Raw genomic sequence first — 56,403 nt, forward strand, 5'->3', positions numbered from 1 at the left:
GTCCTCGACCGCCTGGCGGGCTGGGCGAACGGGGCGACGACCCTGCGCCGCATCCTCGTCGACAACCCGGCGCGGCTGTACGGCTTCACCTGATCGCGCCCCGCGCCAACGGAGACTCCCATGTTGCACTCGCCGCCGGACGCCGGCTCGACCCCGGCCAGGATGTATGCCCGGCCGCAGGACGCTGAGGCCTTCGCCACCCGTGTGGTCGCGGCCAACGGCCTGCCCGAGGCCGACGCGGCCATCGTCGCCCGCTGCCTGGTGCGGGCGGACCTGCGCGGGGTCGACACCCACGGGCTGCAATATCTCTCGCACTATCTCAAGCGGGTGCGCTCCGGCCTCATCAACCCGCGGCCCGCGCTCGCGCTCGAGAAGGCGACGCCGGTCGCTGCCGCGCTGGACGGGCAGAACGCCTTCGGCTTCGTCACCTCGACCTTCGCGATGGACGGCGCCATCGGCATGGCGCGCGAGTTCGGCGTGGGGCTGGTCGCGGTCCGCAACAGCACGCATTTCGGCATGGCCGCCAACTACGCGCTGCAGGCGGTGGAGGCCGGCTACATTGCGCTCGTCGCCACCAACGCCTCGCGCGCCATGCCGCCCTGGGGCGGGCGGGCGGCACTGTTCGGCACCAGCCCGTTCGCGGCAGGCGCGCCGGGCGGCAGCGAAATCCCCTATGTGCTCGACATGTCGCCGGCGGTCGCCGCGCGCGGCAAGATCCGCAAGGCCGCCCGCCACGGGCAGGAGATCCCGCTCGGCTACGCGCTCGACAAGGAGGGCCGGCCGACCACCGATCCCAACGCCGCGCTGGACGGCGGCGTGGTGCTGCCGATCGGCGGGCCGAAGGGTTCGGCGATCTCGATGCTGATGGACATTCTCGGCGGCGTGTTCTCGGGAGCCGCCTTCGCCGGCGCCGTCGCCAACCAGTTCGAGGATTTCGAGCGGCCGCAGAATGTCGGCCACTTCTTCCTCGCGATCCGGCCGGGGCTGTTCGTCACCGAGGAGGCGTTCCGCGCCCGCATGGACGAGTTGGTGCGTACCGTGCACGGGGCGCCGCTCGCGGAAGGGTTCGACGAGATCCTGATGCCGGGAGAGCTCGAGGGTCGGCTCGAAGCCGAGCGCCTGGCGCACGGCGTGCCCTACAGCTCAACCGATCTGGCGCGCATCCAGGCCGAGGCCGCCGCGGTCGGGCTCGCGCCGCTCGAGGTGCGCGAGACGCCGTTCGAGGAGTGAGCGTTCCGGCGCGGCGGCGCGCCTCTCAGATGACGCCGTCGCGCCGCAGGGCCTCGACCTCGTCCGGGTCGAGCCCGAAGCGGTCGACGAGGACGGCCTCGTTCTGCTCGCCGAGCCGGCTGCTGGGGACGAGCGGCATGGGCGGCACGTCCTCGAAGCGGATCGGGCTGTTCTGCACCACGATGCGCCCGAACTGGGGATGGTCGATCCATTGCAGGCTGCCGCGCGCGTGCATGTGCGGATCGTTCACCACCTCGTCGAGGCCGCGCACCGGCGCGTGCGGCACGCGGTTGGCGAGGAACAGCGCCGCCAGCTCGCCCTTGGTCCGCTCACGGGTCCAGTCGCCGACCAGCCGGTCGATCTCCTCCATATGGCCGACGCGCGACTTCAGGTCGGCGAAGCGCGGGTCGTCGCGCAGCCCCTCGCGATCCATCGCTTTCAAAAGCGCGTGGAAGTGCCTGTTGTTGTTGCAGATAATGGCGATGTATCCATCCTTGGCGGGATAGACGTTGTAGGGCGATTCGGCGAGGCCGCCATGGCGATTGCCGGTCCGCGCCGGCGCCTTGCCGCCATTGCCGTGATAGAGCGCCAGATTGGAGCTGAGCGAGGCGTAGACGGCCTCCTGCATCGACACCTCCACCAGGCGCCCTTTGCCGGTGCGCTCGCGCTCGTACAGCGCGGTGGCGATGCCGGCATAGAGGTGGATGCCGGCGAAGAAGTCGCACAGCGCCGGCCCGGACTTCACGGGCGGGCTGTCCGGGAAGCCGGTGATGCTCATGATCCCCGACATCGCCTGCACCGTGATGTCCATCGCCGGATAGTCGCGATACGGGCCGGACCGGCCATAGCCGGTGCTCGAAGCGTAGATTAGGCGGGGATTGACCGCCCGCAGCTCGGCCGGGCCGAGGCCGAGGCGCTCGGTGACGCCGGGCGCGAAGTTCTCCACCAGCACATCCGCGCCGCGCGCCATCCGCAACAGCAGCTCCCGCCCCCGGTCGGACTTCAGGTCGAGGCTGAGCGACTTCTTGTTGCCGTTGAGCATGGCGAAGGGCAGCGCGGCACCGCCGATGCCGGCGCGCACCCGCAAATGCTCGCCCGTGCCCGGCGGCTCGATCTTGATGACCTCAGCCCCCGCCATCGCCATCAGGAAGGTGGCGTAGGGGCCGGCATAGATGTGCGACAGGTCGAGCACCGTGACGCCGGCCAGCGGATAGGCCGGGGCGGCAGCCTGTGCCGAGGCCTCCGCGGGCGAGGACGCGTCCGCCATCAGAACGTCCCCAGCGCCGCGAAGCCGTGCACGTCGTCGAAATCGGCGATGATCTTCTTGCCGACAAGGTCCTTCAGCGTCTCCGTCGTGCCCCCGCCGAGCGTGCCGTAGCGCGCGCCCCGATAGAGGCGCGAGACCGGATATTCATCAGTGAAGCCGTAGCCGCCATGGATCTGGATCGCCTCGCTGGTGACCCGGTTCGACATCTCGTTGCAGTACATCTTGGCGAGCGCGGCCATGTAGGGATCGGGGAACGGGTCGGCCGAGGCGCAGGCCCGGTAGAGCATGCCGCGCCCGACCTCGATGTCCCGGTACATCTCCGCCAGCTTCCAGCGCATACCCTGGAAATCGCCGATGGGCTTGCCGAAGGCGCTGCGTGACCGGAGATACTTCACCGATTCCTCGAACGCGCCTTCGGCGAGGCCGAGCGAGATGCTGGGATTGAGGCAGCGCTGCGTATTGAAGGCCGAGAGCAGTTTGCGGAACCCGTCCTCGCGGATGACGACGTTCTCCAGTGGCAGCTCGCAATCGTTGAACTGCACCTCGGCGAGGTTCTCACCGCCCATGGTGTGGTAGCGCGCGGTCACCTCCAGCCCCGGCGTGCCGCGCTCGATCAGCACGCAGCCGATCCCCTCGCGCCCGTGCCGACCGTCTATGCGCGAGAACACGACGAAGGCCGCCGCCTCGTCGACGCGGCTGATGAGCGTCTTCACGCCGCGCAGCACCACGCGATCGCCGGAGATGGTGACGTTGGTCCGGTAGTTCGCGACGTCCGTGCCCGCATGTGGCTCGGTCATGCAGATGGCGAGGATCGCGTGGCCGCTGCACACGGCCGGCAGCAGGCGCTGCTTGAAGTGCTCGGGCGCGTAGGTGGCGATGATGCGGGTCTGGGTTCCCACCTCGCCCAGCACCGCCATCGCCGTCACGTAGCAGCCCTTGGCGATCTCCTCGAGCACCAGCGCGGTGTCGAGCACCGGCAGGCCCATGCCGCCATATTCCTCCGGCACCGCCATGCCGAGCACGCCGAGCTCGGCCAGCCTGTGGATGTTCTCCCAGGGAAAGGTGCCGTCCATGTAGCGCTGCGCGCGCGGCTTGAACTCGGCCTGTGTCACGTCGCGGATCGTCTGCACGATCGCCCGCTGCTCGTCGGTCAGATTGAAGTCCATCGTCGATTGTCCTCCCGCCCCTCCGGCCCGAAGGCGATGCCGGCCACGGCGATCCGTGGCCGGCATCGGGCACGGCTCGTCTCCCGTCGCGCGGCCGACGGATCAGAGCTCGCGCAGGGCGTTGAACTGGTCGACATAGCCGGAGCCGTCGATCCGCACGCCGATCACCGTCGTCCGGCCGGAGCGCAGCGCGGCGCCGATCGCGTCCTGCAGGCCGTTCTCGGTGTCGACCGTGGTGCCATCGGCCCCGAAGCCCTGCGCGATCTTCTCCCAGTCGCAGCCGCCGATGCCGACGCCGTGCCGGGGGATGCCCTTGATCTCCTGCTTGACGCGGATCAGGCCGATCTCCCGGTCGTCGAACACGATGACGATGATGGGCAGGTTCTCGCGCACCGAGGTCTGGAGGTCCGCCACCGCCATCAGGAAGCCGCCGTCGCCGGTGAACGCCACCACCGGCCGGTCGGGATAGGCGAGCCGGGCGCCGAGCGCGCCGGGCACGGCGTAACCCATCGAGCCGAGGCCGTTGGAGGTGAGGAATTCACGCGGGCCGTAGGACTGCCATTTCTGCACAACGAGGAGGCGGCTGGCGCCGGCGTCGCAGGTGGCGACGGTCTCGCGCGGCAGCACGGCGCGCGCCAGCTCCACCGTGCGCTGCGGCGACAGGCCGGTGCTCGGCGTGTTCAAAGCGTTGGCGACGTCGGTGCGGAAGATGGAGGCAGCCTTCTCGCCCCAGTTGCCGCCGCTCGACAGCGCCGCGACCTTGCCCAGCAGGGTCTTCAGATTGCCGAGCACCTCGATCTGCGCCGGCACCAGCGCGTCGAGCGAGGGCGTCGAAGACAGCGCCACGACGGGGATCGTGTAGGGCCACGCCTTGGGTTGCAGCTCGACCGCGTCGAGCCCGACGGCGATGATGAGGTCCGACTCCATGACCAGCTGGCGCTCGATCAGGCCGCCGATGATGCAGCCCGCGCGCAGCGGATGGTCCTCGGGTATCGCGCCCTTGCACTTGGAGGTGACGAGCACCGGCGCGCCCAGCGCCTCGGCGAGGCGCACCAGCTCAGCCGACGCCTTGTCCCAGAACACGCCGAGGCCGGCGAGCAGCACCGGCTTCCTTGCCGCGCCGATGCGGTCCATCAGCGGCTGGAGCGCCTTGGTGTCGGGCTCCGGGCTGAGCAGGTTGGGCGAGACCGGCGGCTCGGCGACCAGCTCGGTCGCGTCCTTCATGGTCTCGCTCTGCGGGATGTCGAACTGCACCGGCCCCGGCGCGGGCGCCGTCGCGGTCCGGATGGCCCGGCGCAACTGCTGGCGGATGGTGCGGGCGTCGACCGTGGTGCCCCATTTCACCAGCGGCGCGTACAGGGCGAGCTGGTCGATGCGCTGGCGCAGCCCCACCTCCTGCGCCGGCTGCGAATAGCGGTCGGTCAGCACGATCAGCGGCGCGCGGTCGAGCGCGGCATAGGCGACGCCGTTGACCATGTTGGCCGCGCCCGGCCCGCGGGTGGACAGGCACACGCCCGGCGAGCCGGTGATCTCGCCCCAGGTGGAGGCCAGCATGGCGCCGGCAGTCTCCTGCTTCATCAGGATGAAGCGCATGTCGCGCTGGCGCGCGGCCTCCATCAGCTCGACCGATTCGCCTCCGGGATGGCCGACGAGAAACGGCGTTCCTACCTCCTTAAAGGCATCGGCCATCACTTCCACCGTTGTCGCCATGCGTCAGTTCTCCCATTCGATGCCGCGCTTACGCGGCTGTTCTGATTGCGGACGTCCGGCCGGGCGAGGGCCGGTCACGCGGCGTTCGAGGTCATCCCACGTGCCAGTAGAGGCCCTTGGGCTCCATGTAGGTGCGCATCCCGGTCTGCCCCTTCTCGCGGCCGAGGCCGCTCTGCTTGAAGCCGCCGAAGGGGGTCGAGATGGAAGTTTCCTTGTAGGTGTTGATCCACACCGTGCCGGCGCGGATCGCCCGCGCGACCCGCCAGGCCTTGGCGAAGTCCCGGGTCCAGATGCCGGCGGCGAGGCCGAACTCGGTATCGTTGGCCTGCGCCACCAGATCCGCCTCGTCCCGGAACGGGAGGACGACCGCGACCGGGCCGAAGATTTCCTGCTGGGCGACGCGCGCCTCGTTGCCGAGGCCGGCGATCACCGTGGCCGGATAGTAGGCGCCGGCGCCGAGTGCGCCTTCGGTCGGGATCGCCCCGCCGGTCAGGACCTTGCCGCCCTCGGCGCGCGCAGCCTCGACGGCGCTGGCGACATGGTCGCGGTGCTGGAAGCTCACCATCGGCCCGAGGGTGGCGGCCGCATCCTCCGGCGGGCCCATGCTGTAGGCCTGCGTGCTGGCGCAGATGGCCTCGAGGAAGGCGTCGTGGATCGACGCCTCGACGAAGATGCGCGAGCCGGCGACGCAGGACTGCCCGCCGCCGGAGAAGATGCCGGAGGCGACGGTGGTGCGCGCCCGCTCGAGATCGGCATCGGCGAAGACGACGTGAGGCGACTTGCCGCCGAGTTCCAGCACCACCGGCCGCAGCCGCGTGCCGCAGGCCTTTGCGATCGCCCGGCCGGACGCGGTGCCGCCGGTGAAGCTCACCATGTCGATGTCCGGGTGGTCGACCAGCGCCCGGCCGACATCGGCGGCACCGGTCACGACGTTGACCACGCCGGCCGGCAGCCCGGCCTCGATCGCCAGCCGCGCATATTCGAGCGCGACGCGCGGCGTCACTTCGGAAGGCTTCAGCACCACGGTGTTGCCGGCGGCGAGGATGGGCGCGAGCTTCTGCGCCTCCAGCGTCAGCGGCGAGTTCCACGGCGTGATCGCCGCCACCACGCCGACCGGCTCGTAGACCGTCATGGTCACGCTCGGCCCGCGCTGGGTATTCATCTCGCTCTCGAAGGTCTCGCAGACGGCGCCGTAGTAGCGGAACGTCGCCGCCGCGCTCGCGGCCTGGCTGCGGCACTCGGCGAAGGTCTTGCCGTTGTCCTCCATCTGCACCCGGGCGAGTTCGTCGAGGCGCCCGCCCATCAGCTCGGCGATGCGGAAGAGGTAGGCCGCGCGCTCGTGGCACTTCAGCCCGCTCCAGGCCGGATCGGCAAGCGCCGCCCGGGCGGCGGCGACCGCGTCGTCGACATCCGCCGCGCCCGCGCCGCCGATGCGCGCGACCTCCCGGCCGGTGCTCGGATCGATGGAGGAGAAGGCCTCGCCCGCGCCGGTGCGCCAGCCATTGGCGATCATGAAGGGGTGGATGGTCATGCTTACCTCCTGCCGCGTGAGTTGATGGCGTCCCGCAGCGGGCTCAGGCGGCCGTCCGGGGCGGCAGGGGAACGAGGTCCTCTTCCGGCAGGTTCTGGCCGTGCAGGAACCGGCGGGCATTGCCGATCGCCCGGGCGAGGACCGGCGCGAAATTGTCGACCGTTCCGCCCGCGACGTGCGGCGTCACCACCGTCTGGTCCAGCGTGAGCAGCGGGTTGCCGACCGGCGGCTCGGCCTCGAAGGCGTCGAGCCCGGCGGCGTAGACCCGCCCCTCGACCAGCGCCGCGTGGAGCGCCTTCTCGTCGACCAGCCCGCCCCGCGCGCAATTGATGAAGATCGCACCCGGCTTCAGCTTCGCGATGCGCGCCGCGTCGAACAGCTTCGCCGTGTCCTTGGTCAGCGGCAGGTGCAGCGAGAGGATGTCCGCGCGGGCCGTGATCTCGTCCAGCGAGGCATAGGCGACGCCCAGCCCGCGCTCGACACCGGGGTCGGCGCGCAGCGGGTCGTAATAGAGCAGTTCGGCCCCGAAGCCGGAGAGCAGCCGGGCGACCGCCTTGCCGATGGCGCCGAAGCCGACGATGCCCACGGTCCTGCCGTGGATCTGCCGGCTGTTGCCGCGCGCCGCCTCCTTGTCCCAGCCGCCGGCGCGGGTCTGGCGGTCGAGATAGGGCAGGCGCCGGCAGGCGGCGAGCATGAGCAGCAGCGTGTGCTCGGCGACGGGGATCGAATTGCCCGCCTGCAGCCGCGCCACGGTGATGTCGTGCGCGGCGCAGAAGTCGAGATCGATACGGTCGACGCCGGCGCCGAGCTTCTGGATGAAGCGCAGCTTCGGCGCTTCGCGCAGCAGCGACGCCGGCATGGGCGCGGCCATGACGAAGGCGATGTCGGCCCTGCCGAGCGCCCTCGCCTTCTCTTCCGCGCTCTGATCGGCGGCAATACTCAGCGACCAGTCGTCAGGAATGCCGGAAGCAATCATCTCCAGGATCTTGGGATGGAAAGGATCAATGATCCCAACGACAAGATTTGCCATGAAACGCTGCGCCGTCACTTCGTTCGGTGGGCGCAAAGATGAGACTGAAGGTGATAACGGTCCAATCAGTATGTCGCAGGGGAACATCAACCACGCTTATGGGGAGGCGCCGCCAGGCGCCAGTTCCCGCCGCCGCCTCGCTGGCAGGCGGCGGTGTGAACGCACTCGATAAGGAGAATAAGGGTAGCGCCGCTCTAACCGCCGCTCGTCGGCGTCGCATCCGCGCGGGCCGTCATCGCCCGATAGACGGCGGAGGCCGGCTCGCGGCCGAGCCGGGCATGGACGAAGCGCACCGCTTCGATCAGCTTGGGAAGCGCGACGCCGGTGCGCACGCCCATGCCGTCCAACATATAGACCACGGCCTCGGTCGCGACATTGCCGCTGGCGCCGCGGGCATAGGGGCAGCCGCCGAGCCCGCCGGCAGAAGCATCGACCACCGACACGCCCTCCTGCAGCGCGCCGTAGATGTTCGCCAGCGCCTGGCCGTAGGTGTCGTGGAAATGGACCGCCAGCGCCCCGACAGGCAGCTCGCCGGCGACCTCGCGCACCAGTGTGCGTGCCTGCATCGGCGTGCCGACGCCGATCGTGTCGCCGAGCGAGACCTCGTAGCAGCCCTGCCTGTGCAGGCGGGCGGCCAGCCACACCACCGCGGCGGACGGCACGCGCCCTTCATAGGGGCAGCCGAGCACGCAGGAGATATAGCCGCGCACGGCGAGCCCCGCTTCGAGCGCCCGCTCGATCACCGGGGCGTAGCGCTCCAGCGAGTCGTCGACGGAGCAGTTGAGGTTGCGGAGCGAGAACGCTTCCGACGCCGCGACGAAGACCGCGACCTCGCGCGCGCCGGCGGCGATGGCCGCCTCCAGCCCGGTCAGGTTCGGCACCAGAACCGGCAGGCCCGCGCCGACCCCTGCGAGCCGGCGCAGCACCTCGTCGGTGCCCTGCATCTGCGGCACCCACCGGGGCGACACGAAGCTGCCGGCCTCGACGGTAGCGAGCCCGGCGTCGAGCAGCTTTTCGATGAAGGCAACCCGGTTCTCTATCGACAGATGCGCGGCCTCGTTCTGCAGCCCGTCGCGCGGGCCGACCTCGACGATGCGCACGCTGTCCGCCACGCTCAGCCCTCCCGGCGCCAGCTGGCCGGCCGCCGCTCGAAGAAGGCGGCCATACCCTCGGCGGCCTCCGGCCCCTCGCGGATGGTGGCGATCCATTCGGCCGTCAGGGCGAGAAGGGCCTCGTCACGCGGATGGTCCTTCACCGCCGCGACCAGCCGCTTCGCCTGCGCGCGGGCGCCGGGTGCCGCCGCGGTCAGAAGCGCGACGATCTCCTCGCCGCGCGATGCGAGCCTCTCGCCGGCGACGACCTCGTGGACGAGGCCGATGCGCTCCGCTTCGGCGGCGGGGAAGGTCTCGGCGGTCTGGAAAAGGCGGCGTGCCTGCCGGCTGCCGATCGCGTCGATGACATAGGGGCTTATGACCGCCGGTATCAGCCCCAGACGCGCCTCTGTGAGGCCGAAGCGCGCCTCCTCGGCGGCTATGGCGATGTCGCAGCAGGCCACCAGCCCGAAGCCGCCGCCATAGGCCGCGCCATGGACGAGAGCGAGGCTGGTCTTGCGCAGGCCGTCCAGCGTCGCCATCAGCCGGGCGAGCGCCTGCGCGTCGGCGATGTTACCCGCGCGGTCGCGCGTCGCCGCCTCCCGCATCCAGCCGAGATCGGCGCCGGCACAGAAACTTCGGCCCTCCCCGTCCAGAACAACGATGCTAACGGCGTCGTCGGCATCGAGCTCAGCGAGTACGCGCGTCAGGCGCTCGATCATCTCCGCGTCGAAGGCGTTGTGCCGTTCCGGCCGCGCCAGCGTGACCCGGGCGACACCCATGCTCGGGTGGGAGACGCGCACGCTCTCAGCCATGGCCGCGCCGACGCTCCGCTCCGACGGCGGGGATTGGCCCGACGACGGCCCCGGCCCCGCGCCCGCTCATTCCTCGAACGCCTCCTGCCGGCGGCTGCGGATGGCCGGGATCGCCACCATGATCAGCAATATGGCGGTGATCGCCAGCAGCACGGCGGAGATGGGCCGGGTTACGAAGACCGAGAAGTCGCCCTTGGAGAGAACCAGCGCGCGCCGGAAGTTCTCCTCGATCATCGGGCCGAGGACGAAGCCGAGCATGAGCGGCGCCGGCTCGCAGTGGAGCTTGTGCAGCACATAGCCGAACAGCCCGAAGCCGGCGGCGAGATAGATGTCGAAGATCGAGTTCTGCACCGAATAGACGCCGATACAGCAGAACAGGATGATTGCCGGGAACAGCACCCGGAACGGCACGCTGAGCAGCTTCACCCAGATGCCGACCAGCGGCAGGTTGAGGATGACCAGCATCAGGTTGCCGATCCACATCGACGCGATCAGCCCCCAGAACAGCGTCGGGTTGGTCGTCATCACCTGCGGGCCGGGCTGGATGTTGTGCACGATCATGGCACCAAGCATCAGCGCCATGGTCGCGCTGCCGGGAATGCCAAGCGTGAGCGTGGGAATGAAGGCGGTCTGCGCCGCCGCGTTGTTGGCCGCTTCCGGCCCGGCGACGCCCTGGATCGCGCCCTTGCCGAAGCGCTCGGGCGTGCGAGAAGTCTTCTTCTCCAGGCTGTAGGCGAAGAAGGAGGCGAGCGAGAGCCCCGCCCCGGGCAGGACGCCGACGAGCGAGCCGATGGCGCTGCCGCGAAGCACGGCGGGGGCCATGTCCTTGAAGTCCTGCCAGCTCGGCCAGAGCCGGGTGATCGGACTGCTGAGCGCGTCGCGTATCTCCTTGCGTTCCAGCGAGGTGATGACCTCGCCGAAGGCGAAGATGCCGACCGCGATGACGACGAAGTCGATGCCGTCCCAGAGCTGCGGCAGCCCGAAGGTGTAGCGCATCGCGCCGGAGGCTACGTCGGTGCCGACCAACCCCAGCAGCAGGCCGAGTACGATCATGCCGATCGACTTGATCAGCGGCCCCGATGCGAGCGAGACGGCGCCGACGAGGCCCATCGCCATCAGCGAGAAATACTCGGCCGGGCCGAAGCTGAAGGCGAGCTGCGTCAGCGGCGCGGCGAAGGCGGCGAGGATGAAGGTGCCGACGCAGCCGGCGAAGAACGAGCCGAGCGCGGCGGTGGCGAGCGCCACCCCCGCCCGCCCCTGCCGCGCCATCTGGTGGCCGTCGATCACCGTGACGACCGAGGAGGTTTCGCCCGGCAGGTTCACCAGAATGGCGGTGGTGGAGCCGCCATACGCCGCCCCGTAATAGATGCCGGCCAGCATGATCAGCGCCTCGAGCGGGTCGAGGCCGAAGGTGAAGGGCAGCAGCATCGAGATCGTCGCCAGCGGGCCGAGGCCCGGAAGCACGCCGATCAAAGTGCCGAGCACCGATCCCAGGAACGCATAGAACAGGTTGTTGAAGCTCAGAGCGGTCGAGAAGCCCAGAGCCAGATGGTCGAGCAGTTCCATGGCGGGTTCCTAGAAGGTCGCGAAGGGCGGCCAGATCGTGAACTGCAGATCCAGCAGCCACACGAACAGCGCCAGCGTGAGCGCGAGCAGCACGGCGGCCGTTGCCAGCGCCACGCGCCAGGAGAAGTCGGGCCCCGCGAAGCTCACCCCGATGACGAGGAACAGCACGGAGACGATCAGTCCGGCATGGGGAAGCAGGAAACCGAAGGCGACCACGCAGGCGAGCACGGTGAGGAGTCCGCGCATCGACCAGCGTTCCATCGGCTCGGCGGCGACGCGGGAGCGGACGGCGTTGAAGATGACGACCGCGCCGATGACCGTCAGGATCACCCCCAGCCAGAACGGGAAGTAGCCTGGGCCCATGCGCGCGGCCGTGCCCATGCGATAGCCCGAGGCCCCGATCGTGAACGCCAGTCCGAGCACGACGTAAAGCAGGCCCGCCCCGACATCCCTGTGGTTGACGGTCTTCATGCGATTGCTCATTCCCGTGGGATACCGAGGATCGGTCCGGCAGCGGCGCGCCGCGGCTCCGCTGCCGGCTAAGGACTACTCGATCTTGATGCCCGCCTTGTCGGCCACTTCCGGCCACTTCTTGAGCTGGGCGGAGATCAGGTCGGAGAACTCCTGGACCGACATCGGCGTGGGGCGGCCGGCGTCGCGGGCGAGGAACTCCTTGGTCGCCTCGGTCGACATCACCTTGTTGATGTCGGCGTTGAGCTTCTCCACCACGTCCATCGGCGTGCCGGCGGGCGCCATGATGCCCCACCACTGCTGCACGTCGACGCCGGGAATGCCGGCCTCGTCGGTGGTGGGAATGTCGGGAACCACCGTCGCGCGCTCCTTGCCCGTGACGACGAGGCCCCGAAGCTGGCCGCCCCGGATCAGCGGGAGAGCCTGCGTCATGCTGCTCATGAACATGTCGGAATGGCCGCCGATCACCGCGGTCATCGCCTCGGAGCCGCCCTTGTAGTGGACCGGCGTCAGGGTGATGCCGGCGCTCTGGGCGAACAGCTCGGCGCCGAACTGGTTGACGGTGCCGAGGCCGGAATCGGCGTAGTTGAGCTCCTGCTTCTTCGCCGTCGCCACCAGCTCCTGCACCGTCTTGGCCTCAAGCGCCTTGCCGACCACGAGAACGAGCGGCACCTGCCCGAGCATCGCGACCGGCTGGAAGTCCTTGCGCGGGTCGAAGGGCAGGTTCGGCTGTACGGCCGGGTTCATGGTGAAGGTGACGGAGGCGATCAGCAGCGTGTAGCCGTCCGGCGCCGCCTTCGACACATGCGCCGAGCCGATGGCCGCGCCGGCTCCCGGCATGTTGTTGACGACGACCGGCTGGCCCCAGATCTTGCTCAGCCCGTCGCCCAGATGGCGCGCGAGGATGTCGTTCGAACCGCCGGCCGCGAAGGGGACGATCAGCGTCACCGGCTTGTCTGGAAACTCTGCATGCGCTGCCGCCGAAAATAACAAGGCGGCCGCCGCCGCGATCGCGCTGCGCAGGTACCTCATGGGCTTTTCCTCCAGGCTTTATCTCTTTTGATTTTGCGGGTGCCGTCCCGTCGTTTTCGAACGCTTCTCCGTGGCAGGATGGGTCGAGGCTACCTCGCTGGACGGGCATCAAAGGCGATGCCCCCGATGCTGTCGAATAAAAAAAGGGCCGCCCGCCATAAACAGATCTTCTATATCTCGCCGTCGCGTATAACTTTTCGCAAATGGTCGACGAAGTCGTTGACGATGATCGAGCGCGGCGCGTCCTTGGGCTGGATGATCAACGTCTTGGCCTCGATCCGCGGGCGCAGCTTACGCACGACCACTCCCGGGATACCCATGGAATCGACAAGCTGGGGATCGACGATGGCGACCCCTGCCCCGAACCGCGCCAGCATGATGCCGGTCAGCGCGATGCTGACCTGGATGGCGATGACCGGGGCGATCCCGGCCTGGCTGAAGGCGCGGTCGACGAAGGGGCGGAACACGATCTGCGGCTGGTAGGTGATGATCGGATAGGGCTCGAGTTCGGCGACGTTGATCTCGTCGCGCTCGACCAGCGGGTGGTCGTTGGGCATGACGCAGGCGAGGCTCCAGCTCATCAGCTCCTGCGTGTCGACGGCGCTGCTGACGATCGGCTCATGGGCCAGCCCCATCTCGACCTCGCGGTTGATTACCCGGTCGAGCACCTGCGGCGAGGTGAGCGACTGCAGCGTGCAGCGCACATGCGGGCGCTCCACCAGGAACGAGGCCATCGCCTTGGCGAGATAGCCATTGGCGATCGGAAACGCCGCCGCCACCGACAGCGTGCCGAGCCGGCCGCCCACCAGGTCCTGCGCCAGGCGGCCCACCGCATGGACCCGGCCGAATATCGCGGCGACGTCGGGAAAGATGGCGTGAGCCTCCTCGGTCGGCTGCAGGCGCCCGCCGCACCGCAGGAACAGCTTCATGTTGAGCCGGCTTTCCGCATGCTTGAGCACAGCGCTGATGGCGGGCTGGGTCACGTTGAGCAGCCGCGCCGCCCCCGTGACGGAACCCGTTACCATTATGGCGTGAAAGACCTCCATATGACGAAGCGTCATCATGGCAGCATTTCCTCCTCGACTCCCCAGCGGGGATAATTTTGTTTTATGTCTTGAGGCTGAACCTAGCGCCGAAAGTGATGGCGGGTAAGAGCAGGCCCGCGCGTGGCATCGCGGGGGCTCTGCCGCTATGGTCGCCGCAGACCGGATCGCCCTCACCCCGGAATCGCCTCACCCTGGAGATGCCCGTGACCGATGCTGCCCCCCTCGTCCTCGACGGCGGCCTTTGGCGCTATGCGCTCGCCTTCTACGCCGCGCCGGGCGCCTCCGCCGCCTGCCTGCGGCTGCAGGACGAGGCCGGGGTCGACGTGGTCGAACTGATCTTCGCGCTCTATGCCAGCCGCGTGCTGGGCCTGCCGGTCGACCGCGCCCTTCTGGAAGCGGCGCGGGACGACCTCGGGGTATGGCGGCAGGACACGGTGCTGCCCCTGCGCGCCATCCGCCGTCGCCTCAAGCCGGCGCGCACCGACTGCCCGGACGCGACCAAGGAAGAACTGCGCCGCCTCGTCCAGCAGGCCGAGCTCAAGGCCGAGCAGATCCAGCTCGCCCTGCTGGAGCAATGGGCGCGGGCGCGGCCCGGGGCCGGCGGGCCGGCCTCTTCCGCGATGGACGCGGTGGCCGAAGTGCTGGCGCTGTCGAACGCCTCGCCCGAGGGCGCGCTGTCCGATGCCGTCGGCACGGTGGTCGCGGCGGCCGGGGCGGCCGCCTAGCCGGTCCAGAGTCCCGAAAGGGCGATCAGCATCCAGGCCAGCGCCCCGGCGAGCGGGGGCAGGTACCACGAGGCGGAAAGGCGCGTGAGCACGAAGCGCGAGCCCATGAGCGGCAGCTCATAGGACAGGATGCGGTGCACGGCGAAGATCGACCACGACGCCAGGAAGGCGATGATCTGCGGCCGCCCGGCCCCCATCTGCCAGACCGTCAGCGCGAGCGGGAAGGTCACCATCGGCCCGCCGGGCACGAAGGCGCCGAAGGCGGAGGCGAGGAGGATGCCCTTCCAGCCGCTGCCCTCGCCGATCACCGGGCCGATGGCCTCGGTCGGAACGAAGTGCTCGATGCTGGAGGCGACATAGAGCGCCATCGGGATGCGCACGGCGAGGCTCCCGCCCTGCCGGCCGACCTGTGCCAGCGCGCCCTTCAGCCGCCCCGGCTGGCGGACCAGGACGGCGATAAAGGTGCCTGTCGCCAGGCACGCCATGATGACGAGGCCGATATTCACTCCGCTTCCTCCTCGCGGCGCATGCGGAAGAACTCCAGCCGCGAGGCGAGGAACTGCGCGCCCAGCCCGGCGAGGATCGGCAGCGGCAGGCTGCTGACGAGGCGCAGAAGCCCGAACTCGACGCCCATGAACGGAATTTCCCACACCAGCAGCCGGTTCACGCCGATGGCGGCCCAGGCGACGAGGAAGGCGGTGAGCGCCCCGACATCCGCCCCCGCCTGGTAGAGGGCGAAGACCAGCGGGAAGGAGGCGAACGGCCCGCCCGGCATGAGGGCGCCGACCAGGGTGGCGATGACGAGCCCGCGCAGCCCGGCTTCGGCGCCGAGCCATCGGGCCACGCGCTCGCGCGATACCAGTATGCTGCTGAAGGCGGCGATCAGCAGGCCGAACACCAGCTCCGGCGCCACCTGAAGCGCTTCCTCGGCGGCAAAGCCCGCGCTCTGCAGGGCGAGGGGCATGCCGCCCTTCCACCAGTTGGCGAAGGCCGCCACGGCCGCAAATCCGACGAACATCAGCGAGGTGCGGCTCAGCACGGGCACGGCTCCGGTGGAGACGAAAGGCGGCGCGCGCTCACGCCGCGTCGGGCTTGCGTTCGGCGAGGCGCGCCAGCGCCAGATGCAGCCGCTGCGGCGTCACCGGAAGCTGCGTCACCGTCCCGGGCATGCCGAGCGCGTCGTCGATGGCGCCGGCGATGACGGCGCCGACGGCATTGATGCCCCCCTCGCCCGCCCCCTTGATGCCAAGCGGGTTGCGCGGGCTCGGCGCCTCCTCGGTGATGAGGCATTCGATCGGCGGCGTTTCGCTGGCGGTCGGCATCAGATAGTCGGCGAAGGTGATCGCCAGCGGATCGCCGGTGTCGTTGTAGGTGAACTCCTCCAGCAGCGCGCCGCCCAGCCCCTGCACGCAGGCGCCGACGAGTTGCCCGCGCACCAGTCGCGGATTGAGCGAGCGGCCGACATCATAGGCGATGAGGAACTGCTCCACCGTCACCTGGCAGGTCTCGCGATCGACGCGGACCTGGGCGAAATGGGCGCCATAGGGAAAGACGGTGTGGTCGGTGTTGAACCATCCCTCGGCGGTAAGCCCGGGCGAGCGGCCGGCCAGCAACGGCGCGCCGGGCGCCAGCTTGCCGGCGAGTTCGGCCAGCGTCATCACCGGCTCGTCCGGCACGCTCAGCCGCACCACCGCGCCGCCCTTCAGGGATAGCTGGTCGGCCGGCGTCTGCAGCAGCTCGGAAGCGAACATCAGCGCGCGTTCGCGCAGGTTCGTCGAGGCGATGTGCACCGCATTGCCGGTGAGCACGCTGGCCCGCGCGGCATGGGCGCCGATGCCGTGGGCGATGCGGTTGGTCTGGCCGTGGATGACGCGGATCACCTTGTAGTCGACGCCGATCGCCTCGGCGCAGATCTGTGCCATCACGGTCTCGAAGCCCTGCCCGACCGAGGCGCCGCCGGTCAGCACCTCGACCCGGCCCGAAGTATCGACGGTGATGCGCGCGCCGTCCGACGGGCCGCGCCCGCTCTCCTCGACGAACACGCCGACGCCGAGGCCGACGCATTCACCGGCGGCCCGGCGCCTCTCGACCTCGCGCCGGCGCCCCTCCCAGTCGAAGGCGGCCAGCCCCTTCTCGAACAGCGCGGGATAGTCGCCGGAATCGAGCGCCAACTCCTCGACGCCGGGCTGATCGAAATGGATGGTGTGCGGCATCATCTCGCCCGGGATGATGTTGCGCCGGCGCAGCTCCACCCGGTCCATGCCGAGCTTCGCGGCGATGGCGTCCATCATCCGCTCGCGCACGAAGGTGCCCTCATAGCGGCCCGGCGCGCGATAGGTCGCCGCCGGCGTCTTGTTGGTCAGGCGGAAATGGCCGACCGAGCGATAGGCGCCGATGAGATAGGGCCCGGTAAGCATGCTCATGGTGCGCGCCACCACGCGGGCGCCATGGGTACGCACATAGGCGCCCTGGTCGTGGAAGAACTCGTTGTCGAGCCCTAGCAGCCGGCCGTCCTTCGACACCGCGGCCCGCACGAGATGGCGCTGGTTGCGCGAATGGTTGGCGGCCATCAGATGCTCGCGCCGGTCCTCGATCCACTTGACGGGACGGCGCAGGCGCTGGGCGGCGAGCAGCACCAGCACGTCCTCGGGGTACAGCTCGCCGCGAATGCCGAAGCCGCCGCCGACATGGCCCTCGAACAGGTGGATCGAATCCGGCGGCCGGCCGAGCATACGCACCAGCGTGTCGCGGTTGCGGTGCGGCACCTTGGCCGCGCCGTGCAGTTCCAGAATGTCGCGCGCGGCGTCGTAGCGCCCGATCGCGCCGCGCGTCTCCATCGGCACGCCGGAGTGCCGGCCGACCGTCAGGTCCAGCTCGACGAGGTGGTCGGCGGCGGCGAAGGCGGCGTCGATGTCGCCATAAGAATGGCGGATGACGGTCGGCTCGGTGTCGTGGCCGGCCGAGAATTCGCTCGGTGCCGCGCTCGGGTCGAGCACCGGCGGCAGCGGCTCGATGTCGGCGAGGATCATCTCGGCCGCGTCCTCGGCCACATAGGGATCGGTCGCGAACACGGCGGCGACCGGGTCGCCGACATAGCGTACCTTGTCCTTCGCCAGCACATATTGGCGATAGGGCTTCAGCACGGCGGCGGAGGGGTCGCGGAAGTCGATCGGCGGCAGGGCGGCGATGTCGGCCTGGGTCCAGATCGCGACCACGCCGGGCAGCGCGCGGGCGGCGGACAGGTCGATGCCGCGCAGGTGGCCGTGCGCGTAGGCCGAGCGCACGACCCGCATGTGGAGCTGGTTCGGGAAGGAGATGTCGCCCGCATAGGCGCCGCGGCCCATCACCAGGGGACGATCCTCGAGGCGGTCGACCGCATGACCGAGGATGTCACGATCTTCGGAGCGCGGCGGAACGGGATAATCGTGGCTCATGAAGGTCCTGTCGGATGCGGGGCGGTCCCTGGCGGCCGCGCCGGCCTTGTCGGCACGATCCGGCAGCCATGAAACCGACTCTGCGTGCAAAAATCAACACGAATACCAAATATGGCACTATTCATCCGGCCAGCATCCCCCATGCCGCTCCCGCAGCGCGCCCGCGAACCCTTGTGCCGGCAAAGGTGAGGTGGATTCCGCCCCTATCGTCCGCTCCTTCGCCTCCAGCCGGGCCCGCCTCGTCCGCACTCAAGCCACAATCCAGTTTCCGCGCTAGCCCCGCCGATCATTTCCAAAATTCGTACTTGTCCTAATTTTGGTTGACTTGATCCCGACGCTGCGTTCGGATTGAGACCGGCAGGCTCGTCCAACGAGGCATGCCGGCGTCGCAGCGGCGCCAGGTTGCCTGCCCTGTTCAAACCAGAAGGGAACTCAAGCGCATGCGGAAATATGTGACGGCTCTCCTGGGGGTCGCGTCGTGTCTGGCGCTCGCGACCACCCACCTCAAGGCCGAGACGGTCGAGGAGTTCTACAAGGGCAAGCAGATACGGGCGATCATCGGCTACAGCGTCGGCGGTGGCTACGACACCTATACACGCCTGCTCGCGGCCCATCTCGGCAAGCACATCCCCGGCAACCCGACCGTGGTGCCGGAGAACATGCCCGGCGCCGGCAGCCTGAAGGCGGCGAACTACCTGTTCAACGTCGCGCCCAAGGACGGCACCGTGATCGGCACCTTCGCGCGCGGCCTGCCGATGGAGCCGCTGATCGGCGGCAGTGCCACCCATTTCGACGCCTCCGCCTTCTCCTGGCTCGGCAGCATCTCCGACGAGGCGAGCGTCTGCGTGACCGGGGCCAATTCGAAGGTCACGAGCTGGGACCAGGCGAAGACCACCGAGTTCACCGTCGCCGGCGAAGGCTCGGGCTCCGATCCCGACATCTTCGCAACCATGCTGAAGAACCTGTTCGACGTGAAGATGCGCCTCATCACCGGCTATCCCGGCACCAACGAGATGACCATGGCGATCGAGCGCAGCGAGGTCGACGGACGGTGCGGCTGGTCCTGGGCGGTGCTCAAGGCCACCAAGGCGGACGAGCTCAAGAACAACAAGCTGCACGTCATCCTTCAGCTCTCGCTGCGCGAGATCAAGGACCTGCCGGACGTGCCGAACGTGATGGCGATCACCACCACGGAGAAGCAGCGCGAGGTGCTGCGCCTCGTCCTCGCCCGGCAGGTGATCGGCCGCCCCTATGCCGCCCCGCCCGGCATTCCCAAGGACCGGCTCGAGGCACTGCGCAAGGCGTTCGACGAGACGATGAAGGACCCTGCATTCCTCGCCGACGCCGAAAAGGCCGGCCTCGAGGTCGATCCGGTGAGCGGCGCGGAGGTGGAGGACCTGATCCGCGGCCTCTACGCGCTGCCCAAGGACGAGGTCGCCAAAGCCCGCAGCGTCATCGTCGAGTGATCGGTGAGGCGAGCAAAGGAAAGGGCCGCGACGGCAATGTCGCGGCCCTTTCTTTCGTCTGAAGGAGGCGCGGCGGCTATTTCGCGGCGCCGGAGATTTCCGCCACTTCGTCGAGCAGCGCCTTCGGCGTGGTGTAGAGCTGGTCGAGAAGCTGCTCGATGCGCTGGCCGGTGATGGGGCGCACGTCAAGCTTCTGCTTGGCGGCATCGGCCAGGAACTCCGGGTCCTTCACGGTCTCGTCGAAAGCCTTGCGCAGCAGCGCCAGCGTCTCGGGCGGCACGCCCGGAGGGGCGGCATAGGGACGGCCCATGACGTTCGGCCCGAGGATGAAGGCGAGCAGGCGCTTCTGCTCGTCGGTCTTGGCGAAGTCCATCACGTTCGGCACGTCGATGGAGGGGTCCTTCTCCAGCCCCGCCTGCAGGATGATGCGGATCTTGCCTTCGTCGAGAAGCTGGCTGAAGCGGCTGCGCACCGAGCTCAGCGACACGCCGCACAGGCCGTCGATCTCGCCGCGCTCGACCGCGAGGAACATCTCGCTCGTGCCCGGATAGCCGGTGACCAGCTTGGTCTTGGTGCCGAACAGCTTCTGCAGCGCGATCGCCATCGTGTCGACGTCGGAGCCGCGGCCCTCGCCGCCGAACACGTGGTCCTTGGTCAGCATGTCGTCCCAGGTGGCGATCGGCGATTTGGTGGATGTCAGGCAGACCGTGGTCTCACCGGAGATCGAACCGATCCAGCTGAACTTGCGCGAGTCGTAGCCGGCGTCGCCCAGGAGCGGCGCCACCGCCGCCTGCTGCGCGAAGGTGCCCATCACCGAGCCGTCCTTCGGCGCCACGCTGAAGATGTAGTTGGCCGCCTTCAGGCTGCCCGCGCCCGGCATGTTCTGCGGCAGGAAGACCGGCTCGCCCGGCAGGTGCTTGCCCATGTGCCGCGACAGCAGGCGCGCATAGGCGTCATATCCGCCGCCGACCCCGTAGCCGATGATGACACCGATCTCCTTCGCCGGCGCCGGCTCGACCGCGCGCGCCGCCGGCACGTGGAGCGCGAGCAGGGAGGCGGCGAGCGCCGCCACCGTGAAATGTCTGTGCATGGCTGGTCCCCGTCTGGTCCGTTTCTGTCCTTCGGCACCCGCCGAAGCCGGCTCCAGAGTGGAAGCAATTTTTGCTCCAGGTCAATTAATTGTTTAAATATTGGTACGTATCGTCGAAATTGGCCACATTTCCCGGAGTTGACGGGAGACCCGTCTCGCCGACAGCAAAAATCCGGCTCGGGCGACGTTGCGACCCGCCCCTGCGCCGCACTCCGCGCCACTCGGCCGGTCGCGGTCATGCCCGTCCGGCGCCGGGCCGCTGCCTCGGAAACGGGCAAAATGCGAAGTAAACGCTGATGTTTGTCCGCCAATGACGAGATGGTTATTTTTTGAACAAAGACACCCATTGACGCGAGCCGCAGAGGGTGTTCCATTTTTCGTACATCCACGCAGATGGCAGCCGCGCAAGAAGGCTGCCCGGAGGTACGGTTCATGCTTCAGGCGACCACCCGCAACCAGGACCTGCGCTCCTGGATCGAGGAGATGGAGGCCGCCGGTGAGCTCCTCTCCATCACGGGCGCCGACCGCGAGCGGGAGATCGGCGGCATCGTCGACATCTACCAGCGCAAGATCGGCGGCCCGGCGCTGCTGTTCGACGAGGTGCCGGGCTATCGGCCGGGCTTCCGCGTGCTGGCCAACTTGTTCGTCTCGGTGAAGCGCATCGCCCTCACCCTCGGCCTGCCGGAGGACATCAGCGAGGTCGAGCTGGTCCGCTTCTGGCGCGACCGCTTCAAGAACACGCCGGTGATCCCGCCCGAAGAGGTCGAGACCGGCCCGATCCTTGAGAACGTAGCGTTCGGCGACGACATCGACCTGTTGAAGATCCCGACGCCGCGCTGGCACGAGGGCGACGGCGGCTACTACATCGGCACCGGCTGCATGGTGATCATGAAGGACCCCGACAGCGGCTGGATCAACTACGGCGCCTATCGCGGGCAGGTCCACGACAAGGCGCTCGCCACCGTCATGGCCTCCAAGGGCAAGCATGGCGACATCATCATGCGCCGCTACCACGAGCGCGGCGAGCCCTGCCCGATCGCGGTGGTGGTGGGCGTCCATCCCGGCCTGTTCTCGGTCGCCGGCCTCGAAATCCCCTATGGCAAGAACGAGTACGACGTCGCCGGCGGCCTGATGGGCCAGCCGATCCGCGTCATCTGCGGCCCGAAGACGGGCCTGCCGATCCCGGCCGAGGCGGAGATCGCCTATGAGGGCTTCATCCACGAGGGCGACCGCGTCGACGAGGGCCCGCTCGGCGAGTGGACCGGCTACTACGCCGGCGGCCTGAAGAAGGAGCCGGCGATCCGCGTCGCCAGCCTGATGCACCGCAACGACCCGATCCTCACCGGCTGCATCCCGGCCGTGCCGCCCAATGACGACACCTTCTATCGCGGCACCTACCGCGCCGGCGCCGTCTGGCACGAGATGGAGGCGGCCGGCGTGCCGGAGGTGCGGGGCGTGTGGTCGCACGAGGCGGGCGGCAGCCGCATGTGGCTGACCGTCTCCATCAAGCAGATGTATGCCGGCCACGCCAAGCAGGCCGGCCTCATCGCCTCGCAGTGCCATGCCGGCGCCTATGCCAACCGCGTGGTCGTGGTGGTCGACGAGGACATCGACCCGGCGGACATGGACCAGGTGGTGTGGGCGATGTGCACGCGCTGCGACCCGCGCGACGACGTCGACATCCTCAAGGGCTGCTGGAGCACCACGCTCGACCCGCGCGCCTATCCCGACGAGACCCGCAACATGAACTCGCGCATGGTCATCGTCGCCTGCAAGCCGTGGAACCGCATCAAGGACTGGCCGCAGGTGGTGCGCAACAGCGCCGCGCTCGACGACCATCTCCGGGCGAAATTCGGCCCGTCCCTGCCGTCCTTCTTCTGAGCGGCGCCATGAACCCGGGGAGGCCAGCCATGCCCACCGCGCTCTCTGACACCCCCGCCCGCGACATCGCCGCCGGCACGGGCCCGCGCGAGAGACCGGCCGCCGCCGACGCATTGCTGAGCCTGCGCGGCGTGCGCAAATCCTATGGCGGCGTGGCGGTTGCGGTGGAAGGCGTCGACCTCGACCTCGCGCCCGGCGAGATCCTGACGCTGCTCGGCCCCTCGGGCTGCGGCAAGACCTCGACGCTGCGCATCGCCATCGGCCTCGAGCGGGCGAGCGACGGCGAGGTCTGGCTCGGCGGCCAGCTCGTCGACGCGCCCGCCCGGCGCGTCTTCGTGCCGCCGGAGCGGCGCAACATGGGCATGGTGTTCCAGTCCTACGCGATCTGGCCGCATATGAGCGTGTTCGAGAATGTCGCCTATCCCTTGCAGGCCCGCCGCAGGCCGGCAGCGGAGATCAAGGCGGACGTCGACCGCCTGCTCGACATGACCGGGCTCTCCAGCTTCGCCGACCGGCCGGGCACGCGCCTGTCCGGCGGCCAGCAGCAGCGGGTGGCGATCGCGCGCGGCCTCGCCGCCGGCTCGGGCGTGCTGCTCATGGACGAGCCGTTCAGCAATCTCGATTCCCATCTGCGCAACCACATGCGCGCCGAGGTGAAGCTGCTGCAGCGCAAGCTCGGCATCGCCGTGCTGTTCGTCACCCACGACCAGTCCGAGGCGCTGGCCCTGTCGGACCGCATCGCGGTGATGCGGGCCGGCCGGATCGAGCAGATCGGCCCGCCGACCGAGCTCTACAACAACCCGGCCTCGGCCAATGTGCGCGACTTCCTCGGCGAGAACATGCGCCTTTCCGGCCGCATCCGCGCACGGGGGCGGGACGCGGGCCTCACCGTCGAGCTCAGCGAGGGAAACATCTGCCTGGTGGACGGGCAGGACCACACGGGCGGCGCGCCGGTCGGCTCGCCCTGCCTGCTCTCGATCCGTCCCGAGCATGTGCGCGTCGAGCCGGCCCCCGCCGGCCCGCACACGGTCGAGCCGAACGTGGTCGCCGGCCGCATCCTCGCCATGCTGTTCCTCGGCTCGGCCTTCGAGGCCAGCGTGCGGCTCGCTTCCGGCGCCGTGGTCACGACGATGCTCGGCTCCGACACCGAGCTGAAGGAGGGGCAGGCGGTGCGGCTCGTGCTGCCGAAGCTCCGGCTCCACGCCTGGCCGGAGGACTGAGCGATGAGCACCGCCGATCTCGCCGCCGTCTCGCCGCCGGCCCGGGTCGGCCCCCTCACCCTCGGCGCCGCCTATTGGCTGTTCATCGCCGCCGTCGCAGTGGTCACGCTGTTTCCCGTGGTGGTGCTGTTCGTCACCGCCTTCGAGGTCGGCACGTTCGGGCGCGAGACCGTGTTCGGCTTCGACAACTGGATCGAGCCGTTCCGCAGCCCGCGCCTGCTGGAAGCGCTGTGGAACACGCTCACCCTCAGTGCCGCGCGCCAGATCATCGCCCTCGTGGTGTCGATCGGCCTCGCCTGGCTGATCGCGCGCAGCAACCTGCCGGGGCGCGGCTGGCTGGAGGTCGGCTTCTGGATCGCCATGTTCATGCCGGCGTTGCCGGTGACCATGGCGTGGATCCTGCTCGCGGGCGGGCGTAGCGGCCTGATCAACATCTGGCTGCGCGACCTCTCCTCTTTCCTGCCCTACCCGCTGTTCAACATCTATTCCTGGGGCGGCATCATCTGGGTGCACCTCGTCACCTCGACCATCCCGATCAAGGTGTTCCTGCTCATCCCGGCGTTCCGCAACCTCGACGCCTCGCTCGAGGAGAGCGCGCGCGCCTGCGGCAGCGGCCTGATCGAGACCATCCGCCGGATCGTGGTGCCGCTGATGGTGCCGATCCTGGTGGTGACGACGCTGATCGGCCTGATCGGCGCCATGCAGTCCTTCGAGATCGAGCTGATCCTCGGCACGCCGGCGTCGATCGACGTCTATTCCACGATCATCTACAGCGCGATGAAGCAGGAGCCGCCGCTCTACGGCGTCGCCAGCGTGCTCTCGATCCTGTTCGTCACCGCCATCCTGCCCTTCGTGTTCCTGCAGAAATGGTATGGCGGGCGCCACACCTACGGCACGCTGGGCGGGCGCTTCTCCAGCCGCACGCAGGACCTCGGCCGCTGGCGCTGGCCGCTGTTCGCGCTGGTGCTGCTGCTGGTGATGCTCATGACCGTGGTGCCGACGGCGATGATCATCACCGGCACCTTCATGAAGCTGTTCGGCGCCTTCAACCTGCCGCAGCCCTGGACGCTCGACCACTGGCACGAGGCGTTCTCGCAGAGCGAGCTCTACCGCTCGCTGACCAACACGCTGAAGCTCGGCTTCGGCGCCGCCTTCACCGGCATGATCGTCTATTCCGCAATCGCCTACATCACCGCCCGCAAGCGCTACATGGGCGGGGGGCTGCTCGACTTCCTCACCTGGATGCCGACCGTGATCCCCGGCATCGTGATGAGCATGGGCCTCTTGCAGATGTTCCTGCAGGTACCGGTGCTGCGGCCGATCTACGGCACGACCTGGGCACTGATCCTCGCCGTGCTGATCGGCGGCATGACGGTCGGCGCGCAGATCATCCGCGGCACCCTGCTCCAGCTCAGCTCCGAGCTCGAGGAAGCGTCCTGGACCAGCGGCGCCTCACGCTGGCGCACCTTCCGCAAGGTGCTGCTGCCGCTGGTGGCGCCCTCGGTCATCGTCGCCGGGCTGAACATCTTCGGCACCGGCGTCTCCGTCGTCAGCCTCGTCGTGCTGCTCGGCACCGGGCCCTCGCAGCCGCTGTCGATCCTGCAGCTCGCCTATCTCGATTCCGGCCATTTCGAGCCGGCGACGATCATCGGGCTGTTCATCCTCGCCATCGCCGTCACCGCCGCGGTCCTCGCCCGCATCGTCAGTGCGCGCTTCGTCCTCTCGCGCTGAACCAGAACCTGAGGGAAGAACCATGATCACGCGTCGTGCATTGCTTTCGACCACCGGCGGGCTCGTCGCCGCGGCGACGCTGGCCCCGGCGCTCTCGCGCGCCGCCGGCGAGCCAGACGCGGCGTTCGACGCGGCGGTGAAGGCCGCCAAGGGCCAGTCGCTGAACCTGATCGTCGACCCGCCGCAGGCCTATCGCGACATCGCCGCCATCTTCGCCAAGGCCTATCCGGACATCAACGTGCAGACCACGGTGATGCATCCGAGCGACGCGGCCCCGCGCGTCATCACCGAGCAGCGCAACAAGGTCTACTCCTTCGATGCCTGGTGGGGCACCTGCACCAACATGAACAGCATCGCGGCGCCCGCCGGCATCCTCGCCGAGCTGCCGCCCTATTTGCTGCTGCCCTCGGTGAAGGACGTCTCGAACTGGCGCCTGCCGGACATGCTCTACACCTCGCCGAAGCCGTTCGTCTTCGTGCACACGCTGGGCCTCATCAACCAGGGCGCCTACAACACCGACCTCGTGCCCGGGGGCGTGCTCACCCTCGACAAGCTGCTCGACCCCTCGCTCAAGAAGATGATCTCCATCCGCGTGCCGAGCCGCCCGCATGGCGGCTCGCTGATGCTGGCGCAGATCGCCAAGCAGAAGGGCTTCGACTTCGTCGAGACGCTGCTGCGCACCATGGAGCCGGTCTATGTCGACAACGACCGGCAGAACACCATGTCGGTGGTGCGCGGCGACACCGCGGTCGGCATCGGCACCTCGGAGGAGACGCTCTATTCCTGCCACCAGGAGAAGGGCTGCACCAATGTGAAGGTGTTCCCGACCGCCGACATGCAGGCGCGCGGTGTCTCGGTGCTCAACAACGCGCCGAACGAGGCGGCGGCGAAGGTCTTCGTCAACTGGCTGCTCAGCAAGGAGGGCCAGGAGACCTATGTCCGCGAATGGTCGAAGACCAATTTCGGCGGCGGCTTCTCCATGCGCAAGGACGTCGAACCCGGGCCGGGGCAGAGCGACTCCATGCCCGACATGAGCCACATCGAGACCTACAGCGCCGTCTCCTACGACAGCGGATGGGCCGACGTGCAGAAAATCATCTCGCTCTACAAGGCCATCCAGGGCTGAGCGTACGAACCAGACAGGGAACCCACTTCATGTTGGATCGCAGGCAATTTCTCGCCGGCGCCGCCCTTGCGGGTGCCGCCGCGACCGGCCTTCCGCGCCCCGCGCGTGCGGCGGCCGACTGGGACGCAACGGTGGCGGCGGCCAAGGGCCAGTCGCTCAACCTCATCATCGACCCCTATCAGGCGCACAAGGACGTGGTCGCGGTCTTCGCCCAGAAGTTCCCCGGCATCGACGTCCAGGCCAGCACGCTCCACCCGAGCGACGCCGCGCCGAAGATGCTCACCGAGCAGAAGAACGGCGTCTATAGCTGGGACGCGTGGTGGGGCACCTGCTCCAACATGAACAACGTCGCCCTGCCGGCCGGCGGGCTCGACCTGATCGACCAGTATTTCGTGCTGCCGGAGGTGATCGAGGCCTCGAACTGGCGCCTGCCGAACCTGCGCTACACGTCCAAGCGCGGCAACTACGTGTTCGTGCACACGCATTTCCTCATCAATTACGGCGCCTACGACAAGGGCCAGGTGCCCGGCGGCGTGCTCACCCTCGACAACCTGACCGACCCCTCGCTGGTCGGCCGCATCTCCATCCGCGTGCCGAACCGGCCGCATGGCGGGGCGATGATGCTGGCGCAGGTAGCGAAGGAGAAGGGCATCGGCACGGTAGAGACCATCCTCACCACCATGAAGCCGATGTTCGTCGACAATGACCGCCAGAACACCATGTCGGTGGTGCGCGGCGACAGCGCAGTCGGCATCGGCACCTCCGAGGAGACGCTCTACGACTGCCATCAGAGCGGAGGCTGCACCAATGTGGTGAAGTTCCCGGTCTCGGTGATGCATTCGCGCGGCATCTCCGTGCCGAAGAACCCGCCGCACAAGGAGGCGGCGACGGTCTGGGTCAACTGGCTGCTGAGCAAGGAAGGCCAGGAGGTGTTCGTCACCGAATGGGCGAAGTCCAATCCCGGCGGCGCGCTGTCGATGCGCAAGGACGTGGCGCCCGATCCCAAGCACCTGGAATCGGTGCCGGATTTCGACAACATCGACCAGTATGTGGCGGTGGCGCTCGACAGCGGCTGGACCGACCTGAAGCAGATCATCGACCTCTACAAGAAGGTCAACGGCTGAGGCTTCGGCGGCCGGCGCCAGCCGGCCTGCCCCCGTCGGACGACAGGAGGGCGTCGAGGAAAACCTCGGCGTCCCAGCCACATGACGGGATTATTTAAGAAAACGCCTTATCGGGTGGTGATCCCGCGGTGGCGCTCGATCGCCGCCTTCAACCGCTGCGGCGTCAGCGGGAGCTGGACCACGAGCCCGTCCATCCCCAGCGCCTGGTCGACGGCCGAGGCGATCACCGCGCCGACCGCCGAGATGCCCGCTTCGCCCGCGCCCTTGATGCCGAGCGGGTTGCACGGACTCGGCGCGTCCTCGGTCAGCAGCACCTCGATCGCCGGTGTCTCCGCCGCGGTCGGGATCAGGTAATCGGCGAAGGTGACGGAGAGGGGCTCGCCGCGCTCGTCATAGCTGAACTCCTCGTAGATCGCCCCGCCGAGCCCCTGCGCGAAGCCGCCGACGATCTGGCCGCGCACCAGCATCGGGTTGATGGCGCGGCCGATGTCGTAGGCGATCAGCAGGCGCTCGATGGCGATGGCGCCGGTCTCTTCGTCCACCTTCACCGAGGCGATCTGCAGCCCGTAGGGATAGGTCTGGTGCGCGGTGTCGAACCAGCCGTCGGCGGAAAGGCCCGGCTCGCGCCCGCCGCGCGTCTTCGCCGCCGGCACCAGCGCCTTCGCGACGGTGGCGAGGTCGATCGAGGGGCCGTCGGGCTGGTCGGTGCGCACCACGCAGCCGGCGACGATGTCGAGCCGGTCGGGCGGGGCCTGCATCAGCTCGGCCGCCATGTCGATCGCCTTGGCGCGCACCTTGGCGGCGGCGATGGCGGTGGCGTTGCCGGTCATCACGCTGGCGCGCGAGGCATGGGCGCCGACGCCGAACTCGATGCGGTCGGTGCGCCCGTGCGTCACCCGGATCTGCGCGTAGTCGACGCCGAGCTCCTCGGCGCAGATCTGCGCGATGATGGTCTCGAAGCCCTGCCCGACCGAGGCGCCGCCGGTGATCACTTCGACGCTGCCGGAAACGTCGACGACGACGCGCACGCCGTCGGTCGGCCCGAGACCGCTCTTCTCGACGAACATCGCCACCGCGGCGCCGACCTTCTCGCCCCGGGCGCGGCGCGCGGCGAGGCCGGCGCAATGCTCCTCCCAGCCGAAGGCCGCCAGCGATTTGTCCAGCAGCCCGGCATAGTCGCCGGAATCGTAGACGACATGCTCGCCGAGCGCGGCGAGCGGACGGGCGAAGGGCATCTCGTCGGACGAGATCAGGTTGCGCCGGCGCACCTCCAGCGGCGGCAGGCCGAGCCGCACGGCGATGGCGTCCATCAGCCGCTCGCGCACGAAATTTGTCTCGTAGCGTGCCGGCGAGCGATAGGTCGCGGCCGGGGTCTTGTTGGTGAGGCGGAAATGGCCGAGCGCCCTGTAGGCCGGCAGGCGGTAGGGCCCCGGCAGCAGGCCGCAGGTGGAATCGGCGACGCGCGTGCCGTGGGTGCGCACATAGGCGCCCTGGTCGTGGAAGAACTCGTTCTCGATGCCGAGCAGGTGCCCTTCCACGTCGACCGCGGCGCGGATGCGGTGGCGCTGCTGGCGCGAGTGATTGGCCGCCATCAGGTGCTCGCGGCGGTCTTCGATCCACTTCACCGGCCGGTCGAGCCGGAGGGCGGCGAGGAGCACCAGCATGTCCTCGGGATAGAGCTCGCCGCGTATGCCGAAGCCGCCGCCGACATGCGGCTCGAAGCAGTGGATCCCGACCTGCGGGCGGCCGAGCATGCGGGCGATGAACTCGCGGTTCTTGTGCGGCACCTTGGCGGCGCCGTGCAGCTCCAGCGCGTCGCGGGCGGCGTCGTAGCGCCCCACCGCGCCGCGCGTCTCCATCGGCACGCCGGAATGGCGGCCGACCTTGAGGTCGAGCTCGACCACCGCATGGGCGCGGGCGAAGGCGTCGGCGATGTCGCCATAGTCCTGCGTGCAGAGCGTCGCCTCGGTCGAATGGCCGGGGGAAAAACTGCCGGGCGCTTCGTCGGCGGCGAGGATCGGCGGCAGTTCCTCGATGTCGAGCGTCACCGTCTCGGCCGCGTCCTCGGCGAGATAGGCGTCCTCGGCGAAGACAGCAGCCACCGGCTCGCCGACATAGCGCACCGTGTCGCGGGCGAGGATCGGCTGGCGGAACGGGGCCAGCTTCTCGTTCGGCCCCTCGCGGAAATCGATCGGCGAGACGCCTTCGAGGTCGGCGCCGGTCCAAATCGCGACCACGCCCGGCATCGCCCGCGCCGCGGCGGCGTCGACGCCGAGCAGACGGCCATGGGCGATCGGCGAGCGCACGATGCGCATGTGGAGCTGGCGGGGGAAGTTGATGTCGCCGACGAAGCGCCCGCGCCCGCGAACCAGCGGCCGATCCTCGATGCGCGGAACGGACGCCCCGATGACCGGGCTGCGCGCCATGCTCAGGCCTGCATCTGGTTCATGGCGGAGCGCACCGCCTTGACGATGTTCTCGTAGCCCGTGCAGCGGCACAGGTTCGAGGACAGCACCTCGATCAGCTCGGCGTCGCTCATGCGCGGGTTGCGCTCGATCGCGCCGGCCGCCAGCATCAGGAAGCCGGGCGTGCAGAAGCCGCATTGCAGGGCGTGATTGGCGATGAACGCCTCCTGCAGCGGGTGCAGCGTCTCGCCCTGCGCCAGCCCCTCCACCGTGCGGATCGACGCGCCGTCCGCCTGCACCGCGAACATCAGGCAGGAGCGGACCGTGGCACCGTCGACGATGACGGTACAGGCGCCGCAGACGCCGTGCTCGCAGCCGAGATGGGTGCCGGTCCAGCCGCAATCGTCGCGAATGGCGTCGGCCAGCGTCTTGCGCGGCTCGACCCGGATGTCGTGACGCTCGCCATTGATGGTGAGGGTGATGTCGATCCTGTCGCTCATGTCATCCGCTCCTCATCCGCTCCGTCAGACGCCCGCATCGCGGGAGGCCGCCTCGAGCGCCCGCCGCACCACCGTACGAACGAGGTCGCGCCGGTAGGCAGCGTTGGTGTTCGCATCCTCGAGCGGGTCGATCCCGGCCGCCGCGATCTCCGCCGCCGCCCTGAAGGCCGCCTCCCCCGCCGGCTGGCCGACCAGCGCGGCCTCGGCATCGGCGATGCGGCGCGGATGCGCCTCGGCGCCGCCGACGCCGAGCCAGGCACGGGCGATAAGGCCGCCTTCCAGCGTGTAGGCGCACAGGCAGGAGGCGAGCGCGAAGTCGCCGGCGCGCCGGCTGAATTCGTAGAACCCGGCGCGCGCGTCCGCCGGCAGCAGCGGCAGGCGAACCTCGACGAGGATCTCCTCCGGCTCCAGCGTGGTCATCATGATGCCGAGGAAATAGTCGCGCGCGGCGATCTCGCGCGTGCCCGAGCGGCTGCGGGCGACGAGGCGCGCGTCCAGCGTGACGGCGGCGAGGCACCATTCCGAGGCCGGGTCGGCATTGGCGAGGCTGCCGCACATCGTGCCGCGCGAGCGGATCGGGAAATGGGCGATGTTGTGCGCGACGCGCGCCAGCAGGCGGCCGGTCGGTCCCGGCTCGACCGGCGTCTCGAAACGGACATGCCGGGCCAGCGCGCCGACCACCAGTTCGCCGCCCTCCACCGCCACGCGGTCGAGCTCGCCGATGCCGTTGATGTCGACCAGATGGGTCGGATAGGCGAGGCGCAGCGCCATCATAGGGATCAGGCTCTGCCCGCCGGCGATGACGCGCCCCTCGAGCGGGGCCACCTCGGCCAGCATGGCGACCGCCTCGTCGAGCGTGGTGGGGCGGTGATAGGCGAACGGCGCGGGCTTCATCAGGACCCCGGGTTTCAGTCGGTCAAATGTACCAAAAACGGTACAGTCAGCTTTTCTGTTCCTATTTTGGTATTTGGACGAGTTCTCAAACGACTGTCAAGCACGTTCCGGGCCCACCGCCTCGATACGTCGCGTCAACGAATACAGCCATTGCCGCTCGATCGGGTCGGGCCGCAGCCGGGACGCAAGGGCGATCTCGCCGGGCGTCAGCGACTCGACCGGGCCGAGCGCGCGGGCGGCGAGCTGCACGCCGGCATTGGCGGTGGAATGGACGGCGCGGAAGAACATCTCCTTCAGGCTGCGTCCGACCACGGTCGCCCCGTGCCGGCGCATCAGCACCACCCAGTGCGGGCCGAGCGCGCGCGCCAGCGAGGCGCCCTCCTCCGGGCGGACCAGCAGCAGGTTGGTGTCGCCGAACTCGTCCTGGCTGTCCCAGAACGGGGCTTCCTCGCCGATCACCGCGCCGAGCTGGTTGACCGGCACCAGCCGTTCCCGCGACAGGCAGAACGGCATGATGGCGGCGGCGTGATGGTGGCAGACGGCGTTCACGTCCGGGCGGGCGCGGTAGATCTCGCTGTGGATCACGCCCTCGGAATAGACCCGACGGTCGGTCGGCTCGACCGGCCGGGCGTCGAGGTCGCAGACGATGATGTCCTCCGCGCGCACATTGATCGGCGCCTTGGAGACCGAGATCAGGAAGCGGCCGGGGTCCTCGGGATGGCGGACGCTGACATGGCCGAAGGCGTCGAGCACGCCCTCCTGCGTCAGCATGCGGTTGGCGAGCGCCAGATCGCGCACCAGGTCGCCGAGATCCGCCGTCGCGGAAGCCGTTGTCATCTGCGCCTGTCCTTTCGAGCTTCCCGCGATCCGCTCACGCACCATCCGCGCGGGCGATGAGGTCGAGAATATCCATCGGCGACAGCGGCGCATGCGAGATCCGTACCCCGAAGGGCTGGAGCGCATCCTCGACCGCCGAGGCGATCACCGCCGGCGTCGGGATGACGCCTGACTCGCCGACGCCCTTGATGCCGAGCGTGTTGAGCGGCGACGGGGACTCGCGGTGGAACAGCTCGATGCTCGGCATCTCCGGCGCCGTCACCAGAAGATACTCGCCGTAATTGTTGGTCAGCGGCTGGGCGTTGGCGTCGAAGCCCATCCACTCGAACAGCGCGTTGCCGATGCCGTGGGCGATACCGCCGATCACCTGGCCGTCGACCAGCATCGGGTTGATCATCTGCCCGCAATCATGCGCCAGCAGATAGCGCAGCACCTGCACATGGCCGGTCTCGACGTCGACCTCCACCTCGGCGACAGCGCTGCCGTTGGAGAAGGCCATGTCGTGCACGATCACCTGTTCGGTCGCCTCCAGCCCCGGCTCGAGATTGCCCGGCAGCACGTAGCCGGCGATGCCCTCGAGCGCGCGCGCCACCTCGCCGAGGCCGATGGTGCGGTTGTTGCCGCGCATGCGGATATGGGTGCCGACGATGGTGAGCTCGTCCGGCCGGGCCTCCAGCATGTGCGCGGCCGCCTCGAGCGCCTTGGCGCGCACCTTCACCGCGGCGGCGTGGGCGGAGGAGCCGGCCATCACCGCCTGCCGGCTGTTGAAGCCGCCGAAGCCGAGCGTCATCGCCGCCGTGTCGCCGGTGGTCACCACCACGTTCTCGATCGCACCGCCGAGCTGCTCGGCGACGACCTGGGCGAGCATGGTCTTGGTGCCCTGCCCCATGGCGGTGGCGCTGGAGGCGACGTGGATGCGCCCGTTCGCGGCCACGCGCACGCGCACCGGCTCGAACGGCCCGCGGCCGGTCCCCTCGACATAGTTGACGAGGCCGAGGCCGATATGGCGCCCCTGCGCGCGCGCCTCGGCCTGCCGGCGCGGGAAATCGTCCCAGCCGGCCTTTTCCATCACCAGCCGCTGGGCGGCGGGATAGTCGCCGCTGTCGAGCACCACGAAGGTGCCGCCGCGCAGCTTCATCGGCTTGCGGCACGGCATCTGCTCGGGCTGCACGAGGTTGCGGCGGCGGATCTCCGCGCGGTCGAGACCCAGCCGGCGGGCGGCCTGGTCCAGCAGGCGCTCCATTACGAACGCCGCCTGCGGCTGGCCGGCGCCGCGGATCGGCGTGACCGGAACCTTGTTGGTCAGCAGCAGCTTGCTGGCGAGCCGGTAGGCGGGAACGTTGTAGGCGAGCGGCACGGTGATGGCAGAGGCGAAGACGACATTGGTCCCGCGCGCCGTATAGGCACCATGGTCGTGCAGCAGCGAGCCGCGCATGCCGAGGACACGCCCCTCGGCATCGAGCGCCATCGCCATCTCCCAGTGCTGGTCGCGCTCCTGGGTCGTGACGACGAAATGCTCGCGCCGGTCCTCGATCCATTTCACCGGTCGCCCGAGCTTCACCGCGCTCGCCGCGACCACCGCCTCCTCGGGATAGAAGACCAGCTTCGGCCCGAAACCGCCGCCAAGTTCGGGTGTCACGACGCGGATGGCGTCGGAATCGCGCGCCAGCAGGTCGCACAGCAGGCGCTGGGCGACGTTCGGCGTCTGGGTCGAGCTCCAGACCGTGAGACGGTCTTCCAGCGGGTCGAGGCTCGCGACCACGCCCCGGCATTCCATGGAATGCGAGCCGCCGCGATGCAGCCAGAACCGATCCTCCACCACCTCGGCGGCGCCGGCGAAGGCGGCGTCGACATCGCCATACGCCGTGTCGAGCTCAGCGACGACATTGTGCGGCAGGTCGGCGTGGACGCGGGCGCCGCCCTCGGCCAGCGCCGCGTGGCAGTCGGCGACGACGGGGAGCGGGTCGTAATCCACCTCCACCAGCGCGGCCGCGTCCTCGGCGAGGTAGCGCGAGGCGGCGATCACCACGGCAATCGCCTCGCCGACATGCACGGTCTCGTGCCGCGCCAGTATCGGGCGGTGCACCTCCAGCAGGTAGCTGGGGCTCGGCATGGCGACCACCAGCCGGTCGCTCGTCAGCACGTCCCGCAGGTCATCGAACGTCATCACGGCGACCACGCCCGGCGCCGCGCGGGCGGGCTCGCAGTCGATGGAGCGGATGCGCGCATGGGCGTGCGGACTGCGCACGAAGGCGGCTTCCAGCAGGCCCGGCAGATGGATGTCGTCGACGAAGCGTGCGCGCCCGCGCAGCAGCGCATCGTCCTCCACCCGCGCCACCGGGCGGCCGAAGGTGTGGGGCGCGGGATCGGCGGCGGGACGTGGCTCGGCGGTCATCCGCGCACCTCGCGCCCGGCAGACGGCAGCAGGCTGCGCACCGCCGCGACGATGCCCTGATAGCCGGTGCAGCGGCAGATATTGCCGGACAGCGCGACCCGTATGTCCTCGTCCGAGGGGCTGGGGTTGTCGCGCAGCAGCTCGGTCAGGGTGGTGAGGATGCCCGGCGTGCAGAAGCCGCATTGCAGACCGTGATGGTCGGCAAGCGCCTGCTGCAGCGGCGGCAGCGGCTGGCCCTCTGTGCTCAGTCCCTCGATCGTGACGACCGAATGGCCGTGGGCCTGCACCGCCAGCATCAGGCAGGAGCGCGCCGTATGGCCGCCCACCAGCACCGTGCAGGCGCCGCACACGCCGTGCTCGCAGCCCACATGGGTACCGGTGAGTTGCAGCGTGTGGCGCAGGAAATCCGCCAGCGTCAGCCGCACATCCACTTCCGCGCGGTGGACGACCTCGTTCACCGTCACGCTGATCAATCGCCGTTCGGCTTCGTCCATGGCTCGCTCCGCGCCGATCATGCCGCCACCTTTGCCATAGCGTGGCGCGCCGCCTGCTCCAGCGCCCGGCGCGCCATCACCGGCGCGATCCGGCGGCGATAGGTGCCGCTGACCAGCGCGTCGTCCATCGCCTCGACCGCGCCGCACAGGCGGCAATGGTCGGCGAAGATGGCCGCGGACGGCGCTTGCCCGGCCAGCGCCTCCTCCACCTCGCCCATGCGCAGCGGGGAGACGTCGACGCCGCCGAGCACCAGCACGGCGCGGGCGATGCGCCCGGCACCGTCGAGCTCGATCGTCGCCGCCGCCGAGACGATGGCGAAATCGCCGTGCCGGCGCGCCATCTCGACGAAACCGGCGCCGTGGCCGGCCGGCGGGACAGGAATGTCGATCGCGACCAGCATCTCGTCGAGCTCCAGCGCGGGGGTCATGAAGCCCAGCGGGAACTCGGCCATCGCCAGCCGACGCTCGCCCTGCGGCCCGCGCGCGACGATCTCCGCATCGAGCGTCATGGCGACGGTAACGAGCTCGGCCGCCGGATCGAGATGGCAGAGCGAGCCGCCGATGGTGCCGCGATTGCGCGTCTGGCGATGCCCGACATGGTGGAGCCCTGCCCCGATCAGCGGCAGCCTTTCGGCGACCAGCGGCGAGAATTCGAGGTCGCGCTGGCGGGTCATCGCGCCGATGCGGATGCGGCCCGCCTCCTCGCGGATGAAGGCGAGCTCCGGCACGCGGTTCAGGTCGATCACGTGATCGGGCTGGACGAAGCGCATGTTGAGCATCGGCATCAGCGACTGGCCGCCGGCCAGCAGCTTGGCGTTCTCGAGGCTCGCCAGCAGCCCGACCGCCTCGTCGGCCGTCTGCGGATCGTAGTAGCGGAAGGGAGGCGGTTTCATCGGCGGGTGCGGGGGCTCGGGACGGGCTCGGATCGGCTCGGTCAGGTGGATTTCAGGCCGAACAGGCCGCGCAGCCAACTCCAGAATGCGGAAAAGATCAGCGAGAAGCCGGAAATCGGCTTGGCGGGCGCCGGGCGCGGGCGCGGCGCGGCAGGCGCTTCCGCGGCCGTCGAGGCGGCTGACGGCACTTCCGCCAGCGCCGGCTCCGCGGCCGGCGGCGGGGCCGCGGCGATCTCGTTGGCGAGGTTCTTGGCGAATTGGCCGATGAGCTGGCCGGCCACACTCTGGATCATCCCCGCCCCGCGCCCGTACTGCGCGACGGCGCCGGAGAGGTTGAGGCTGGTGTCGACCGTCACCCGCGTGCCGATCTCGGACGGCGCGAGCGAGAACACGACGCTCGCATTGGCGCCGCCGCGCCCCTTGGAATCGGTGCCCTGCGCCTCCACCCGGGCGCGGTGCTCGGCCTCAACGATCTCGACGAAGCGCGCCGTGCCGGTGAAGCTCAGCGCCACCGGGCCGAGGCGCACCGACACCTTGCCCTTGTAGGTCTGCGGATCGACGGTCTCGAGCAGTTCCGCGCCCGGCATGCACGGGGCGATGCGCTCGATGTCCATCAGGACGGCCCATGCCCGGTCGGGGGGAAGCGGCACCTCGAAGATGTTCTGCAGATCCATGATCGTTCCTTGACCAGCCGTTCCCCGCGCCTTTTCCGTCAGGCCCCGTCAGCCGACGCCGAAGCGCCGGCCGATCCAGCGCGCGGCGCCGAGCAGCAGGGTTTCGCAATAGTGCGCCGCCACCAGCTGGATGCCGACCGGCAGCCCGTTCGGGCCGCGATGGGTCGGCAGCGTCAGGCTCGGCAGGTGGAGCATGGTCCAGATCTCCTGGAAGCGCGGATCGCCGGCATAGGCCAGCCCCTGCGGCGCCTCGCCCGGCACGCAGGGCGTCAGCAGCACGTCGACCTGCTCGAACAGCCCGGCGGCGGCCCGCCTGTACTGCGCGACATGGATCTGTGCCTCGACATATTCGTGCCGGCCGATGGCGAACCCCTTCTCACAGGTCGCGATCATCTGCGGGCTGAAGGCGTCGCGGCCGAACTGCCATTCGGCGGCGAGGCTCTGGGCGCGCTCATAGGCGTTGATGACGGCGCGCTCGGCGGTCATGCGCTCGAAATAGGCCGGAACCGGGATCTCGATCACCGTGGCGCCGGCGCTGCCGAGCGTGTGGGCGGCGACCTCGATCGCCTCCACCGTTTCGGGCTGCGCCGTGTCCCACAGATGGGTGCGGAAGATGCCGACGCGCGGCGGCGTCTCCGGCACGACGTGCATCGCCTCGTCATTCGACAGCACCGAGGCGAACAGCTCGATGTCGTCGAGCGTGCGGGCGATCAGCCCGACCGTGTCGAAGCTCTCTGCCGCCGGCTTCACGCCGACCGGATTGAAGGTGCCGAAGGTCGGCTTGAAGCCGATCACGCCGCAGAAGGAGGCCGGGCGCAGGATCGACCCGCCGGTCTGGGTGCCGTAGGCGACCGGCACCATCAGGTCCGCCACCGCCGCCGCCGAGCCGCTCGACGAGCCGCCGGGCGTGCGCTCCAGCGCCAGCGGATTGTGCGTGTGTGTCGGCGCCGAGCCGGCAAACTCGGCGGTGATGGTCTTGCCCAGCACGAGCGCTCCGGCCGCGCGGGCGAGCGCGACGCAGGCGGCGTCCACCCTCGGGCGATAGCCCTCATAGAGCGGCGAGCCCATCGCGGTGGGAAGCTCGCCAGTCTCGATCACGTCCTTCACGCCGAACGGCACGCCGTGGAGCAGGCCCCTCGCGGGCGTCCGGTCGGCGAGGCGGGCGGCGGCGAGCGCCTTTTCCGCGTCGAGCGCGGCCCACGCCTTCACCTCCGGCTCGCGCGCGGCGACGCGCTCGAGGCAGGCGCGCATCACCGCCTCGGCCGTGAAGCGGCCGCCGGAGATGCCGCGCACCATCTCCATGGCGGAGAGTGCATTGAGCGCCTCGGGAACGGCGGACCGGCTTGCGGGGGACGAGGCAGCCATGGCGGAAGCTCAGCCGACCACGCGCCAGGGAATGGTCTCGCCGCCGCGATAGCACAGGGCGCGCTCCTCCGGCCCCTCGACCAGGATCTCCTCGGGCGCCGTCCACGGCTCGCGCTTCAGCGTGATGGTCGCCTCGTTCGGCGTCAGCCCGTAATGGCGCGCGCCGTTCAGCGAGGCGAAGGCCTCGAGCTTGTCGAGGCTGCCCTCCTCGTCGAACACCTGGGCGTAGGTCTCGATGGCGACGGGCGCGTTGTAGACGCCGGCCGCGCCGACCACGGCGAGCTTCTTCGCCATCGCATGCGGCGCCGAATCCGTGCCGAGGAAGAAGCACGCGTCGCCCGAAGTCGCGGCCTCGCGCAGGGCCAGCCGGTCGCTCTCCCGCTTGATGACCGGCATGCAGTACATATAGGGCCGGTTGCCGGCGCCGAGCCAGTCGGTGCGGTTGAGCTGCAGATGATAGGGCGTGATGGTGCCGCCGAGCTGCGGCGCGGCGGAGCGCACGAAGTCGACCGCGATGCTGGTGGAGAGATGCTCCAGCACGATCTTCAGCCCGGGAAAGCTCTTCAGCATCGGCGCCAGGCGCCGCTCGATGAATACCGCCTCGCGGTCGAACACGTCGACCTCGGGCAGCACCTCCTCGCCATGGATCAGCAGCATCATGCCGATCTTCTCCATGCGCTCCAGAACCGGAACGATGCGGGCGAAGTCGGTCACGCCGGCCGCGGAATTGGTAGTGGCGTTCGCCGGGTAGAGCTTCACGCCGGTCAGCACGCCGTCGCGAAAGCCTCGCTCGATGTCGTCGGGGTCGGTGTCGTCGGTGAGATAGGCCGTCATCAGCGGGGTGAAGCCCGCCCCTTCCGGCAGCGACGAGAGGATGCGCTCGCGATAGGCCTGCGCGTCGGCGACAGTGCGCACCGGCGGGATCAGATTGGGCATCATGATCGCGCGGCCGAAATGGGCGGCGGTGTAGGACAGGCTGGCGCGCATCATCTCGTTGTCGCGCACGTGCAGGTGCCAGTCGTCGGGCTTGCGGATGGTGATTGTGTCGGACATCGCCTCGGCCTTGCGGGGGTCCGTGCCACGGCGGCGGCGCCGTTACGAACCTCGATCCATAAGGCAACTACACATCAAGCCCGTTCACAAATCAACCTTGAATACCGTTTTTTGAACAAAATGCGATAACGTGCCAGATATAGGTCAATATGCTCGATATCGGTTCAATTGACGATGCTTGACCGATTGACCGCCCCGATGGAGAAAGATGACGTAATGGTGGACACAGCGCCCGCGGGGGGAAATTTGACGTTCCGATATGACGAGATCGGCAATCGGCTGAAAGCCTTTCGCCTCGGCTCCGGCCTCAGCGCCGACGAGATCGCCAAGCGGATCGGCGTCTCGCGCACCGCGCTGTACCGGCTCGAAAAGGGCGAGCTGGTAAAGCTGGAGACGCTGGAGAAGCTCTCGGAGCTGCTCGGCGTCTCGGTGCCCACCCTGCTCGGGGTCGGCATCGAGTACATATCGTCGGCGGTCAGCTATTTCGAGCGCCTGCGCCAGATCGAGGAGCGGGCGGAGCACATCATCGTGCTGGCGGGGCCGATCTCGTTCCTGCTCGCCACCGACCGCTTCCAGGACTCGCTGGAGCGGGTGCTGATCGAGAGCATCGGCGACGACGTGCCCGACCGCGAGCGCGCGATGGAAGACGTGCGCAAGGTCATGGAGATCCTGCGCGAGCGCAAACGCACCTATCTCGAGCGCATGCCGAACATCGTCAACCTCATCTCGGCGATGGACATCGAGCGCTTCCTGCGCAACGGCTTCACCGGCCGCACCTTCCTGCCCGAGGAGGTGCTGGCGCAGCGCCGCGCCCTCGCCCGCGCCGAGGTCGAGCACTTCGCCAGCGTGATCGAGGAGGAATCGATGGGCATCCAGATCGGCCTCGTCACCGCGACGCTGCCGCATACCGGGTTCCAGATCTTCCGTCAGGACAATCAGAAGACGCTGACCATCAGCCCGTTCCGCCTCGGCGAGCAGCCCAATGTGCGCGTCGGCGTGGCGATGATCACCTCCGCCCCGGAAGCGCTGGCGCTGCACGAGCGCACGGTGCGGGAGATGTGGCGCACGGCGCTGAAGGGCGCGGCCGCGGCGCGCTATCTGCGCGACCTGCTCGCCAACACCGCCCCCGCCGGCGGGCGCTAAGCGCCCATCCGGCCCGGGCGCGGGGCGGCGGCGGGGCGCGTTCAGTCCTGCAGCAGGACCAGCCGCCCCTTGGCGGTGCGGTCGCGGATGCTGGCCAGCGCCTCGGCGAAACGGTCGAGGGTGAAGGTGGTCGCCGGCTGCGGGCGCACCTGCCCGGTCTCGTAGAAGTGGAACACCTCCGCGAAGCACTCGGCGACCAGCTCGGGCCGGCGCTTGCGGTAGTCGCTGATCTGCAGGCCGGTGATCTCGATGTTCTTCAAAAGGATGTAGTTGACCCGGATCTCCGGGATCCGGCCGGCCGCGAAGCCGATCACCACCAGGCGACCGCACCAGGCGAGCGCGCGCACGGCGGCGTCGAAACAGTCGCCGCCCAGCGGGTCGAGGATGATGTCGGCGCCCCGGCCCTCCGTCAGTTCGTGGATCCGCGCGCGCAGCGAATTGCGCAGGTCCGGCATGGAGAGGTCGACGATGCCGTCGACGCCGACCTGCGCCAGCGCGCCCTCGCGCCCGGGGCCGGAAATGCCGGCGATCACGCGCGCGCCCATCGCCTTGGCGAGTTGCACCGCCGCGAAGCCGACCCCGCCGGCCGCGCCCATGACGAACACCACGTCGCCCGGCTTGATCCGCCCGCGCTCGCGCAGCGCGAACCAGGCGGTGTCGTAGACCAGCGACATCGAGGCCGCCTCGAGGAAGGTCATCGCCTCCGGCAGCCGGTAGCACTGCTCCTGCCGCACCGCGACCATCTCGCCATAACCGTCCTGCTCGGCCATGGCGAGCACGCGGTCGCCGACCCGCAGGTCGCTCACGCCCTCGCCGAGAGTGATCACCTCGCCCGCCGGCCCCTTGCCGGGCGTGAACGGGCGCGGCGGCAGGAACTGGTACTTGCCGCCGATCACCAGTATGTCGACGAAGTTGACGGCGGTCGCGCGGATGCGGACCAGCACCTCGCCCGGCCCGGCCGTCGGCGCCGCCACCTCTTCGATCGCCGGCGTATCGACATCGCCGAACTCGCGTACCCTGACGGCCTTCATGTGCAAAGCTTCCTCGCTGCGGGTGGCGGCGCGCCGGCGCCGTCTCAGGTAGTGCTGAAGGTGCCGCGCCCGACGGCGTAGACCATGCCGGTCTCGTCGGCGACCTCGATATCGGCGCGGGCGATGGTGCGCCCGAGCTTCAGCACCCGTGCCGTGGCGGTCAGCTCGACGCCGGGCACCGGGCGCAGATAGTCGACGCGCAGGTCGATCGTCGGTGCGATGCGCCCGATCTGCACCGCGACGGCGGCATGGCCGGCGAGGTCGATCAGGCCAGCGACCACCCCGCCGTGATAATAGTCCGTCTGCACCGAGAAGCTGAATTCGGGCCGGTAGGCGACGCCGATCCGCACCGTGCCGGTCTCAGCGTCGTAGGAGCGGGCATAGGGGCGCAGGAAGGCGTGGTGGTAGGGCGGCGCAGCCATTTCATGGCGCAGCCGCTCCATCCCGTTCTCGGGGCCTGGGCCGCTCGTCATGCCCTCAATCGCCCTGCGCCGGCGAGGCCGCCATGGCGGGCGTGCCGCCCTCTCCCGTCGAGCCCGTCGCCGGCTTGCTCTGCCAGCGCACCGAGACCGGCACGAGCGTGCCCGCGCGCACTCGGTCGATGATGTCGCGCTTGAGGATCTTGCCGCTCGCCGTCAGCGGAATGTCGTCGAGCAGCAGAAAGTATTCGGGCATGTCGAACTTGGAGAGGCCCTCGGCGTCGAGGTGCTCCAGCATCTGCGCCCCGGTCACTGTGCGGCCCGCGACCGGCATCACGGCGAGGCAGACCCTCTCGCCCAGCCGCTCGTCGGCCACCGGCACGGCGGCGACGCGCTCGACGTCGCGGTGGCGCATGGCGAGCGCCTCGATGCGGGCCGGATAGATGTTGTGGCCGCCGCGGATGATGACGTCCTTCTTGCGGCCGCTGATGCGCAGATAGCCGGCCTCGTCCATCCAGCCGAGGTCGCCGGTCATGAACCAGCCCTGGGCGTTGAAGGAGCCTTCGGTGGCGCTCTGGTCGTCGAAATAGCCCAGCATCAGGCTGGCGCCGCGGCTGCCGATCTGCCCGACCGTGCCGGCCGGCACCTCGATTTCGGGATTCTCGGTCGACCAGATGCGCACCTCGAAGCCGCGGCAGGCGCGGCCGGAGCTGCTGACGATGAGCTCGGGATCGTCGTCCGGCAGCGTGTAGTGGTGCGAGCCGGCCTCGGTCATGCCGTAGCCGCTCTGCGGCACCACGCCGTGCTGCAGCAGGCGCGCGACAACGTCGCGCGGGGCCGCCGCCCCGGAAATGCGGAAGCCCTTCAGCTTGCCGACCTCCGACCAGCCCCGCGCCTCGAGCTCGCGCAGCAGGTCGATGGCGTGGGTCGGCACGCCGAACATGAAGGTCGTGCCGGTCTCGACGATCCGCTCGGCGATGCTGGAGCGCGCCGGCAGGTCGTGGACCACCAGCTCCGCCCCGACAAGAAGCGCGGCGATCATGGCGCCGAAGCCGAGATTGTGGCTGAGCGGGCTCAGCGTATAGATGACGGAGTGCCGGTCGATCGACCAGTCGGCGACGATGGCGCGCGCATTGGCGAGCAGCGTGTTCGCCGAATGCATCACCCCCTTCGGCCTGCCCGTCGTGCCGGAGGTGAAGGCGAGATAGAGCACCGCATTCGCGTCCTGCGCCACCGGCAGGTCGTCGCCGCCGGCCGCGATCGCCGGGAACAGGCGCTCGCCGACCTCCCCGGCGCGCCGCGGCGGCAGCGCATGGACGCGGCGCACGCCGGTGCATCCTTCCAGGGCCTTGAGGAAGTCGTGCCGGTCGCCATCCGCGCCGTAGCCGCGCTCGGTGATCACCGCCGCCGCGTGCATGCGCTCGACCAGCTCGATGATCTCGGCGACGGTGTGGTTGCGGTGCAGGGACGGGCAACAGACATAGCCGTTGCGCGAGCAGGCCAGCAAGGCGACCATGGTCTCGATCCGGCTCGGCATCCACACCGCGACGCGCTGGCCCGGGGCGACGCCCGCCGCCGCCAGATCCGCCGCCAGCCGATCGGCCGCCTCCACCAGTTCTCCATAGCTGACGACGCCCGAGGAATTGCGTCCGGCCGGAGCATCGGGCGTGCGCTGCGCGTGGCCGAGCGCCAGCGCATACACCGTCTCGTCGCACCACAGGCCCGACGCATAGTTCGCGGCGAGCTGTGGTTTGCTCAGGGTCGTCAGCATCGTGTTTGTCATATGGAAACCTGCATAGCGGCTCGGGATGCGCCGCCGGGCCATCCCCTGCCGCAGCGGCGGGACGGCGATGTCAGCACCTTCGCGGCGGAAGCTAACGCAGGTCTTGTTCCAAAATCAACCCAAGTGCCGTTTTTTTAACAGTCAGCACGATCGTACGATTTCCCTGCCAAGTTCCCAGTTACGGCGGCATCGGCGACGCCAGGGCGGGGGCGCTAAGCGTGGGAAACCAATGGTCTACTAACTTAGCGAAACATTTTTGGCCTGAAGTAGCAAAATTTGCACATTGTCATTTTTTCGGTTGAAAGCTGCGATTTTGTGCCGGAAGATCGACCGAATGGCGGACCGAAACGCCCGCCTCCATGACACGCGGAGATGCAAGCCGCGGACCTTCCAAAATCGGGTCGCCGCCCGGGAGGCGGCTACAAGCGCCACGAGGGGGAATTGTGGACGGATCGATGATCGACGCGGCAGGCCAGGCCCTGCTGATCCTGATGGACGTCCATCGGCTCATGTTCCTGGGCCTGGGCGTGCTGCTCGGCATCGTCGTGGGCATTCTGCCGGGCATCGGCGGGCTGGCGGGCACCGCGCTGCTGCTGCCCTTCACGGTCGGCATGGACACCTACACCGCCTTCGCCTTCCTGCTCGGGCTAGGTGCGACCACAGCCACCGGCGATCCCATTCCGGCGATCATGTTTGGCGTGCCGGGCGGCGCGGGTTCGGCCGCCACCGTGCTCGACGGCCTGCCGATGGCCAAGCGCGGCGAGGCCGGGCGAGCGCTGAGCGCGGCCTATATGTCGTCCATGCTGGGCGGCCTGTTCGGCGCCGTGCTGATGGGCTTCACCCTGCCCCTGCTGCAGCCGATCGTGCTCTATGTCGGCTCGCCCGAACTGCTGGCCTTCGCCGTGTTCGGCATTTCCGCCGTCGCCGTGCTCTCCGGCAAGGCCCCGCTGCGCGGCCTCGTTGCCGCCTGCCTCGGCGTGATGCTGGCCATGATCGGCGCCGACCCGCAGACCGGCACGCTGCGCTGGACGCTCGGCAGCTTCTACCTGTGGGACGGCCTGCCGCTGATGCCGCTGATTCTCGGCCTGTTCGCGCTGCCCGAGCTGTGCGACCTGCTGATCGCGCGCACCTCGATCTCGCCGACGGCGCGCTACAGCATCGCCACCGGCATGCTGCAGGGCGCGCGCGACTGCTTCCGCAACTGGTGGCTCGTGCTGCGCTGCAGTTGGATCGGCGCCGGCTTCGGCATCATTCCCGGCATCGGCGGCTCGGTGATCGACTGGCTCGCCTATGGCCACGCCCTGCGCACCGAGAAGGATGCCGCCAAGACCTTCGGCAAGGGCGACGTGCGCGGCGTCATCGCCTCGGAGAGTTCGAACAACGCGAAGGAAGGCGGCGCCCTCATCCCGACCATCGCCTTCGGCGTGCCGGGAAGCGCGGGCATGGCGGTGCTGCTCGGCGCGTTCCTGTTCCACGGGCTGGTGCCCGGGCCGGACATGCTGACCAAGCACCTCCAGCTCTCCTATTCGATGGTGTGGTCGATCGCGATCGCCAACGTGCTGGGCGCAGGCATCTGCTACCTGTTCAGCGGCCACTTCGCCCGGCTCGCCACCCTGCGCTACACGCTGATCCTGCCGTCGGTGCTCGGCATCATCTATATCGGCGCGTTCGAGGGCTCGCGCAGTTGGGGCGACCTCTACGCGCTGCTGCTGCTCGGCATTTTCGGCTGGGTCATGAAGCAGCTCAACTGGCCGCGCGCGCCGCTCATCCTCGGCTTCGTGCTCGGCGACACGATCGAGCGCTACTTGTTCATTTCGGTCGAGCGCTACGGCGTGGACTGGTTCACCCGGCCACTGGTGATCCTTCTGTTCGCCCTCGCCTTCTACGGGCTGATGCGCCCGCTGGTGCAGGACATCCGCGCGCTGGGCGGCATACGGGGCGTCACCTCGCGGTTTTCCCCGCGCCCGCATTTCCACGCCAGCGACCTGTTCACGGTGGCGCTGATCGCGCTGTTCGCGGTGATGCTCTGGCAGGCCTCGGGCTGGCGCCAGAACGCGATGATCGTGCCGGCGACGGTGGGCGGCATCGCGCTCGTCCTCGCGACCATCAGCCTGCTCAACCGGATGTTCCTGCCGCCGGTGCCGGCCGGGCTCGACGCGGAAGGCTCGGCGCGCCACGAGGTCGGGGACCGGATCCACATGGATCTCGAATCCGACACCGGCCACCTGCCGCGCCGCACCGTGCTGCTGCGCGCGTCGGTCTTCTTCGGCTGGCTGCTCGGCTTCATGGTCTCGATGGCCCTGATCGGCCTGATCCCGACCGTGCCGATCTTCGTCGTCGCCTTCATGCGGCTGGAAGGGCGCGAGCCGTGGAAGCTGGTGCTGCCGCAGGCGATCATCCTGACGCTCTTCATCTACGTGCTGTTCGACCAGATCATCCACATCCCGTGGCCGGAGACGGTGCTGGGCCAGATGTTCCCGGCGCTCCGCCCGTTCTTCCCCTCCATGTGACGCCTCGCTCACGCACCGCACCCGCGGCTCTCCCAGCGCAAGGAACCCCCATGTCCGTCAAGATTCCGCTGACCCTGGCCTGTGGCGACTACGAGATTGTGCGCCCCCTGAAGGAGGGCGTCGTCAAGCCGGACGGCATCGACCTCACCGTGCTGACCTCGATGGATTCGACGACGCGGCACTGGCGCTTCCTGCGCAATGGCGACTTCGACATGGCCGAGACCTCCGCCTCGTCCTATGTGGTGGCGCGCGACTACGGCTACGAGCTCAACGCCCTGCCGGTGTTCCTGCACCGACGCTTCCGCCACGGCTTCGTCTACATCAACACCTCGAAGGGCATCACCAAGCCGAGCGATCTGATCGGCAGGAAGGTCGGCATCAAGTCGTTCCTGGTCACCGCCGGCCACTGGATGCGTGGCATCCTCGAGCATGAATACGGGGTGCCGCACAAGTCGATCGACTGGTATGCCGAGCTCGACGAGGACGTCGACTTCGTGCCGCCGCCCGGGCTTCGGCTGAACCGGCTGTCGCACGACAAGTCGGTGGAGACGATGCTGGCGGAGGGCGAGATCGACGCGCTCATCCATTCCAGCCTGATCAAGCCGATCGTCAACAAGGACCCGCGCGTCGGCCGCCTGTTCCCGGACTACAAGGCCGAGGAGCAGGCGTATTATAAGAAGACGGGAATCTTCCCGATCATGCATGTGCTTGGCATCAAGAACGAGGTGCTAGCGCAGCATCCGTGGGTGGCGATCAACATGTTCCACGCGTTCAACGAGGCCAAGGCGATCGCCATGAAGCGGATGGAGAACCCGCGCCTCGTGCCCCTCGCCTGGTATCGCGAGGCGTGGGAGGAGCAGGAGGAGGTTCTCGGCAAGGACCCGTGGGAATACGGCCTTACCGGGAAGAACCGCCAAACGCTGGAGACACTCGCCGGCTATTCGCACGAGCAGGGGCTCACCCGCCGCCCGATGCCGCTCGACGAGCTGTTCGTCGACCTGTCGCAGGGTCGCAAGCGCGGCGACGAGTTCCGCATTTGAGCGACATCCCGGCATCGGCGGGCGCGCCCGGCCCGCGGCGGCTGATCGTCGGCATCAGCGGCGCGTCGGGCGCGATCTACGGCGTGAGCGCGCTGGAGATGCTGCGCGGACTTGGCATCGAGACCCATCTCGTGATGACCCGCTCGGCGCAGATCACGCTGGCGCACGAGACCCGGCTGAAGGTGGCCGAGGTGCAGGCGCTCGCCAGCGTCACCTACAAGGCCGACGACATCGGCGCCGCCATCTCCAGCGGCTCGTTCCGCACCATGGGCATGCTGGTGGTGCCATGCTCGATCCGCAGCCTGTCGGAGATCGCCACCGGCGTGACCAGCGGCCTGCTCACCCGCGCCGCCGACGTGGTGCTGAAGGAGCGGCGCCGGCTGGTGCTGATGGTGCGCGAGACGCCGCTGCATCTCGGCCATCTGCGCAGCATGGCGCAAGCGACCGAGATGGGCGCCATCGTCATGCCGCCCGTGCCCGCCTTCTACGCACGCCCGCAGTCGATCGACGAGATGGTCCGCCACAGCGTCGGCCGGGCACTCGACCTGTTCGGGCTCGACAGCGGCACGGTCTGCCGCTGGGGCGAGAAGACGCCCTAGACGCCCGAACCGCCGCCCCACGGCGGCAGACCTACCCGCCGTTGAGGTTCATGCCGGGAAAGCTCCAGTTCGGGGCCGACCAGCCCGGAGCCGTCCATTGCGGCTTGGCCGGCGCCGTAGAGGCCGCTGGCGCGGAGGAGGATGACGAGGCGGCGGGCGCGCCCTGCTCCGCCTCCGCCGGAGCGGTCGGCGGTGTCGGTACGGCCCGCGCTTCGCGCTGCCTCATGAAGTCGGACGTCCTGTTGAGGATGATCGCCTCGACCGCCGGATGGGTCGGCAGCTGCGCATGGGCCACGAACTTCGCCCCCGATGCCCAGGCGTCGATGTTGAGCGCGCCGCGCACATTGGGAAAGCCGGGCCCGTGAATGTTGATGCAGCGCGCCACCGGGCAGGAGGGCGGCGCCGGCGCGGCATCTATGGTGATGACCAGGGGCGCCGGCTGGCCGGAGGCGACGAGCTTGCGCGCATAGCGCAGGGCCGTGTCGCCGCCCATCGAATGGCCGATGATGATGTCCGGCACGATCCCCCTGGTCTTGTTCATCAGGTGGGTATCGGTCCGGGTGCGGAAGCCCTGCTGGCGCAGCGGCCGCGCCAGGGCCGAGACACCGACATAGTCGGTCTCGACATAGACGCCCAGCCCGTCGAGCAGCAGCACCAGCGGCGGCTGCGCCGCGGCAGCGGGCTGATCCTGCGCTTCGGCCGGGGCGGGAGACCACACGGTGAGAGCCGGCAGCACCGCCAGAAACGAGGCCAGCAGGAAGAAAAAACGCTCGATTACCCTCACCGTGCCGCCAATGCCTCGACCTCTACCCGACGGAAGACCTCTTCCGAAGCCAACCGCACGGCCAAGGCAATCTCAAGGCAGCTTCCCCGCGCGCGCCCGGGTCGGGCGCACACGCTCGCGTTGGCGGTTTCAGGCCGCGCTGCGCCAGCTCGGATGGTCCGGCAGGAGCCCGCAGGCCACCGACCAGGTCTCGAAGGCGACCCAGGCCTCCGTCTTCTGCTCGGGCGTGCGCGCCGATTCCATCTGCGCCAGCAGCATCTCGGCGAAATGGCCGAGCCGGTCGTGGCGCAGCGAACGTATCAGCGCGATCGCGCTGTCCAGCGAGCTGATCTCGAGAACCTCGCTGCCGACATGCACGGTCAGGGCACGAATGCGGGGCGTGGCCGGCGCCACGGGGGCGAGCGGGCCTGCGCTTTGGGTGGGCGTGTAGCTGATGGTCATGGCGCGGAATCTCCTTGTGGCATTTGGCGCTGCCGGTGTTCCGTCCGTCCGGTGTGCCGCTGTGCGGACCGAAATGACACTGTCAACAAAATCGATAGCTGACTTTAGCACTTTACACGACGGCCATGACAATTCGGCCACACCTTTTGGTGAAATCCACCGAGACTTTTTGCCATGAAGAATATGGCGCATCGTACATGGAATGTGGCATTCCAGCGACTTGGCGCGCACGCCGCGGCCCGCCCATAATATTACTGGTGGCATGCCACCACTTTACGCAGCGGCGGAATGATTTCATTGCCACCAAATCAGGACACCCTCGCGACCTTGACCGTGGATGCTGAACATTATCAGATCGATCGCGCGCGGCGGGAAAAATAGACATATATACTACATAATGATTTTCGATTATTTCGCTATTGCGAAGCGTCATCGACCTTTCATGCTGCTATGCAGCGTCTAATACCTATTGCCTTATAGTTGATACTTCATGTTACGTTGCGACCGGGCGGCAGAAAGACCGCCCTGAGGAGGAAACGTCATGAACATCCGTATCCAGATTGCCGCGGTCGCGGCGGCGATGACCCTTGTGGGCGTCGCCCCGAGCTTCGCGCAGGACGAGGCAGCCCACGTCAAGCCGGTGACCGCCTATGTGCAGAAGAACGTCCAGCCCTGGCTGAGCGACCCGGTGATCATCGCGGCGATCGTCGAGTCCAACAAGAAGCATGCCCGGCTCATGCAGACCGACATCACCGACCTCGACAACAAGTGGAAGGCCAAGGACCAGGCGCTCATGGACAGCACCATGAAGAACGACGCCGCGGCCTTCCTGGTCGAGAAGAAGAACGCCTCGGGCGGCGTCATCACCGAGGCCTTCGTCATGGACAACCGCGGCCTCAACGTCGCGCAGACCGACGGCACCTCGGACATGTGGCAGGCGGACGAGGCCAAGTGGCAGAAGTCCTACGGCGCGGGTCCGGACGCGATTTTCGTCGACGCGGTCGAGGAAGACGGCGGCAAGCACATCGCCCAGGTCAGCATGACCATCTCCGACAAGGACCAGGCGGTCGGCGCCATCACCCTCGGCATCGACGTCGACAAGCTGAAGTAATCCGGCGTTCGGTTGTCTCTCCCGGATGTCCGCGGGGCGGCTTCGGCCGCCCCCTTTTTTTGCCCGAACGAAGCATCGACCGGGGCCGGCGCTTCGGGTAAGTCTGGCGGGCCGGGCCAAGCCAAGGAGATCGCGCGATGTTTCTCGCCATGAACCGCTTCAAGGTAAAGAAGGGCGCCGAAGCCGATTTCGAAACCGTCTGGCGCGAGCGTGACAGCCAGCTCACCAGCGTGCCCGGCTTCGTCACCTTCAGCCTGCTACGCGGCCCCGACCGCGAGGACCACACGCTCTACGCCTCCCACACGATCTGGCGCTCCAAGGCCGATTTCGAGGCCTGGACCCGTTCCGAGGCGTTCCGCGCCGCGCACCGCAATGCCGGCGGCAACAAGCCGCTCTATCTCGGCCATCCCGAGGTCGAGCTGTTCGAGAGCGTCATCGAGCTCTCGATGAGCGACAAGGCGGCCTGAGGCCCCTTACCGACCCGGCATCGCGGGACCGGTGCGGATTCCCGGCTGGCATGGATGAGGGCGGGCGCGATCGTCGACGCGGGCCCGCCGGGCGCGCCCTCGTGAGTTGACGAGCGCGCCCGGCTCCATTAACCGCTCGCGATCCTTATAAAGCCGGGCCGAACCGAACATGGCGAATATCGCGTCCTCCGACGCCCTCAACGACGCACGCGGCGGCGACGCACCGCGCATTTCCTTCGTCTCGCTCGGATGTCCCAAGGCGCTCGTCGATTCCGAGCGCATCGTCACCAGCCTGCGCTCGGAGGGCTACGAGCTCTCGCGCCGGCACGAGGGTGCCGACCTCGTCATCGTCAACACCTGCGGCTTCCTGGACAGCGCCAAGGCGGAAAGCCTCGCCGCCATCGGCGAGGCGCTGAAGGAGAACGGCAAGGTCATCGTCACCGGCTGCATGGGCGCCGAGCCGAAGCAGATTCGCGCCGCCCATCCCGGCGTGCTCGCCGTCACCGGGCCGCAGCAATATGAGAGCGTGCTCGCCGCCGTCCATCAGGCGGTGCCGCCGCGGCACGACCCGTTCCTCGATCTGGTGCCGCCGCAGGGCATCAAGCTGACGCCGCGGCACTACGCTTATCTCAAGATTTCAGAAGGTTGCAGCAATCGGTGCACCTTCTGCATCATCCCCAAGCTGCGCGGCGACCTCGTCAGCCGGCCGGCCGGCGATGTGCTGCGCGAGGCCGAGAAGCTGGTGGCGGCCGGGGTGAAGGAGCTCCTCGTCATCTCGCAGGACACCTCCGCCTATGGCATCGACACCCGCTACGCGCCGAGCCTGTGGAAGGACGGGAACGGCGACGCGCGCGAGGTGCGCACGCGCTTCCTCGACCTCGCCCGCGAGCTCGGCACGCTCGGGGCCTGGGTGCGCCTGCACTACGTCTACCCCTATCCCCATGTCGACGAGGTGATCGGCCTGATGGCGGACGGGGTGGTACTGCCCTATCTCGACATCCCGTTCCAGCACGCCTCGCCCAGCGTGCTGAAGCGCATGAAGCGCCCCGCCGCGCAGGAGAAGACGCTGGCGCGCATACAGGCCTGGCGCGCCGCCTGCCCCGACCTCACCCTGCGCTCGACCTTCATCGTCGGCTTCCCCGGCGAGACCGAGGCCGAGTTCCAGGAGCTGATCGACTTCCTCGACGAGGCCGAGCTCGACCGCGTCGGCTGCTTCAAATACGAGCCGGTCGCCGGCGCCCCGGCGAACGAGCTCGGCGCGCCCGTGCCGGAAGAGGTGAAGCAGGAGCGCTGGGACCGCTTCATGAGCGCGCAGCAGAAGATCAGCGCGCGCCGGCTCCGCCGCAAGGTCGGCACGCGCCAGCAGGTGATCATCGATTCGGTCGGCCCGACGGTCGCGGTCGGCCGCTCCAAGGCCGACGCGCCGGAGATCGACGGCGTCGTCCATGTCGCCTCGCGCCGCCCGCTCAGGGTCGGCGAGATCGCCACCGTGAAGATCGAGCGGGCGGACGCCTACGACCTGCACGGCACGGCGGTCGGTTTCTAGAGCGCCCTCGCGCGACGCGCCTTACGCGCCGCGCGTCTAATTCCCGGGGCAGCCGGCCGAAGCCCGGCCGGCGAGCCTCCGTTCGCCGGCGTCGCTACTCCGCCGGCGTGAGCAGATCGCGCAGCGTACCCTCGATTACCTTGGTCGCCGCCGCGAGGTCGGAAATGCGCACATGCTCGTCGGCGGCATGGGCATTGGCCTCGAGGATGGAGCGCGGCCCGGCGCCGTAGAGCACGGTCGGGATGCCGGCCGCCGTGTAGTGGCGCGCGTCGGTGTAGAGCGGCACCGCGGTGGCGGGCGGCACCTCGCCCAGCACCTCGGCGGCGTGCTTCTGGATCGTCTCGACCAGCTTCTCGGTCCCCGGCACCGTGCGCAGCGGCTCGGCGAGGATAATGCGGCGGCACTCGACCTCGATGCCCGCCCGTCCCTCCGCCGCGGCCTCGATCAGCGCGGCGAGCTCCGCCTCCACCGTCTCGCCGTCTTCCTCCGGCGTCAGCCGGCGGTCGATCCGCATGGCGATGCGGTCCGGCACCACATTGGTGTTGATGCCGCCCGAGATCAGCCCGACCGTGATCTTCGGCGAGCCGATGCCCGGCGTGGTGCTGGTGATGCCGTAGAGCCGGCGGCGCTCGGCATAGATGGCGTCGAGGATGCCGGTCGCCGCCTCCAGCGCGTCGGCCCCGGTCTCGGGCATGGCGGCATGGGCCTGGCGCCCGTGCACGATGACCTCGAGATGCAGGCAGCCATTATGGGCGATCACCACCGCATAGGAGAAGCCGGCGGAGATGGCATAGTCGGGCTTGGTCAGCTCGTGCTCGAGCAGCCATTTCGGCCCGAGAAAGCCGCCGGCCTCCTCGTCATAGGTGAGATGCAGCTCCACCGTGCCGTCGAGCCCTTCCGGGCGCTGCTTGAGCGCCAGCAGGGCGAAGGCATAGGTGGCGAAGTCCGACTTGGAGACCGCCGCGCCGCGCCCGTAGATCGCCCCGCCCTTTTCCTCGGCGCCATAGGGGTCGAAGGCCCAGCCCTCGCCCGGCGGCACCACGTCGCCATGGGCGTTGAGGGCGATTGTCGGCCCCTCGCCGCTGCCGAAGCGCTCGCGGATGAGCAGGTTGACCACCGACTTCATGCCGTAGGTCTTCACGAAGGGCTCGGGCACCGCATGGTGCTCGACGGCGAACCCCATCTCCTCGAGCAGCCGGCCGGCGATCTCGGCATGCGGCGCGCAGTCGCCCGGCGGGTTGTCGCTCGGCACGCGCACGAGGGCCTTGAGGAACTCGACCTCGCGGGCCAGGAGCTGCGCGCTGTCGTCGTCGGAAAGGGTCACGTCTCTGCTCCGCTGGTGTCGTTTTCCAGATGCGGAAGTTGGAAGCGCTCGATGAACCGCACCAGAGCCGCCGCCGCAAGTCCCATGTCCTGCGGCGAGGCGAATTCCGCCGGATTGTGGCTTATCCCGCCCCGGCAGCGCACGAACAGCATGCCGATCGGGCAGAGCTTGGACATCGCCTGCCCGTCATGCCCCGCACCCGAGGGCATGGCGATGGCGCGATGGTCGACATCGGTAATGGCACGGCGCAGGCGAAGCTGCAGGTCCTGATAGCAGGGCACGGTCGCCACCTCGTGGAACGCCGAGATGACGACGCCGAGCTGGCGCTGGCCGGCGATGCGGTGCGCCTCGCGCTCGAAGCGGGTCAGCGCGTCGCGCCGCGAGGTGTCCGAGCCCGAGCGCAGGTCGACGGTGAACACCACGCGCGAGGGGATGACGTTGATCGAGCCGGGATCGATGTGCATCCGGCCCACCGTGGCGACCATGCCGTGCTTGTCCGCGCGGGCGATGCGCTCGACCGCCAGCGCCATCTCGGCGGCGCCGAGCAGCGCGTCATGGCGCATGCGCATGGGCACGGTGCCCGCATGGCCCGCCTCGCCCGTCACCGTCACCGACAGCCGCGAGGCGCCGGCGATGGCTGTGACGACGCCCAGCGGCTCGCCCTCCGCCTCAAGCACCGGCCCCTGCTCGATATGCGCCTCGACATAGGCGATCACCTTGTCGGGGTCGTAGGCCGCGGCGGGAATGTCGTCCGGGTCCTTGCCATAGGCGACGAGCGCCTCGCGGTAGCTGACGCCGTCGGGGTCCACCATGGCAAGGTTGGCCGGCGAGAAGATGCCCGCCACCGCGCCGGAGGCCGAGAGCGTGGTGGGAAAGCGTGTGCCCTCCTCGTCGCCGAAGGCGAGCACGTCGATGCCGTAGGGCCGGGTGAGGCCGAGCCGCGTGATCGCCTGCATGGCGAGGATGGCGAGGACGACGCCCATGCTGCCGTCATACTTGCCGGCGTCGGCGACGGTGTCGATGTGCGAGCCGATCAGCAGGCGCGGCGCGTCGGGGCCGGCGGGGTGCCAGTGGCCGCGCACCGTGCCGAGCGCGTCCTCGCTGACTTCGAGCCCGGCCTCGCGCATCCAGCGGCCGACGAGATCGGCCGCGCGGCGGTGCTCGGGGGTGAGGAAGAAACGGGTGAGATTGTCGGGCGACTGCGAGATCGCGCCGAGCTCTTCGATCATGCTCGCCGCGCGCTCACCCAGCGCGGCGATGTCCAGCGGGATGCTCATGGTGTCGGTGCGGCGCCTCCGGGCGGGGCCTGCCCGCGATCCGCGCAGCGCCGCCCGGCTGCGCAATCGCACAGGAACGGCCCTTTGGCAACGCGCCCTGCGGACCGCCCGGTCCGGCGGCGGCGTGCGGCGCGCCGCCGGAAGTGCCGCAGAGCCGGGCACGGAGCGAACGCCGGCCAGGCCCGGAGCCTGTGCCGGCGGGCCCTGATCGCCTGCCGCCAGGGCTCGCGCCGTCGGCCGTCGGCCTACTTGCCCGGTACCGTGTCGTCGATGCCCTTCACGTACCAGTTCAGCGAGAGGATGTCCTTGTCGGGCAGCACCTCGCCCTCCTTGACCACCAGCTCGCCGGCCTGGTTGTAGATCGGGCCCTGGAAGGGGTTCAGCTCGCCCGACTTGATCTTGGCCTCGGTATCCTCGGCCATCTTCTTCACGTCGTCGGGCATGTTGGTGTAGGGCGCCATCTGCACCTCGCCGTCCTTCAGGCCGGCCCAGGTGTCGGTCGACTTCCAGGTGCCGTCCATCACCTCCTTGACGCGCTCGATGTAATAGGGCGCCCAGTTGTCGACGATCGAGGTGAGCTGCGCGTGCGGGCCGAAGCTGATCATGTCGGAGGACTGGCCGAACGCCTTCACGCCGCGCGCCTCGGCGACCTGCATGGCGGCCGGGCTGTCGGTGTGCTGGGCGATGATGTCCGCGCCCTGGTCGATCAGCGCCTTGGCCGCGTCGGCCTCCTTGGCCGGGTCGAACCACGAGTTCACCCAGACGATCTTGATCTTGATGTCCGGGTTGATCGACTGCGCGCCGAGCATCATCGAATCGATGCCCGAGATCACTTCCGGGATCGGGAACGAGGCGATGTAGCCGATGGTGCCGGACTTGGACATCTTGGCCGCGATCTGGCCGATGATGTAGCGGCCCTCATGGAACTTGGCGTTGTAGGTCGCCATGTTCTTGGCCTGCTTGTAGCCGGTGGCGTGCTCGAAGAAGGTCTTGGGATGACGCTTGGCGACCTTCAGCGTCGGCTCCATGTAGCCGAACGAGGTGGTGAAGATGATGTCGTTGCCGGCGCGGGCGAGCTGCTCGATCACGCGCTCGGCGTCGGGGCCTTCCGGCACGTTCTCGACATAGGTGGTCTCGACCTTGTCGCCGAACTCCTTCTCCACCGCCTTGCGGCCCTGGTCGTGCTGGTACGACCAACCGAAATCGCCGACCGGACCGATATAGATCCAGGCCGCCTTGACCTTCTTGTCGGCCGCGTGCGCCTGCACGCCACCCATGCCGGCGAGGGCGAGCCCCGCGGCCAGTGCCAGCGCCGTCGACAGGATCTTCCGCATGGACGTCTCCGTTCCCATCCTTCACGACCGCTGGAGAACCGCCTCCGCGCGGCCGTGACCGCGGAGGCTGGGCCGCGCGGAGCGGCCGGATTGAACGGCTCCGGCCCCGCCTCAGCGGTCCGGAACGAACGGCACGCCGAGCGAGGCGGGCGCGCCCTGCCCGCGCTTCAGCGCCGATATCACCACAAGTGCGGCGATCGTCGCCAGATAGGGCAGCGAGGAAAGAAGCTGCGAGGGAATGCCGAGGCCGAAGCCCTGCACGTGGAGCTGCAGGATCGAGACCGCGCCGAACAGGTAGGCGCCGCCGAGCAGCCACAGCGGGCGCCAGGCCG

General features: G+C 69.0%; 50 protein-coding genes (2 of these 50 cut by a window edge). 16 read left to right on the forward strand and 34 right to left on the reverse strand.

Translation table 11 applies throughout. The annotated features are described in order from the left end of the window. Positions 1-93, forward strand: the end of a protein-coding gene (locus NVS89_RS15650; protein WP_258733871.1) for an amidohydrolase family protein. The gene continues 813 nt to the left of window position 1, outside the view; 93 of the gene's 906 nt are visible here — the last part of the coding sequence; the start codon falls outside the window, past its left edge; its stop codon occupies positions 91-93. 27 nt (positions 94-120) lie between these two features. Then, complete coding sequence (locus NVS89_RS15655; protein ID WP_258733699.1) at positions 121-1,230, forward strand: Ldh family oxidoreductase; 1,110 nt, start codon at positions 121-123, stop codon at positions 1,228-1,230. 25 nt (positions 1,231-1,255) lie between these two features. Here the strand turns inward: NVS89_RS15655 and NVS89_RS15660 are convergent, their stop codons facing one another. The 11 genes from NVS89_RS15660 to NVS89_RS15710 all read right to left on the reverse strand — a co-directional run bounded on the left by NVS89_RS15660 (position 1,256) and on the right by NVS89_RS15710 (position 13,973). Next, complete coding sequence (locus tag NVS89_RS15660; protein ID WP_258733700.1) at positions 1,256-2,497, reverse strand: CaiB/BaiF CoA transferase family protein; 1,242 nt, start codon at positions 2,495-2,497, stop codon at positions 1,256-1,258. Beyond that, on the reverse strand, positions 2,497-3,663 hold the full coding sequence (locus NVS89_RS15665; RefSeq protein ID WP_258733701.1) for an acyl-CoA dehydrogenase family protein: 1,167 nt from the start codon (positions 3,661-3,663) through the stop codon (positions 2,497-2,499). Before NVS89_RS15665 ends, NVS89_RS15660 begins: the two co-directional genes overlap by 1 nt. 102 nt (positions 3,664-3,765) lie before the next feature. Next, the gene (locus tag NVS89_RS15670) at positions 3,766-5,373 is read right to left on the reverse strand and encodes a thiamine pyrophosphate-binding protein (protein WP_258733702.1); all 1,608 of its coding nucleotides are present in this window, start codon (positions 5,371-5,373) and stop codon (positions 3,766-3,768) included. Positions 5,374-5,464: 91 nt separating this feature from the next. Beyond that, positions 5,465-6,904, reverse strand: a complete 1,440-nt coding sequence (locus NVS89_RS15675) for an aldehyde dehydrogenase family protein (protein ID WP_258733703.1) — start codon at positions 6,902-6,904, stop codon at positions 5,465-5,467. A gap of 43 nt (positions 6,905-6,947) precedes the next feature. Next, positions 6,948-8,021, reverse strand: coding sequence for a 2-hydroxyacid dehydrogenase (locus NVS89_RS15680; RefSeq protein WP_309486558.1), 1,074 nt, complete (start codon positions 8,019-8,021; stop codon positions 6,948-6,950). 107 nt (positions 8,022-8,128) lie between these two features. Further along, positions 8,129-9,046, reverse strand: a complete 918-nt coding sequence (locus NVS89_RS15685) for a hydroxymethylglutaryl-CoA lyase (RefSeq protein WP_309486560.1) — start codon at positions 9,044-9,046, stop codon at positions 8,129-8,131. Between the two features lie 2 nt (positions 9,047-9,048). Beyond that, positions 9,049-9,840 carry an enoyl-CoA hydratase-related protein gene (locus NVS89_RS15690; RefSeq protein ID WP_258733705.1) on the reverse strand — a complete coding sequence of 264 codons (792 nt, stop codon included), beginning with the start codon at positions 9,838-9,840 and terminating at the stop codon, positions 9,049-9,051. 66 nt (positions 9,841-9,906) lie between these two features. Continuing rightward, on the reverse strand, positions 9,907-11,406 hold the full coding sequence (locus NVS89_RS15695) for a tripartite tricarboxylate transporter permease (protein WP_258733706.1): 1,500 nt from the start codon (positions 11,404-11,406) through the stop codon (positions 9,907-9,909). Positions 11,407-11,415: 9 nt separating this feature from the next. Then, complete coding sequence (locus NVS89_RS15700) at positions 11,416-11,877, reverse strand: tripartite tricarboxylate transporter TctB family protein (RefSeq protein WP_258733707.1); 462 nt, start codon at positions 11,875-11,877, stop codon at positions 11,416-11,418. Between the two features lie 75 nt (positions 11,878-11,952). Next, the gene (locus tag NVS89_RS15705; RefSeq protein ID WP_258733708.1) at positions 11,953-12,909 is read right to left on the reverse strand and encodes a Bug family tripartite tricarboxylate transporter substrate binding protein; all 957 of its coding nucleotides are present in this window, start codon (positions 12,907-12,909) and stop codon (positions 11,953-11,955) included. A 170-nt stretch (positions 12,910-13,079) separates the two neighbouring features. Then, entirely contained in the window at positions 13,080-13,973 is an 894-nt protein-coding gene (locus tag NVS89_RS15710) for a LysR family transcriptional regulator (RefSeq protein ID WP_258733709.1), read from the reverse strand. Positions 13,974-14,158: 185 nt separating this feature from the next. Between NVS89_RS15710 and NVS89_RS15715 the strand changes: the two genes are divergently transcribed. After that, positions 14,159-14,680 (forward strand): TIGR02444 family protein, encoded by a 522-nt coding sequence (locus NVS89_RS15715; RefSeq protein ID WP_258733710.1) that lies wholly within the window; start codon positions 14,159-14,161, stop codon positions 14,678-14,680. Here the strand turns inward: NVS89_RS15715 and NVS89_RS15720 are convergent. From NVS89_RS15720 to NVS89_RS15730, 3 genes are read right to left on the reverse strand one after another with little or no spacing between them, the layout of a single operon-like run. Beyond that, complete coding sequence (locus tag NVS89_RS15720) at positions 14,677-15,186, reverse strand: hypothetical protein (protein WP_258733711.1); 510 nt, start codon at positions 15,184-15,186, stop codon at positions 14,677-14,679. The genes NVS89_RS15715 and NVS89_RS15720 overlap by 4 nt on opposite strands. Beyond that, entirely contained in the window at positions 15,183-15,719 is a 537-nt protein-coding gene (locus NVS89_RS15725; RefSeq protein WP_258733712.1) for a permease, read from the reverse strand. The genes NVS89_RS15720 and NVS89_RS15725 overlap by 4 nt, the downstream gene beginning before the upstream one ends. A gap of 37 nt (positions 15,720-15,756) precedes the next feature. Beyond that, positions 15,757-18,114, reverse strand: a complete 2,358-nt coding sequence (locus NVS89_RS15730) for a xanthine dehydrogenase family protein molybdopterin-binding subunit (RefSeq protein ID WP_258733713.1) — start codon at positions 18,112-18,114, stop codon at positions 15,757-15,759. Positions 18,115-18,566: 452 nt separating this feature from the next. On the opposite strand from NVS89_RS15730, the gene NVS89_RS15735 reads away from it, so the two are divergent. Then, complete coding sequence (locus NVS89_RS15735; protein WP_258733714.1) at positions 18,567-19,580, forward strand: Bug family tripartite tricarboxylate transporter substrate binding protein; 1,014 nt, start codon at positions 18,567-18,569, stop codon at positions 19,578-19,580. A 76-nt stretch (positions 19,581-19,656) separates the two neighbouring features. On the opposite strand, the gene NVS89_RS15740 is transcribed toward NVS89_RS15735, so the two are convergent. Further along, complete coding sequence (locus tag NVS89_RS15740) at positions 19,657-20,670, reverse strand: Bug family tripartite tricarboxylate transporter substrate binding protein (protein WP_258733715.1); 1,014 nt, start codon at positions 20,668-20,670, stop codon at positions 19,657-19,659. Positions 20,671-21,102: 432 nt separating this feature from the next. Here NVS89_RS15740 and NVS89_RS15745 point away from each other — a divergent pair, with 432 nt between their 5' ends. The 5 genes from NVS89_RS15745 to NVS89_RS15765 are packed head-to-tail and all read left to right on the forward strand — an operon-like array spanning position 21,103 to position 27,752. Next, positions 21,103-22,551 (forward strand): UbiD family decarboxylase, encoded by a 1,449-nt coding sequence (locus tag NVS89_RS15745; protein ID WP_258733716.1) that lies wholly within the window; start codon positions 21,103-21,105, stop codon positions 22,549-22,551. 29 nt (positions 22,552-22,580) lie between these two features. After that, entirely contained in the window at positions 22,581-23,771 is a 1,191-nt protein-coding gene (locus NVS89_RS15750) for an ABC transporter ATP-binding protein (RefSeq protein WP_258733717.1), read from the forward strand. Positions 23,772-23,774: 3 nt separating this feature from the next. Beyond that, positions 23,775-25,502, forward strand: a complete 1,728-nt coding sequence (locus NVS89_RS15755; RefSeq protein WP_258733718.1) for an ABC transporter permease — start codon at positions 23,775-23,777, stop codon at positions 25,500-25,502. Positions 25,503-25,524: 22 nt separating this feature from the next. Continuing rightward, entirely contained in the window at positions 25,525-26,628 is a 1,104-nt protein-coding gene (locus NVS89_RS15760) for an ABC transporter substrate-binding protein (RefSeq protein WP_258733719.1), read from the forward strand. 29 nt (positions 26,629-26,657) lie between these two features. Further along, a complete protein-coding gene (locus tag NVS89_RS15765; protein ID WP_258733720.1) occupies positions 26,658-27,752 on the forward strand; it encodes an ABC transporter substrate-binding protein in 1,095 nt (364 codons plus the stop codon). 107 nt (positions 27,753-27,859) lie between these two features. Here NVS89_RS15765 and NVS89_RS15770 read toward each other — a convergent pair whose 3' ends face one another. The 10 genes from NVS89_RS15770 to pyrC form a co-directional block, all read right to left on the reverse strand. After that, entirely contained in the window at positions 27,860-30,178 is a 2,319-nt protein-coding gene (locus NVS89_RS15770) for a xanthine dehydrogenase family protein molybdopterin-binding subunit (RefSeq protein ID WP_258733721.1), read from the reverse strand. A 2-nt stretch (positions 30,179-30,180) separates the two neighbouring features. Continuing rightward, a complete protein-coding gene (locus tag NVS89_RS15775) occupies positions 30,181-30,657 on the reverse strand; it encodes a (2Fe-2S)-binding protein (RefSeq protein ID WP_258733722.1) in 477 nt (158 codons plus the stop codon). A 24-nt stretch (positions 30,658-30,681) separates the two neighbouring features. Then, the gene (locus NVS89_RS15780; protein ID WP_258733723.1) at positions 30,682-31,551 is read right to left on the reverse strand and encodes an FAD binding domain-containing protein; all 870 of its coding nucleotides are present in this window, start codon (positions 31,549-31,551) and stop codon (positions 30,682-30,684) included. A 96-nt stretch (positions 31,552-31,647) separates the two neighbouring features. Then, a complete protein-coding gene (locus NVS89_RS15785) occupies positions 31,648-32,388 on the reverse strand; it encodes a class II aldolase/adducin family protein (RefSeq protein ID WP_258733724.1) in 741 nt (246 codons plus the stop codon). 34 nt (positions 32,389-32,422) lie between these two features. Continuing rightward, positions 32,423-34,783 carry a xanthine dehydrogenase family protein molybdopterin-binding subunit gene (locus NVS89_RS15790; RefSeq protein ID WP_258733725.1) on the reverse strand — a complete coding sequence of 787 codons (2,361 nt, stop codon included), beginning with the start codon at positions 34,781-34,783 and terminating at the stop codon, positions 32,423-32,425. Then, positions 34,780-35,277: a (2Fe-2S)-binding protein gene (locus NVS89_RS15795; RefSeq protein WP_258733726.1), complete on the reverse strand. Its 498-nt coding sequence runs from the start codon at positions 35,275-35,277 to the stop codon at positions 34,780-34,782. Before NVS89_RS15795 ends, NVS89_RS15790 begins: the two co-directional genes overlap by 4 nt. Before the next feature lie 17 nt (positions 35,278-35,294). Continuing rightward, positions 35,295-36,170: an FAD binding domain-containing protein gene (locus NVS89_RS15800; RefSeq protein WP_258733727.1), complete on the reverse strand. Its 876-nt coding sequence runs from the start codon at positions 36,168-36,170 to the stop codon at positions 35,295-35,297. A 41-nt stretch (positions 36,171-36,211) separates the two neighbouring features. After that, positions 36,212-36,844: an SRPBCC family protein gene (locus tag NVS89_RS15805; protein ID WP_258733728.1), complete on the reverse strand. Its 633-nt coding sequence runs from the start codon at positions 36,842-36,844 to the stop codon at positions 36,212-36,214. Positions 36,845-36,892: 48 nt separating this feature from the next. Next, entirely contained in the window at positions 36,893-38,209 is a 1,317-nt protein-coding gene (locus NVS89_RS15810) for an amidase (protein WP_258733729.1), read from the reverse strand. 9 nt (positions 38,210-38,218) lie between these two features. Next, positions 38,219-39,262, reverse strand: a complete 1,044-nt coding sequence (pyrC, locus tag NVS89_RS15815) for a dihydroorotase (RefSeq protein WP_258733730.1) — start codon at positions 39,260-39,262, stop codon at positions 38,219-38,221. Positions 39,263-39,508: 246 nt separating this feature from the next. On the opposite strand from pyrC, the gene NVS89_RS15820 reads away from it, so the two are divergent. Further along, complete coding sequence (locus tag NVS89_RS15820; protein ID WP_258733731.1) at positions 39,509-40,405, forward strand: helix-turn-helix domain-containing protein; 897 nt, start codon at positions 39,509-39,511, stop codon at positions 40,403-40,405. 41 nt (positions 40,406-40,446) lie between these two features. On the opposite strand, the gene NVS89_RS15825 is transcribed toward NVS89_RS15820, so the two are convergent. Genes NVS89_RS15825 through NVS89_RS15835 form a run of 3 tightly spaced genes read right to left on the reverse strand, consistent with a single transcriptional unit; the run spans position 40,447 to position 43,626 of the window. Continuing rightward, positions 40,447-41,436, reverse strand: a complete 990-nt coding sequence (locus NVS89_RS15825) for an NADPH:quinone oxidoreductase family protein (RefSeq protein WP_258733732.1) — start codon at positions 41,434-41,436, stop codon at positions 40,447-40,449. Positions 41,437-41,480: 44 nt separating this feature from the next. Further along, positions 41,481-41,909 carry a PaaI family thioesterase gene (locus NVS89_RS15830; protein ID WP_258733733.1) on the reverse strand — a complete coding sequence of 143 codons (429 nt, stop codon included), beginning with the start codon at positions 41,907-41,909 and terminating at the stop codon, positions 41,481-41,483. Positions 41,910-41,913: 4 nt separating this feature from the next. Next, positions 41,914-43,626, reverse strand: coding sequence for a class I adenylate-forming enzyme family protein (locus NVS89_RS15835; RefSeq protein WP_258733734.1), 1,713 nt, complete (start codon positions 43,624-43,626; stop codon positions 41,914-41,916). Between the two features lie 467 nt (positions 43,627-44,093). Between NVS89_RS15835 and NVS89_RS15840 the strand changes: the two genes are divergently transcribed. Genes NVS89_RS15840 through NVS89_RS15850 form a run of 3 tightly spaced genes read left to right on the forward strand, consistent with a single transcriptional unit; the run spans position 44,094 to position 47,787 of the window. Then, positions 44,094-46,148: a tripartite tricarboxylate transporter permease gene (locus NVS89_RS15840; RefSeq protein ID WP_258733735.1), complete on the forward strand. Its 2,055-nt coding sequence runs from the start codon at positions 44,094-44,096 to the stop codon at positions 46,146-46,148. Positions 46,149-46,198: 50 nt separating this feature from the next. Then, positions 46,199-47,188: an ABC transporter substrate-binding protein gene (locus tag NVS89_RS15845; protein ID WP_258733736.1), complete on the forward strand. Its 990-nt coding sequence runs from the start codon at positions 46,199-46,201 to the stop codon at positions 47,186-47,188. Between the two features lie 5 nt (positions 47,189-47,193). Next, complete coding sequence (locus NVS89_RS15850; RefSeq protein WP_258733873.1) at positions 47,194-47,787, forward strand: UbiX family flavin prenyltransferase; 594 nt, start codon at positions 47,194-47,196, stop codon at positions 47,785-47,787. Between the two features lie 31 nt (positions 47,788-47,818). Here the strand turns inward: NVS89_RS15850 and NVS89_RS15855 are convergent, their stop codons facing one another. Both NVS89_RS15855 and NVS89_RS15860 read right to left on the reverse strand, forming a co-directional pair. Beyond that, complete coding sequence (locus NVS89_RS15855) at positions 47,819-48,571, reverse strand: hypothetical protein (protein ID WP_258733737.1); 753 nt, start codon at positions 48,569-48,571, stop codon at positions 47,819-47,821. Positions 48,572-48,700: 129 nt separating this feature from the next. Beyond that, a complete protein-coding gene (locus NVS89_RS15860; protein ID WP_258733738.1) occupies positions 48,701-49,012 on the reverse strand; it encodes a hypothetical protein in 312 nt (103 codons plus the stop codon). Positions 49,013-49,553: 541 nt separating this feature from the next. On the opposite strand from NVS89_RS15860, the gene NVS89_RS15865 reads away from it, so the two are divergent. The 3 genes from NVS89_RS15865 (at position 49,554) to rimO (ending at position 52,136) form a co-directional block, all read left to right on the forward strand. Then, positions 49,554-50,123 (forward strand): hypothetical protein, encoded by a 570-nt coding sequence (locus tag NVS89_RS15865; RefSeq protein WP_258733739.1) that lies wholly within the window; start codon positions 49,554-49,556, stop codon positions 50,121-50,123. A gap of 137 nt (positions 50,124-50,260) precedes the next feature. Beyond that, positions 50,261-50,590: a heme-degrading protein HmuQ gene (gene hmuQ, locus NVS89_RS15870; RefSeq protein ID WP_258733740.1), complete on the forward strand. Its 330-nt coding sequence runs from the start codon at positions 50,261-50,263 to the stop codon at positions 50,588-50,590. Positions 50,591-50,759: 169 nt separating this feature from the next. Further along, positions 50,760-52,136, forward strand: a complete 1,377-nt coding sequence (gene rimO / locus NVS89_RS15875; protein ID WP_258733741.1) for a 30S ribosomal protein S12 methylthiotransferase RimO — start codon at positions 50,760-50,762, stop codon at positions 52,134-52,136. A 94-nt stretch (positions 52,137-52,230) separates the two neighbouring features. Here rimO and NVS89_RS15880 read toward each other — a convergent pair whose 3' ends face one another. The 4 genes from NVS89_RS15880 to NVS89_RS15895 all read right to left on the reverse strand — a co-directional run. Next, positions 52,231-53,460, reverse strand: coding sequence for an ArgE/DapE family deacylase (locus tag NVS89_RS15880; RefSeq protein ID WP_258733742.1), 1,230 nt, complete (start codon positions 53,458-53,460; stop codon positions 52,231-52,233). Then, the gene (locus NVS89_RS15885; protein WP_258733743.1) at positions 53,457-54,737 is read right to left on the reverse strand and encodes an allantoate amidohydrolase; all 1,281 of its coding nucleotides are present in this window, start codon (positions 54,735-54,737) and stop codon (positions 53,457-53,459) included. Before NVS89_RS15885 ends, NVS89_RS15880 begins: the two co-directional genes overlap by 4 nt. Before the next feature lie 245 nt (positions 54,738-54,982). Beyond that, positions 54,983-56,071 (reverse strand): BMP family ABC transporter substrate-binding protein, encoded by a 1,089-nt coding sequence (locus NVS89_RS15890; protein ID WP_258733744.1) that lies wholly within the window; start codon positions 56,069-56,071, stop codon positions 54,983-54,985. Positions 56,072-56,182: 111 nt separating this feature from the next. Further along, positions 56,183-56,403: the final stretch of an ABC transporter permease gene (locus tag NVS89_RS15895; protein WP_258733745.1), read on the reverse strand. Its footprint extends 703 nt past the window's final position; the window shows 221 of its 924 coding nt (coding positions 704-924); its start codon lies beyond the right edge, outside the window; the stop codon is at positions 56,183-56,185.

The sequence above is a fragment of the Ancylobacter mangrovi genome, assembly GCF_024752355.1.
Taxonomy (GTDB): domain Bacteria; phylum Pseudomonadota; class Alphaproteobacteria; order Rhizobiales; family Xanthobacteraceae; genus Ancylobacter; species Ancylobacter mangrovi.

Excerpts from the sequence above, each read along its gene's own strand:
- NVS89_RS15655 (WP_258733699.1), top strand. The coding sequence starts at position 121 with ATGTTGCACTCGCCGCCGGACGCCGGCTCGACCCCGGCCAGGATGTAT.
- NVS89_RS15660 (WP_258733700.1), bottom strand. The coding sequence starts at position 2,497 with ATGGCGGACGCGTCCTCGCCCGCGGAGGCCTCGGCACAGGCTGCCGCC.
- NVS89_RS15665 (WP_258733701.1), bottom strand. The coding sequence starts at position 3,663 with ATGGACTTCAATCTGACCGACGAGCAGCGGGCGATCGTGCAGACGATC.
- NVS89_RS15670 (WP_258733702.1), bottom strand. The coding sequence starts at position 5,373 with ATGGCGACAACGGTGGAAGTGATGGCCGATGCCTTTAAGGAGGTAGGA.
- NVS89_RS15675 (WP_258733703.1), bottom strand. The coding sequence starts at position 6,904 with ATGACCATCCACCCCTTCATGATCGCCAATGGCTGGCGCACCGGCGCG.
- NVS89_RS15680 (WP_309486558.1), bottom strand. The coding sequence starts at position 8,021 with ATGTTCCCCTGCGACATACTGATTGGACCGTTATCACCTTCAGTCTCA.
- NVS89_RS15690 (WP_258733705.1), bottom strand. The coding sequence starts at position 9,840 with ATGGCTGAGAGCGTGCGCGTCTCCCACCCGAGCATGGGTGTCGCCCGG.
- NVS89_RS15695 (WP_258733706.1), bottom strand. The coding sequence starts at position 11,406 with ATGGAACTGCTCGACCATCTGGCTCTGGGCTTCTCGACCGCTCTGAGC.
- NVS89_RS15700 (WP_258733707.1), bottom strand. The coding sequence starts at position 11,877 with ATGAAGACCGTCAACCACAGGGATGTCGGGGCGGGCCTGCTTTACGTC.
- NVS89_RS15705 (WP_258733708.1), bottom strand. The coding sequence starts at position 12,909 with ATGAGGTACCTGCGCAGCGCGATCGCGGCGGCGGCCGCCTTGTTATTT.
- NVS89_RS15710 (WP_258733709.1), bottom strand. The coding sequence starts at position 13,973 with ATGATGACGCTTCGTCATATGGAGGTCTTTCACGCCATAATGGTAACG.
- NVS89_RS15730 (WP_258733713.1), bottom strand. The coding sequence starts at position 18,114 with ATGAGCCACGATTATCCCGTTCCGCCGCGCTCCGAAGATCGTGACATC.
- NVS89_RS15740 (WP_258733715.1), bottom strand. The coding sequence starts at position 20,670 with ATGCACAGACATTTCACGGTGGCGGCGCTCGCCGCCTCCCTGCTCGCG.
- NVS89_RS15745 (WP_258733716.1), top strand. The coding sequence starts at position 21,103 with ATGCTTCAGGCGACCACCCGCAACCAGGACCTGCGCTCCTGGATCGAG.
- NVS89_RS15750 (WP_258733717.1), top strand. The coding sequence starts at position 22,581 with ATGCCCACCGCGCTCTCTGACACCCCCGCCCGCGACATCGCCGCCGGC.
- NVS89_RS15755 (WP_258733718.1), top strand. The coding sequence starts at position 23,775 with ATGAGCACCGCCGATCTCGCCGCCGTCTCGCCGCCGGCCCGGGTCGGC.
- NVS89_RS15760 (WP_258733719.1), top strand. The coding sequence starts at position 25,525 with ATGATCACGCGTCGTGCATTGCTTTCGACCACCGGCGGGCTCGTCGCC.
- NVS89_RS15765 (WP_258733720.1), top strand. The coding sequence starts at position 26,658 with ATGTTGGATCGCAGGCAATTTCTCGCCGGCGCCGCCCTTGCGGGTGCC.
- NVS89_RS15770 (WP_258733721.1), bottom strand. The coding sequence starts at position 30,178 with ATGGCGCGCAGCCCGGTCATCGGGGCGTCCGTTCCGCGCATCGAGGAT.
- NVS89_RS15775 (WP_258733722.1), bottom strand. The coding sequence starts at position 30,657 with ATGAGCGACAGGATCGACATCACCCTCACCATCAATGGCGAGCGTCAC.
- NVS89_RS15780 (WP_258733723.1), bottom strand. The coding sequence starts at position 31,551 with ATGAAGCCCGCGCCGTTCGCCTATCACCGCCCCACCACGCTCGACGAG.
- NVS89_RS15785 (WP_258733724.1), bottom strand. The coding sequence starts at position 32,388 with ATGACAACGGCTTCCGCGACGGCGGATCTCGGCGACCTGGTGCGCGAT.
- NVS89_RS15790 (WP_258733725.1), bottom strand. The coding sequence starts at position 34,783 with ATGACCGCCGAGCCACGTCCCGCCGCCGATCCCGCGCCCCACACCTTC.
- NVS89_RS15795 (WP_258733726.1), bottom strand. The coding sequence starts at position 35,277 with ATGGACGAAGCCGAACGGCGATTGATCAGCGTGACGGTGAACGAGGTC.
- NVS89_RS15800 (WP_258733727.1), bottom strand. The coding sequence starts at position 36,170 with ATGAAACCGCCTCCCTTCCGCTACTACGATCCGCAGACGGCCGACGAG.
- NVS89_RS15805 (WP_258733728.1), bottom strand. The coding sequence starts at position 36,844 with ATGGATCTGCAGAACATCTTCGAGGTGCCGCTTCCCCCCGACCGGGCA.
- NVS89_RS15810 (WP_258733729.1), bottom strand. The coding sequence starts at position 38,209 with ATGGCTGCCTCGTCCCCCGCAAGCCGGTCCGCCGTTCCCGAGGCGCTC.
- pyrC (WP_258733730.1), bottom strand. The coding sequence starts at position 39,262 with ATGTCCGACACAATCACCATCCGCAAGCCCGACGACTGGCACCTGCAC.
- NVS89_RS15825 (WP_258733732.1), bottom strand. The coding sequence starts at position 41,436 with ATGAAGGCCGTCAGGGTACGCGAGTTCGGCGATGTCGATACGCCGGCG.
- NVS89_RS15830 (WP_258733733.1), bottom strand. The coding sequence starts at position 41,909 with ATGACGAGCGGCCCAGGCCCCGAGAACGGGATGGAGCGGCTGCGCCAT.
- NVS89_RS15835 (WP_258733734.1), bottom strand. The coding sequence starts at position 43,626 with ATGCTGACGACCCTGAGCAAACCACAGCTCGCCGCGAACTATGCGTCG.
- NVS89_RS15840 (WP_258733735.1), top strand. The coding sequence starts at position 44,094 with ATGATCGACGCGGCAGGCCAGGCCCTGCTGATCCTGATGGACGTCCAT.
- NVS89_RS15845 (WP_258733736.1), top strand. The coding sequence starts at position 46,199 with ATGTCCGTCAAGATTCCGCTGACCCTGGCCTGTGGCGACTACGAGATT.
- NVS89_RS15860 (WP_258733738.1), bottom strand. The coding sequence starts at position 49,012 with ATGACCATCAGCTACACGCCCACCCAAAGCGCAGGCCCGCTCGCCCCC.
- NVS89_RS15865 (WP_258733739.1), top strand. The coding sequence starts at position 49,554 with ATGAACATCCGTATCCAGATTGCCGCGGTCGCGGCGGCGATGACCCTT.
- hmuQ (WP_258733740.1), top strand. The coding sequence starts at position 50,261 with ATGTTTCTCGCCATGAACCGCTTCAAGGTAAAGAAGGGCGCCGAAGCC.
- rimO (WP_258733741.1), top strand. The coding sequence starts at position 50,760 with ATGGCGAATATCGCGTCCTCCGACGCCCTCAACGACGCACGCGGCGGC.
- NVS89_RS15885 (WP_258733743.1), bottom strand. The coding sequence starts at position 54,737 with ATGAGCATCCCGCTGGACATCGCCGCGCTGGGTGAGCGCGCGGCGAGC.
- NVS89_RS15890 (WP_258733744.1), bottom strand. The coding sequence starts at position 56,071 with ATGCGGAAGATCCTGTCGACGGCGCTGGCACTGGCCGCGGGGCTCGCC.